General features: G+C 70.7%; 50 protein-coding genes (1 of these 50 running past the window's edge). 23 read left to right on the top strand and 27 right to left on the bottom strand.

The features are described 5' to 3' along the window. Nucleotides 1-136, top strand: the end of a protein-coding gene (locus IMZ11_RS12375; protein WP_374462263.1) for a hypothetical protein. Its footprint begins 419 nt before the window's first position; 136 of the gene's 555 nt are visible here — the last part of the coding sequence; the start codon falls outside the window, past its left edge; it ends in the stop codon at nt 134-136. 147 nt (nt 137-283) lie between these two features. Next, entirely contained in the window at nt 284-1,930 is a 1,647-nt protein-coding gene (locus IMZ11_RS12370; RefSeq protein WP_228640876.1) for a GAF domain-containing protein, read from the top strand. Here IMZ11_RS12370 and IMZ11_RS12365 read toward each other — a convergent pair. Continuing rightward, entirely contained in the window at nt 1,923-2,327 is a 405-nt protein-coding gene (locus tag IMZ11_RS12365) for a pyridoxamine 5'-phosphate oxidase family protein (RefSeq protein ID WP_228640874.1), read from the bottom strand. The genes IMZ11_RS12370 and IMZ11_RS12365 overlap by 8 nt on opposite strands. 124 nt (nt 2,328-2,451) lie before the next feature. On the opposite strand from IMZ11_RS12365, the gene IMZ11_RS12360 reads away from it, so the two are divergent. Both IMZ11_RS12360 and IMZ11_RS12355 read left to right on the top strand, forming a co-directional pair. Beyond that, the gene (locus IMZ11_RS12360) at nt 2,452-4,767 is read left to right on the top strand and encodes a phosphoketolase (protein ID WP_228640872.1); all 2,316 of its coding nucleotides are present in this window, start codon (nt 2,452-2,454) and stop codon (nt 4,765-4,767) included. Nucleotides 4,768-4,837: 70 nt separating this feature from the next. Then, nucleotides 4,838-5,377, top strand: coding sequence for a GNAT family N-acetyltransferase (locus IMZ11_RS12355; RefSeq protein WP_228640870.1), 540 nt, complete (start codon nt 4,838-4,840; stop codon nt 5,375-5,377). Nucleotides 5,378-5,407: 30 nt separating this feature from the next. Here IMZ11_RS12355 and IMZ11_RS12350 read toward each other — a convergent pair whose 3' ends face one another. Then, complete coding sequence (locus tag IMZ11_RS12350) at nt 5,408-6,667, bottom strand: acetate/propionate family kinase (RefSeq protein ID WP_228640868.1); 1,260 nt, start codon at nt 6,665-6,667, stop codon at nt 5,408-5,410. Between the two features lie 206 nt (nt 6,668-6,873). Here IMZ11_RS12350 and IMZ11_RS12345 point away from each other — a divergent pair, with 206 nt between their 5' ends. The 3 genes from IMZ11_RS12345 to cydB all read left to right on the top strand — a co-directional run bounded on the left by IMZ11_RS12345 (nt 6,874) and on the right by cydB (nt 10,309). Beyond that, nucleotides 6,874-7,713: a universal stress protein gene (locus IMZ11_RS12345; RefSeq protein ID WP_228640866.1), complete on the top strand. Its 840-nt coding sequence runs from the start codon at nt 6,874-6,876 to the stop codon at nt 7,711-7,713. Between the two features lie 89 nt (nt 7,714-7,802). Further along, nucleotides 7,803-9,185 (top strand): cytochrome ubiquinol oxidase subunit I, encoded by a 1,383-nt coding sequence (locus tag IMZ11_RS12340; protein WP_228640864.1) that lies wholly within the window; start codon nt 7,803-7,805, stop codon nt 9,183-9,185. A gap of 134 nt (nt 9,186-9,319) precedes the next feature. After that, on the top strand, nt 9,320-10,309 hold the full coding sequence (gene cydB, locus IMZ11_RS12335; protein ID WP_228640862.1) for a cytochrome d ubiquinol oxidase subunit II: 990 nt from the start codon (nt 9,320-9,322) through the stop codon (nt 10,307-10,309). A gap of 138 nt (nt 10,310-10,447) precedes the next feature. Here cydB and IMZ11_RS12330 read toward each other — a convergent pair whose 3' ends face one another. From IMZ11_RS12330 to IMZ11_RS12310, 5 genes are all read right to left on the bottom strand, one after another. Next, on the bottom strand, nt 10,448-10,873 hold the full coding sequence (locus tag IMZ11_RS12330; protein WP_228640860.1) for a nuclear transport factor 2 family protein: 426 nt from the start codon (nt 10,871-10,873) through the stop codon (nt 10,448-10,450). A gap of 268 nt (nt 10,874-11,141) precedes the next feature. Further along, nucleotides 11,142-12,365 carry an alpha/beta hydrolase gene (locus IMZ11_RS12325; protein WP_228640858.1) on the bottom strand — a complete coding sequence of 408 codons (1,224 nt, stop codon included), beginning with the start codon at nt 12,363-12,365 and terminating at the stop codon, nt 11,142-11,144. 386 nt (nt 12,366-12,751) lie between these two features. Beyond that, entirely contained in the window at nt 12,752-14,173 is a 1,422-nt protein-coding gene (locus IMZ11_RS12320; protein ID WP_228640856.1) for an NERD domain-containing protein kinase family protein, read from the bottom strand. Between the two features lie 84 nt (nt 14,174-14,257). Next, the gene (locus tag IMZ11_RS12315; RefSeq protein ID WP_228640854.1) at nt 14,258-14,893 is read right to left on the bottom strand and encodes a uridine kinase; all 636 of its coding nucleotides are present in this window, start codon (nt 14,891-14,893) and stop codon (nt 14,258-14,260) included. A 152-nt stretch (nt 14,894-15,045) separates the two neighbouring features. After that, nucleotides 15,046-15,861 carry a polysaccharide deacetylase family protein gene (locus IMZ11_RS12310; RefSeq protein WP_228640852.1) on the bottom strand — a complete coding sequence of 272 codons (816 nt, stop codon included), beginning with the start codon at nt 15,859-15,861 and terminating at the stop codon, nt 15,046-15,048. Nucleotides 15,862-16,506: 645 nt separating this feature from the next. Between IMZ11_RS12310 and IMZ11_RS12305 the strand changes: the two genes are divergently transcribed. Continuing rightward, nucleotides 16,507-17,454, top strand: coding sequence for a hypothetical protein (locus tag IMZ11_RS12305; RefSeq protein ID WP_228640850.1), 948 nt, complete (start codon nt 16,507-16,509; stop codon nt 17,452-17,454). Nucleotides 17,455-17,538: 84 nt separating this feature from the next. Then, nucleotides 17,539-18,282, top strand: a complete 744-nt coding sequence (locus tag IMZ11_RS12300; RefSeq protein WP_255706345.1) for an SDR family oxidoreductase — start codon at nt 17,539-17,541, stop codon at nt 18,280-18,282. Here the strand turns inward: IMZ11_RS12300 and hpnH are convergent. The 8 genes from hpnH to IMZ11_RS12260 all read right to left on the bottom strand — a co-directional run bounded on the left by hpnH (nt 18,248) and on the right by IMZ11_RS12260 (nt 27,627). Beyond that, nucleotides 18,248-19,252: an adenosyl-hopene transferase HpnH gene (gene hpnH / locus IMZ11_RS12295; RefSeq protein WP_228640846.1), complete on the bottom strand. Its 1,005-nt coding sequence runs from the start codon at nt 19,250-19,252 to the stop codon at nt 18,248-18,250. The genes IMZ11_RS12300 and hpnH overlap by 35 nt on opposite strands. Next, a complete protein-coding gene (gene ispH / locus IMZ11_RS12290) occupies nt 19,249-20,745 on the bottom strand; it encodes a 4-hydroxy-3-methylbut-2-enyl diphosphate reductase (RefSeq protein WP_228640844.1) in 1,497 nt (498 codons plus the stop codon). Before ispH ends, hpnH begins: the two co-directional genes overlap by 4 nt. Continuing rightward, nucleotides 20,742-22,616, bottom strand: a complete 1,875-nt coding sequence (gene shc / locus IMZ11_RS12285; protein ID WP_228640842.1) for a squalene--hopene cyclase — start codon at nt 22,614-22,616, stop codon at nt 20,742-20,744. The genes ispH and shc overlap by 4 nt, the downstream gene beginning before the upstream one ends. A 1-nt stretch (nt 22,617) precedes the next feature. Further along, on the bottom strand, nt 22,618-23,625 hold the full coding sequence (locus IMZ11_RS12280; protein WP_228640840.1) for a polyprenyl synthetase family protein: 1,008 nt from the start codon (nt 23,623-23,625) through the stop codon (nt 22,618-22,620). After that, the gene (hpnE, locus tag IMZ11_RS12275; RefSeq protein ID WP_228640838.1) at nt 23,622-24,980 is read right to left on the bottom strand and encodes a hydroxysqualene dehydroxylase HpnE; all 1,359 of its coding nucleotides are present in this window, start codon (nt 24,978-24,980) and stop codon (nt 23,622-23,624) included. Before hpnE ends, IMZ11_RS12280 begins: the two co-directional genes overlap by 4 nt. Then, nucleotides 24,977-25,846, bottom strand: a complete 870-nt coding sequence (gene hpnD, locus IMZ11_RS12270; protein WP_228640836.1) for a presqualene diphosphate synthase HpnD — start codon at nt 25,844-25,846, stop codon at nt 24,977-24,979. The genes hpnE and hpnD overlap by 4 nt, the downstream gene beginning before the upstream one ends. Beyond that, nucleotides 25,833-26,693 carry a squalene synthase HpnC gene (gene hpnC, locus IMZ11_RS12265; RefSeq protein WP_228640834.1) on the bottom strand — a complete coding sequence of 287 codons (861 nt, stop codon included), beginning with the start codon at nt 26,691-26,693 and terminating at the stop codon, nt 25,833-25,835. Before hpnC ends, hpnD begins: the two co-directional genes overlap by 14 nt. 190 nt (nt 26,694-26,883) lie before the next feature. Further along, the gene (locus IMZ11_RS12260) at nt 26,884-27,627 is read right to left on the bottom strand and encodes a polysaccharide deacetylase family protein (RefSeq protein ID WP_228640832.1); all 744 of its coding nucleotides are present in this window, start codon (nt 27,625-27,627) and stop codon (nt 26,884-26,886) included. Between the two features lie 29 nt (nt 27,628-27,656). Between IMZ11_RS12260 and IMZ11_RS12255 the strand changes: the two genes are divergently transcribed. After that, nucleotides 27,657-28,766, top strand: coding sequence for a glycosyltransferase (locus IMZ11_RS12255; RefSeq protein WP_228640830.1), 1,110 nt, complete (start codon nt 27,657-27,659; stop codon nt 28,764-28,766). Here the strand turns inward: IMZ11_RS12255 and IMZ11_RS12250 are convergent. After that, nucleotides 28,708-29,571: a DMT family transporter gene (locus tag IMZ11_RS12250; RefSeq protein WP_228640828.1), complete on the bottom strand. Its 864-nt coding sequence runs from the start codon at nt 29,569-29,571 to the stop codon at nt 28,708-28,710. The two genes, IMZ11_RS12255 and IMZ11_RS12250, sit on opposite strands and share 59 nt — an antisense overlap. A gap of 215 nt (nt 29,572-29,786) precedes the next feature. Between IMZ11_RS12250 and IMZ11_RS12245 the strand changes: the two genes are divergently transcribed. After that, nucleotides 29,787-30,665, top strand: a complete 879-nt coding sequence (locus tag IMZ11_RS12245; protein WP_228640826.1) for a siderophore-interacting protein — start codon at nt 29,787-29,789, stop codon at nt 30,663-30,665. A gap of 118 nt (nt 30,666-30,783) precedes the next feature. After that, entirely contained in the window at nt 30,784-32,655 is a 1,872-nt protein-coding gene (locus IMZ11_RS12240) for a potassium transporter TrkA (RefSeq protein WP_308066783.1), read from the top strand. A 15-nt stretch (nt 32,656-32,670) separates the two neighbouring features. On the opposite strand, the gene IMZ11_RS12235 is transcribed toward IMZ11_RS12240, so the two are convergent. Continuing rightward, complete coding sequence (locus IMZ11_RS12235) at nt 32,671-33,993, bottom strand: M64 family metallopeptidase (RefSeq protein ID WP_228640824.1); 1,323 nt, start codon at nt 33,991-33,993, stop codon at nt 32,671-32,673. Between the two features lie 272 nt (nt 33,994-34,265). Here IMZ11_RS12235 and IMZ11_RS12230 point away from each other — a divergent pair, with 272 nt between their 5' ends. The 5 genes from IMZ11_RS12230 to IMZ11_RS12210 all read left to right on the top strand — a co-directional run bounded on the left by IMZ11_RS12230 (nt 34,266) and on the right by IMZ11_RS12210 (nt 40,052). Continuing rightward, entirely contained in the window at nt 34,266-35,237 is a 972-nt protein-coding gene (locus IMZ11_RS12230) for an ABC transporter permease (RefSeq protein ID WP_228640822.1), read from the top strand. A 40-nt stretch (nt 35,238-35,277) separates the two neighbouring features. After that, on the top strand, nt 35,278-37,038 hold the full coding sequence (locus IMZ11_RS12225) for an ABC transporter substrate-binding protein (RefSeq protein WP_228640820.1): 1,761 nt from the start codon (nt 35,278-35,280) through the stop codon (nt 37,036-37,038). Nucleotides 37,039-37,099: 61 nt separating this feature from the next. Beyond that, entirely contained in the window at nt 37,100-38,077 is a 978-nt protein-coding gene (locus IMZ11_RS12220) for an ABC transporter permease (RefSeq protein WP_228640818.1), read from the top strand. Beyond that, nucleotides 38,074-39,063, top strand: coding sequence for an ABC transporter ATP-binding protein (locus tag IMZ11_RS12215; RefSeq protein ID WP_228640816.1), 990 nt, complete (start codon nt 38,074-38,076; stop codon nt 39,061-39,063). Before IMZ11_RS12220 ends, IMZ11_RS12215 begins: the two co-directional genes overlap by 4 nt. Continuing rightward, complete coding sequence (locus IMZ11_RS12210; RefSeq protein WP_228640814.1) at nt 39,060-40,052, top strand: ABC transporter ATP-binding protein; 993 nt, start codon at nt 39,060-39,062, stop codon at nt 40,050-40,052. The genes IMZ11_RS12215 and IMZ11_RS12210 overlap by 4 nt, the downstream gene beginning before the upstream one ends. On the opposite strand, the gene IMZ11_RS12205 is transcribed toward IMZ11_RS12210, so the two are convergent. After that, nucleotides 40,033-41,289 (bottom strand): alpha/beta fold hydrolase, encoded by a 1,257-nt coding sequence (locus IMZ11_RS12205; protein ID WP_228640812.1) that lies wholly within the window; start codon nt 41,287-41,289, stop codon nt 40,033-40,035. The genes IMZ11_RS12210 and IMZ11_RS12205 overlap by 20 nt on opposite strands. Before the next feature lie 108 nt (nt 41,290-41,397). Between IMZ11_RS12205 and IMZ11_RS12200 the strand changes: the two genes are divergently transcribed. Then, a complete protein-coding gene (locus IMZ11_RS12200) occupies nt 41,398-42,348 on the top strand; it encodes a LysR family transcriptional regulator (protein WP_228640809.1) in 951 nt (316 codons plus the stop codon). A 7-nt stretch (nt 42,349-42,355) separates the two neighbouring features. Here the strand turns inward: IMZ11_RS12200 and IMZ11_RS12195 are convergent, their stop codons facing one another. Further along, a complete protein-coding gene (locus tag IMZ11_RS12195; protein ID WP_228640807.1) occupies nt 42,356-42,598 on the bottom strand; it encodes a hypothetical protein in 243 nt (80 codons plus the stop codon). Nucleotides 42,599-42,669: 71 nt separating this feature from the next. Then, nucleotides 42,670-43,863: an FAD-dependent monooxygenase gene (locus IMZ11_RS12190; protein WP_228640805.1), complete on the bottom strand. Its 1,194-nt coding sequence runs from the start codon at nt 43,861-43,863 to the stop codon at nt 42,670-42,672. Between the two features lie 117 nt (nt 43,864-43,980). Here IMZ11_RS12190 and IMZ11_RS12185 point away from each other — a divergent pair, with 117 nt between their 5' ends. Further along, nucleotides 43,981-44,550, top strand: a complete 570-nt coding sequence (locus IMZ11_RS12185; protein WP_228640803.1) for a TetR/AcrR family transcriptional regulator — start codon at nt 43,981-43,983, stop codon at nt 44,548-44,550. A 165-nt stretch (nt 44,551-44,715) separates the two neighbouring features. On the opposite strand, the gene IMZ11_RS12180 is transcribed toward IMZ11_RS12185, so the two are convergent. The 3 genes from IMZ11_RS12180 to IMZ11_RS12170 are packed head-to-tail and all read right to left on the bottom strand — an operon-like array spanning nt 44,716 to nt 49,587. Beyond that, nucleotides 44,716-47,214, bottom strand: a complete 2,499-nt coding sequence (locus IMZ11_RS12180) for a PQQ-binding-like beta-propeller repeat protein (RefSeq protein WP_228640801.1) — start codon at nt 47,212-47,214, stop codon at nt 44,716-44,718. Further along, nucleotides 47,208-48,026 carry a hypothetical protein gene (locus IMZ11_RS12175; protein WP_228640799.1) on the bottom strand — a complete coding sequence of 273 codons (819 nt, stop codon included), beginning with the start codon at nt 48,024-48,026 and terminating at the stop codon, nt 47,208-47,210. Before IMZ11_RS12175 ends, IMZ11_RS12180 begins: the two co-directional genes overlap by 7 nt. Further along, nucleotides 48,016-49,587, bottom strand: a complete 1,572-nt coding sequence (locus IMZ11_RS12170) for a hypothetical protein (RefSeq protein ID WP_228640797.1) — start codon at nt 49,585-49,587, stop codon at nt 48,016-48,018. The genes IMZ11_RS12175 and IMZ11_RS12170 overlap by 11 nt, the downstream gene beginning before the upstream one ends. 288 nt (nt 49,588-49,875) lie before the next feature. Here IMZ11_RS12170 and IMZ11_RS12165 point away from each other — a divergent pair, with 288 nt between their 5' ends. Next, nucleotides 49,876-52,095 carry a polysaccharide lyase 8 family protein gene (locus IMZ11_RS12165; protein WP_228640795.1) on the top strand — a complete coding sequence of 740 codons (2,220 nt, stop codon included), beginning with the start codon at nt 49,876-49,878 and terminating at the stop codon, nt 52,093-52,095. A 2-nt stretch (nt 52,096-52,097) separates the two neighbouring features. Here IMZ11_RS12165 and IMZ11_RS12160 read toward each other — a convergent pair whose 3' ends face one another. The 4 genes from IMZ11_RS12160 to IMZ11_RS12145 all read right to left on the bottom strand — a co-directional run bounded on the left by IMZ11_RS12160 (nt 52,098) and on the right by IMZ11_RS12145 (nt 54,485). Continuing rightward, nucleotides 52,098-52,343, bottom strand: a complete 246-nt coding sequence (locus IMZ11_RS12160; RefSeq protein WP_228640793.1) for a hypothetical protein — start codon at nt 52,341-52,343, stop codon at nt 52,098-52,100. 224 nt (nt 52,344-52,567) lie between these two features. Beyond that, nucleotides 52,568-53,140, bottom strand: a complete 573-nt coding sequence (locus tag IMZ11_RS12155; protein WP_228640791.1) for a dihydrofolate reductase family protein — start codon at nt 53,138-53,140, stop codon at nt 52,568-52,570. A gap of 129 nt (nt 53,141-53,269) precedes the next feature. Beyond that, nucleotides 53,270-53,554 carry an alpha/beta fold hydrolase gene (locus IMZ11_RS12150; RefSeq protein WP_228640789.1) on the bottom strand — a complete coding sequence of 95 codons (285 nt, stop codon included), beginning with the start codon at nt 53,552-53,554 and terminating at the stop codon, nt 53,270-53,272. Between the two features lie 67 nt (nt 53,555-53,621). Next, nucleotides 53,622-54,485 carry an alpha/beta hydrolase family protein gene (locus tag IMZ11_RS12145; protein WP_228640786.1) on the bottom strand — a complete coding sequence of 288 codons (864 nt, stop codon included), beginning with the start codon at nt 54,483-54,485 and terminating at the stop codon, nt 53,622-53,624. Nucleotides 54,486-54,585: 100 nt separating this feature from the next. Between IMZ11_RS12145 and IMZ11_RS12140 the strand changes: the two genes are divergently transcribed. From IMZ11_RS12140 to IMZ11_RS12130, 3 genes are all read left to right on the top strand, one after another. Beyond that, nucleotides 54,586-55,194: a TetR/AcrR family transcriptional regulator gene (locus tag IMZ11_RS12140; RefSeq protein WP_228640784.1), complete on the top strand. Its 609-nt coding sequence runs from the start codon at nt 54,586-54,588 to the stop codon at nt 55,192-55,194. A 163-nt stretch (nt 55,195-55,357) separates the two neighbouring features. Next, entirely contained in the window at nt 55,358-55,861 is a 504-nt protein-coding gene (locus tag IMZ11_RS12135; protein ID WP_228640782.1) for a GbsR/MarR family transcriptional regulator, read from the top strand. Continuing rightward, on the top strand, nt 55,851-56,981 hold a 1,131-nt coding region (locus IMZ11_RS12130; protein ID WP_228640781.1), incomplete at its 3' end, for an FAD-dependent oxidoreductase. The genes IMZ11_RS12135 and IMZ11_RS12130, both read left to right, overlap by 11 nt.

Below are 56,981 nucleotides of genomic sequence, written 5' to 3'. Positions count from 1 at the left end.
CCCCTTCATGGACGAGCACCTGATCTACGCCGTCGTCCTCGCCGGGCTCGCCCTCGCGAACGCCGGTGACACCCTCGGCATCGGCCGCTGGTGGGGCGGCACCGCGCTCGTCAGGCGGTACCCGATCCTCAAGTGACCGAAATCACTCGATCGACCCAGGTAGCCGCCACCCATCCACCGCCCGTCCTCGCGAAGAGGGCGGGCGGTGTGCTATGCCCGGAGTGGTATCACTTTGAGAGGGCGCGATATGGCGGACACCGAATCGGGATCATTCCTCCCGCGAATGCGGCTGGACGATCTCCTGGCCGAGCTGCAGAGCCGGCTGGAGGCCGTGCTCGCCACGCGTGACCGGGTGCACTCGCTGCTGGAGGCCGTGGTCTCGGTCGGCAGCGAGCTCGACCTGGAGACCGTACTGCACCGCATCGTCGAGGCCGCCACCGCCCTGGTCAACGCCTCCTACGGGGCGCTGGGAGTGATCGGGGACGAGAGCACCCTGGTCCAGTTCGTCCCGGTCGGCCTGTCCGAGGAGGAGATCGCCAGGATCGAGCACTGGCCGCACGGGCTCGGCCTCCTCGGGCTGCTGATCAAGGAGCCGCAGTCCCTCCGGCTGCGTGACATCGCCGATCACCCCGAGTCGTACGGCTTTCCCGCCGGCCATCCGCCGATGCGCTCGTTCCTCGGCGTCCCCATCCGCGTACGCGATGAGATCTTCGGCAACCTCTACCTCACCGAGAAGCGCAACGGCGAGTTCGACGAGGAGGACGAGGCGATCGTCACCGCCCTGGCCACGGCCGCGGGCGTCGCCATCGAGAACGCCCGGCTGTACGAGGAGACCCGGCGCAGGGAGGCGTGGCTCGAGGTCTCGTCCGAGGTGACCACGAGCCTGCTGTCCGGTGCCGACCCGCACGACGTGCTGGTGACCCTGGCCCGGCGCACCCGGGAGATGACCGACGCGGACGTGGCGACGATCTCCTTCGGCGCCACCCCGGAGGTGCTGCGGGTCGAGATCGCCGAGGGACTCGGGGCGGAGGAACTGCTCGGCATCGAACTGGCCGCCGAGGACACGGTGGCGGGGCTGGTGCTGCGCACCGCCGAGCCGCAGGTGGCCGACATCAGGTCCTGTCCCGGCAAGGCGCCGGTGGGCAAGGCGGGCCCGTCGTTGTCGGTCCCCCTCGGAAAGGGGCGGAACGTCCGGGGCGTGCTGGGCCTGGGCAAGCGCGGCGGACGCCTGCCTTTCAGCTCCGCCGACCTGCGGATGGTCCAGGCCCTCGCCGGTCAGGCCGCTGTCGCGCTCGAACTCGCCGAGGCCAGGAAGGACGCCGAGCGTCTCGGCCTGCTGGAGGACCGCGACCGCATCGCCAAGGACCTGCATGACGTGGTGATCCAGCGGTTGTTCGCGGCGGCGATGACGCTGATGAGCGTCGTCCGGCTGGTGGAGAAACCGGAGGTGACCGGGCGCGTCCAGCACGTCGTGGACGAGCTGGACGCGACGATCAGGCAGATCCGTTCCACGATCTTCGCGCTGCACACGCCGAGGGAGGAGGCGGCCACCACGGTGCGCGGGCAGCTCATGGACCTGGTGGAGTCGGCGCGCGGCCACCTCGGGTTCATGCCGGGCGTCCTTCTGGAGGGGGCGCTGGACACCGTCGTCACACCCAAGCTCGCGGACCATCTCCTCGCCGTCCTGCGCGAGGCCCTGTCCAACGTCGTACGGCACGCGCACGCGACCGAGGTGAACGTGACCGTGGACGCCCGTGACGGCGCCCTCCTTCTCGAAGTGGGCGACAACGGTGTCGGCGTGCCGGAGGAGGGGCGGCGCAGCGGTCTGCGGAACCTGGCCGAGCGGGCGGAGATCCTCGGCGGGACGTTCGAGGTGGTCCGGCGCGAGCCCAGGGGCACCTGCCTGCGCTGGCGGGTGCCCCTCAGCTGAGGCGCCTCCCGGTGACCAGTTCCGCGCGGATGGAGACGAGCTGGTCGTGGTGGCCGGGCCCCCACGGGACGAGCGGCAGCCGGGCCAGCCGCAGGACCTCTCCGGGCTCCTCGACCAGGCGCGCCGGGCCGACGGCGGTGACCGACCATCCCCTGCGGGTGACCGGGTCGAAGTGGTCCGCCTCGAAGGCGACGATCGAGCCTCGCGCCGCCTTCGACAGGCGGGAGCCCATGGTGGTGCGGAACACCACGTCCTCGCCGTCCAGCATGTAGTTGACGACCTGCACGGCGGGAAGGGCGCGCTCGGTGAACACGACGCGGCCGATCGGCGTCGTGGAAAGCAGCGACAGACACTCCGCCCGCGAGAGCTCCTGGAGCCCGGCCATGTCGAGGTTCATGCCTATAGGCTTCCGCACCCGGCATCCTACCCTGCAGGGACGAAGGTCCCCAGAGTGCCCGGCGTTCGGCTCGTTCGTCCCCGCTCCGGCAATCAACCTCCGCCTCCCGGGTACAGGGATGGTCATGAACGAAATGGCGCAGATCGACGCGTTCTGGCGTGCCGCCAACTACCTGTCGGTCGGGCAGATCTACCTGCTCGACAATCCGCTGCTCAAGGAGCCGCTGTCCCCCGAGGACGTGAAACCGCGGCTGCTCGGCCACTGGGGGACCACCCCGGGGTTGAACTTCTGTTTCGCCCACCTCAACCGGATCATCCGCCTGCGCGATCAGGACATGATCTACATCGCCGGGCCCGGTCACGGCGGTCCCGCCGCGGTCGCGCACGCCTGGCTGGAGGGCACCTACAGCGAGGTCTATCCCTCCGTGTCGCAGGACGCCGCGGGCATGAGCCGGCTGTTCCGCCAGTTCTCCTTCCCCGGCGGCATCCCGAGCCACGTCGCCCCGGAGACCCCCGGCTCCATCCACGAGGGCGGTGAGCTGGGCTACGCCCTCGCGCACGCGTACGGCGCGGCGTTCGACAACCCGGACCTGGTCGTGGCCTGCATCGTCGGCGACGGCGAGGCGGAGACCGGGCCGCTGGCCGCGAGCTGGCACTCGAACAAGTTCCTCGACCCGGCGCGGGACGGGATCGTGCTGCCGATCCTCCATCTGAACGGCTACAAGATCGCCAATCCGACGGTGCTCGCGCGCATCCCGGAAAGCGAGCTGATCAAGCTCATGGAAGGGTACGGCTACCGCCCGCACATCGTCTCCGGCGACGACCCCGCGGTCATGCACCAGCTCATGGCCGACACGCTCGACGAGGTCTTCGACGAGATCGCGGCGATCAAGGCGGGCTCGGGCGGCCGGTTGCCGATGATCGTGCTGCGCACGCCCAAGGGCTGGACGGGACCGCACGAGGTGGACGGCGTCCTGGTCGAGGGCACCTGGCGGGCCCACCAGGTGCCGCTGACCGACGTACGGGACCGCCCGGACCGGCTGGCCGCCCTGGAGGAGTGGATGCGCTCCTACCGCCCGGAGGAGCTGTTCGACGCCGCGGGGCGACCGGTGCCCGAGGTCACCTCCGGCGTGCCGCGTGGACCGCGCAGGATGAGCGCCAACCCGCACGCCAACGGCGGCGAGCTGCTGCGCCCGCTGGTGCTGCCCGACTTCCGTGACTACGGGGTCGAGACGAAGGCCCCTGCGACCGCGACCAGCGAGCCCACCCGGGTCTTCGGCACCTTCCTCCGTGACGTGATCGTCGCCAACCCGGACGACTTCCGGCTGATGGGCCCGGACGAGACGGCGTCCAACCGGTTGCAGGCGGTGTTCGAGGTGACCGACCGGGCCTGGGACGCCGAGCTGCTGCCGACCGACGAGCATCTCGCCCCCGAAGGCCGGGTGATGGAGGTGCTCTCCGAGCACCTGTGCCAGGGCTGGCTGGAGGGATACCTCCTGACCGGGCGGCACGGCCTGTTCAACTGTTATGAGGCGTTCATCCACATCGTGGACGCCATGTTCAACCAGCACGCCAAGTGGTTGTCCGCGTCGAGCAGGATCCCCTGGCGGCGTCCGATCGCCTCGCTCAACTATCTGCTGTCCTCGCACGTGTGGCGGCAGGACCACAACGGCTTCAGCCACCAGGACCCCGGCTTCCTCGACGTGGTCATGAACAAGAAGGCCGAGGTCGTCCGGGTGTACCTGCCGCCGGACGCGAACACGCTGCTCTCGGTGGGGGACCACTGCCTCCGGTCGCGCGACTACGTGAACGTCGTGGTCGCCGGCAAGCAGCCGACGCTCGACCTGTTCACGATGCAGGAGGCGGTGGCCCACTGCACCCGGGGGCTCGGCATCATCGACTGGGCGTCGAACGACGACGGCATGGAGCCGGACGCCGTCCTCGCCTGCGCGGGCGACGTCCCGACCCTGGAGACCCTGGCCGCCGCCGCGCTGCTGCGCGAGCACCTGCCCGAGCTGCGGGTCCGGGTGGTCAACGTCGTCGACCTGATGCGCCTGCAGCCGCCGAGCGAGCATCCGCACGGCATGACGGACGCCGAGTACGACACGCTGTTCACCGTCGACCGGCCGGTGATCTTCAACTTCCACGGGTACCCGTGGCTGATCCACCGGCTCACGTACCGCAGGAACGGCCACGCCAACCTGCACGTACGCGGCTACAAGGAGGAGGGCACCACGACCACACCCTTCGACATGGCGATGCTCAACGACATCGACCGTTTCCACCTGGTCATCGACGTGATCGACCGGGTTCCCCACCTCGGCACGCGTACCGCGCATCTGCGCCAGAGGATGATGGACGAACGGCTGCGCTGCCGCGCCTACACGCGCGAGTACGGCGAGGACGCGCCCATGATCCGCAACTGGGTCTGGCCGTACTGAGGTGCTGCGGTGCGTGCGCCCCATGGAAAATGGATTGCCTCGGGCGCATTGATCGCATTGGCTGGACGGCATGGCTGAACTGCGTACCGATCGCCTTGTCCTCCGTCGATGGCGCGACTCCGACCTTGAACCGTGGGCGGCGATGAATGCCGATCCCGAGGTTCGGGAGCACTTGGGCGACCTGCTGACCCGCGAGCAGAGCGATGCTTCCGTGGCTCTGTTCCAGGCCGAGTTCGACCAGCGAGGCTACGGGTGGTGGGCGGTTGAGGTGAAGGCCACGGGTGAGTTCATCGGCTTCGCGGGCTTGGATCAGGTGGATGACGGCATGCCGTTCACAGGAGTGGAGATCGGCTGGCGGCTCGCCCGCTCGGCCTGGGGGCACGGCTACGCTACCGAGGCCGCGCTGACAGTCCTGGCCCACGGCTTCGACACCCTTGAACTTCCCGAGATCCTCGCTGTGACCACGGCCACCAACTTCCGTTCGCAGGCGGTGATGCGCCGGATCGGCATGACTCGGGACCCGGCCGACGACTTCGACGACCCCACCGAGCCCGAAGGGCCACTGCGTCCGAACGTGCTGTACCGCATCGCCCGTAGTACAAGGTCCTGACGGTTTCCGCTGCGGCGTTCGGTCACAGCACTAGGCGAGCACGCGCAGGGCCAGCGACGCGATCTCCCACTCCTCGTCGGTCGGGATCACCATCACGGCGATGTCCGAGCCGGGCGGTGAGATGATCCGCTCGTCCTCCGCCTGGTTGCGGGCCGGATCGACGGCGATGCCGAGCCGTTCCAGTCCGCTCAGGGACCGCGCCCTGGTCCGCGCGTCGTGCTCGCCGACCCCGGCGGTGAACACGATCGCGTCGAGCCGGCCGAGCACGGCGTAGTACGCCCCGACGTACTTGCGTATCCGGTGGCAGTAGACGTCGAGCGCCAGCAGGGCGCCCTCGTCGCCCGCGTCGGCCTTCTCCCAGACCTCGCGCATGTCACTCGCCCCGGCGAGGGCCAGCATGCCACCGGCCCGCATCAGCGCCTCGTGGCTTTCGTTCACGCCCAGCCCGGCCGTACTGTCCAGGTACGAGGGCAGCGAGGGGTCAACGTCGCCGGACCTGGTGCCCATGACCAGGCCCTCCAGGGGCGTCAGGCCCATCGAGGTCTCCACGCTGCGGCCGCCCTTGATCGCCGTCGCGCTCGCGCCGTTGCCGAGATGGAGCACGATCAGGTCGGTCTCCTCCAGCGGCTTGCCGAGCACCTCCGCCGCGAGCCGGGAGACGTAGGCGCACGAGGTGCCGTGGAAGCCGTACCGCCGCACCCCCAGGTCCTCGGCCCAGGCGCGCGGCACCGCGTACGTGTACGCGTGCGGGGGCAGGGTCTGGTGGAAGGCCGTGTCGAACACGGCGACCTGCGGGACGCCGGGGAACGCCTTGCGTGCCACCCGGATCCCGTCCAGGTTGGCCGGATTGTGCAACGGGGCGAACCGGGACAGCTCCTCGATGGCGGCGGTCACCTCGTCGTCGATCAGGACAGGGCCCGTGAACCGGTCGGCGCCGTGGACGACCCGGTGCCCGACGGCGCGCAGCGGGACGTGCCTCAGGTCGGGGCCGGCCTGCGCGAACGCGTCGAGCGCCGCCCGCAACCCCGAGTCGTGATCGGGATAGGGCCGGTGCACCTCGTACGGCTCGGCGCCCGCCCGCGTGTGGGTGAGCGCGCCCCGCTCTCCGCCGATCCGTTCCACCAGGCCGACGGCGAGGCGGGTCCCGGACCCGGTGTCGATCAGCTCGTATTTGATCGACGAGGAGCCGGTGTTCAGCACCAGCACGAACGCGTGCTCGGATGTGTCCTCGGTCGCGTCCTCGCTTGTCGCGTCCTCGGTTGTGGCGTCCTCGGTTGTGGCCTCGCGCACAGAACTCCTCCAGACCCGGCCGAACCTGCCGTGATCAGCCTCCTTCCCCCGAGGGGACGGCACATGCTTTTTGGCAATCTTTCCGACTTTTCGCGTTCTCGTTACGGGGAAGGCGGAAGGTCCCCTCCCATGAGGACCAGCGGCCCTGGAAGGAGTCCCGCCGCTGGCGTGTCATGGATGTGCCGGGGACGAACGAGGAGGACATCATGATCATTGCTGCCACCGACGGCTCCCCCGCCGCGACGGCCGCCGTCGAATGGGCGGCCGACGACGCGGCGCGCAAGGAACTCCCGCTGCGGGTCGTCCACGTGGTGGACCGCCTGCCGTACGAGATCCCGCGCTATCCGATCCCCGGGGTACAGGAGTCCATCGTCCAGTCGGGCGAGCGGATCCTCCGGGACGCGCGCCAGGCCGTACGAACCCGGCAACCGGGCGTCGAGGTGACGACCGAACTGGTCTACGGCGTGCCGGCGCCGGTGTTGCGGCAGGAGGCCGAGCACTCCTCCGAGCTGGTGGTGGGCAGCCGAGGCAGGGGCGGCTTCGCCGGAATGCTGCTCGGCTCGGTCAGCTCGCACGTCGCCGGGCACGTCCACGCGCCCGTCGTCGTGGTACGGCCCGCCCCCGCCACCGCGTACGGCGAGATCGTGGTCGGGGTGAGCGAGTCGGAGGAGTGCGACCCCGCCCTGGCGTACGCCTTCGAGGAGGCCAAGCTGCGCGGGGCCCGGCTGCGTGGGATCTGTGCGTGGGAGCTTCCCGTGCACATCCTCGGACCGGAGGTCGTCTACGACGTGGAGGAGATCCAGCACGCCTTCCGCCAGGCCGCCACGGACAAGCTCGGAGAACTGGAGGAGCGGTTCCCCGAGGTCGAGGTCACGCTGGACGTCGTGCGCGGGCATCCCGTAGCGGCCCTGGTGGACGCCTCGGAGAAGGCGGACCTGGTCGTCGTCGGCTCGCGCGGACGCGGGGCCATCGGCGCCGCGGTGCTCGGCTCGGTGAGCCGTGCCGTACTGCACCACGCGCGCTGCCCGGTCGCGGTCGTCAGGTGAGGATCCGGCCTGCCGGGGTACCCCTGTGACATCCCGGCCTCCCGGGGGGCATCCCTGAGGCCGGTCCCGACGGCACGGGGGGAGCCGTTGTGGACAAGTTGTACCTGGCGCGATGGCAGTTCGGGATCACCACCGTCTATCACTTCATCTTCGTCCCGCTGACGATCGGCCTCGCCATCCTGGTGGCGTCCATGCAGACCACGTGGCACATCACCGGGAACGAGGTCTATCTGCGGATGACCAAGTTCTTCGGGAAGCTCTTCCTGGTCAGCTTCTTCATGGGCGTGGTCACCGGGATCTGGCAGGAGTTCCAGTTCGGGATGAACTGGAGCTCCTATTCCCGGTTCGTCGGCGACGTGTTCGGCGCTCCGCTGGCGATGGAGGGACTCCTCGCGTTCTTCCTCGAATCGACCTTTCTCGGATTGTGGATCTTCGGCTGGAACCGTCTGCCGCCCCTGGTCCACCTCGCCACGATCTGGCTGGCCGCGATCGGCACGGTCGCGTCGGCGTACTTCATCCTCGCGGCGAACTCCTGGATGCAGCACCCCGTTGGATACTGGATCAACCCGGACACCCGTAGGGCCGAGCTGACGAGCATCTGGGCCGTGATCAGCAATCCGACGAACCTGGTGACGGTCCCGCACGTCCTCTTCGCCGCGTTCCTCACGGCGGCGGGCTTCCTCGTCGGGGTCAGCGCCTGGCATCTGGCCAGACGCAGCGAGACCGCCCTGTTCCGGCCGGCGTTGCGGGCCGGGCTCGTGCTGCTGATCGTCGCGGGCATCGGCGCGGCGATCACCGGTGACATCCAAGCCAAGATCATGACCGTGCAGCAGCCGATGAAGATCGCCTCCGCCGAGGCGCTGTACGAGACGTCCACCCCCGCGCCGTTCTCCCTGTTCACCATCGGCAACCTCAGCGGCGAGAAGGCCATCTGGAGCCTGCGCGTGCCGCACGTGCTGTCCTATCTCGCCACCGGGAACTCCGACGGCACGGTCCAGGGCGTCAACGACATCCAGCGGGAGTACGTCGCCCGGTTCGGCCCCGGGGACTACCGCCCGTACATCCCGGTGACGTACTGGTCGTTCCGGCTGATGATCGGATTCGGTGGCCTGGCGAGCCTGCTCGGCCTGGTCGGCCTCTGGGTGAGCCGGCCGGGCAGAACTCCCGGGCGCTGGTTCTACCGGGCCGCGGTCGTCGCCATGGTGCTGCCCTTCCTCGGGAACACCGCGGGCTGGGTCTTCACCGAGATGGGCCGCCAGCCCTGGACGGTCTTCGGCGTGTTCAAAACCATCGAGAGCGACTCGCCCGGGGTCGACGTCGCCACGATCGCGATCTCGCTTGGCGCGTTCACGCTGATCTACGGGATCCTCGCCGCGATCACCGCCGTGATCATGGTGCGGATGGTCAGAGCGGGTCCCACACCGGCAGGAGGGAGTGAGGAACCACCCCACCTTCCCCACCTGACGTACTGACTCGGGGCTGGTCCGCCAAGAAACGGGGTTTGCTTCGCCGAGGAGGTCGGGCTGGTCCGCCGAAGAAGCCGGAGCGCTGGTTCGCTCAGGAAGCCGGAGTGCTGGTTCGCCCCGTTCGCCCAGGAAGGAGGCCGATGGAACTCGCCACCGTCTGGTTCATCCTCATCGCGGTGCTCTGGACCGGGTACTTCGTCCTGGAAGGCTTTGATTTCGGAGTCGGCATGTTGCTGCCGGTCTTGGGGCGGGACGACATCGACCGGCGCATCCTCATCAACACGATCGGACCGGTCTGGGACGGCAACGAGGTGTGGCTGATCGTCGCCGGCGCCGGGACGTTCGCCGCCTTCCCCGAGTGGTACGCCACCATGTTCAGCGGTTTCTACCTGGTGCTGCTGGTCATACTTCTCGCGCTCATCGCCCGAGGGGTGGCCTTCGAGTTCCGTGGCAAGCACGACTCCGACCGCTGGCGCCGCGGCTGGGATCGCGCCATCTTCTGGGGATCGCTCATCCCCGCCGCGCTGTGGGGCGTCGCCTTCGGCAACATCATCGCCGGAGTGCCCCTCGACGCCCGGCACGAATACACGGGGAACCTGCTCACCCTGCTCAACCCGTACGCGCTGCTCGGCGGCCTGGTCACGCTCGGCCTGTTCCTGTTGCACGGCGCGGTGTTCCTGTCCCTGAAGACCACCCACGAGCTGCGCGCCCGCGCGCGTGCGGTGACTCTGCGCCTCGCCCCGGTGGTCGCCCTCGTCGCGGTGCTCTTTCTCGCGGTGACTCAGGTCATGTACGGCAAGACGATCAGCCTGATCACGTCCGTGCTGGCCGTCGCCACCCTGCTCGCTGGGATAGGCGCCACCATCCGGCACAGGGACGGGTGGGCGTTCACCGCCACGGCCGCCACGATCATCCTCGCCACGGGCACGCTGTTCATCAACCTGTGGCCGAACGTGCTGCCGTCGAGTACGGCCGCGGCGAACAGCCTGACGATCACGAACGCCTCGTCCTCGCCGTACACGCTGCTGGTCATGACATGGGTCGCGGCCATTTTCCTGCCGCTTGTCCTGCTGTACGAGGGATGGAGCTACTGGGTCTTCCGCCAGCGCCTCACCCGTCCGCCGAGCTGAGCCGGGTTGATCGCGGCGTCGGTGGATTGTGGCGTTGGTGCCGGCGCTCGCGGCACCGGCACCAACGTGGGCCGTCCGCGTGGGCCGTCCGCGTGGGCCGTCCGCGTGGGCCGTCCGCGTGGGATCAGCCGCGTGGGATCAGCCGCGTCTCGCCGGTGGCCAGCCGTGTCCCCAACCGCCCTGCACCATCGTCTGGAACGCCCACCCATCCTCGGTGCGCACCAGCAGGTCGGCGTAGTGCATGCTCTCCCGCCTGCCCTCGATCGTCATCGTCGCCGTGGTCTCCACGAGCACGAGGTTCCGGCTGAGGAAGCGCGGCGTTCTCGTGGACTCCAGCCCGAGCCCCGCTGTGCCGCCGTTCATGGACTCCTTCATCGCCTCGACGTACTCCGCGCGCGTCCACTGGCGGACCGTCGCGAAGCCGTCCGGCGCGTCGGTGGCCAGGTTCATCGGGAATACCGCCAGATCGGCCAGCTTCTCGATCGCCCCCTGGTCGGCAAGTGTGTCGTACTCGGTGAACCAGTCTTCGATGCTGCGCAGTTCCTCGTCGTTCGGCTGGTACAACGTTCACGCTCCTTCTTGTCGTACGCTGTACCGTACACCATACGGCTGGATTTGCCACGTCGCGTCCAGCCCGGCGCGAAGGAGCGCCCGAACCGTTCACACGCCGGGCGCTCTCTTCCCCGGGCCTGATCTCGGGCAACGATCTTGTCGCCGAGCTTGCGGAGGTCATGGCCGGGCCGCCATGTCAGCTGCGCAGTCCTGCGTCAGCGCCGGGCCGCGCAGCTGGGCGGACGCCTGGTTGGACTGCTGAACAGGCCGAGGGGTGACGCTATGCGCAGGTCTTCTTCTCCGGGGCGCAGAACTTGACCTCTGGGTAGTTCGCCGACGGCTTGTTCAGCAAGGGCTGCGGCTTCTTGCGCAGGTGCTGGTCGAAGAAGGCCGCGACGTACCTGCGGGTGATGGTCATGGCACGGGCGCCGGGGATGTCGGCGCCGTCCTCAATGCCGAGCTGGTCCATCAGCACACCGTGATCGGTGAAGGACGTGTGCGCGGCCCCGGTCACGAGCAGCCAGCGCTTCCAGCCGTGCAGCCCCGCCCAGACACTCTCCCAGTTGGCGCCGGTGCCGGGCTGGCCCGGCGTGTACGTGGCGGGTTTGCCGAGCAGGAGGAACGGCCGGGACAGCCCGGCTACGGGAAGCGGTGCCGTCACGGTGCCGTCAACGTCGATGCCGGCACGCAGCCGGGGGTCGGCGGCCATGGCGGCGAGTGTGCTCGCTCCGCCGACGGACTGGCCGGACATGGCGATCTTGGAGGTGTTGATCAGCCGCGCGTCCTTCCACTTCGGGTGCGCGCCGGTCAGCTCGTCGAGCACGAAGGAGACGTCGGCGGCCCGGCCCTTCTCCAGCTTCTCCCACACAGTCGGGTCTTTCTTCATGTCGCACGTGACGCAGGTCGTGACCCGCCCGTCGGGAAAGGTCTGCGCGACGTTCTCGTAGGTGTGGTCGATGGCGGCCACCACATATCCCCGACTCGCCAGTTCCTCGGCCAGGGCTGTGAGTTCGGACCTGGGCTTGCTGTGCCCAGGAGAGAGCACGATGAGGGGCAGGCTGTGCGCGCCTCCTGCGGGGCGGGCGTCGGTGAAGGCGTTGGTGCGCACCTTGCTGAGCGTGTCGGCCGGGATGTTGGTGACGCCCCCGTTCTTGAGGAGCAGTTCGGACTCCGTGGGCGTCATGTATTGCGCCCGATGGCGGCCCGGCGACCTGGCCGGATACCACAGCGAGACCATGAGCTCGCGGGCCTTGACGCTGGGGACCCAGGGGTCGGGGCGCGAGGTGTCCTTGAGGTACAGGGACGTGGTGCCGACCGGTCGTGAGCCAGTGGGCATGGGCAAGTACGGCTCGGCAGCGCGGGCGGCGGAGGCGGGCCCGGCTTGGCCGAGGCCAGTGGCGGCCATGGCGGCGACGAGCCCGGCGACAGCGGCCAGGCGGCCTCGCCGCCAAGGCTTGCGCAGTTCACGCGTGGCCTGGGTCTGATTGTGGATCATCTGACTCATGCCGGATGACTATACCCCACGTATATACACTCAGCGCATAGTGCGCCGGGCCTCGTTGGGTTCGCCCGGGTGGTCCATGCGGCCGGCGGCGGTCTCCCGCCTCGCCTGCCCAGGCCCTGCGCCAGAACCTCGACGACGTCCTCATGCAGCAGCAGGCCGACTACGACCGCGCCCGAACGCCACGGCTCCTCCGGCTCCGCGGCAGTGGAGGGCAAGACCAGGGCTGAACCGCGTCCGGCGCGCGGTAGGCGACTCGGCCAGCACGAAGCGGACGGCCGCGTTCAGCAGGTGAGCCGGGGCCGCCGGCGAGCACGCGAAGAATCGAACGCTGAGTGATCGTCTCGTCGGCTCAATGTCTCAGCGTCTATGCGTGCCCGCACATAGATCTAGTCGCGGGTGAAACGGCGTAGGGCGCCGCGCAGCCGGTCCAGGAGCAGGGGTTGCGTACGCGCCGGGTAGGTGGTGTTGCCGGTGTCGCGTGCCTGGCGCAGCACCGTGAGGGCCTCCGCGGCTTCCGGGCGCTTTCCGGGCGTCTCGTCGCGCATCCGGCGCAGCAAGTCCATGATCTCGGGGGCGACGCCCGTGGCGGCGGTCTCGATGTCCGTACCCGGGGTGGGCAACTGCCCCGTGAGCAGTTGGAAGGCGATGATTCCGGCGGCGTACACGTCGGACGCGGCGGTCATGCGATCCGGCCTGAGCCGGCATTCAGGGGCCACGTAGTGCGTGTCCAGGACGTTGGGCAGCTCGTTGGCGACGGTGTGCTTGCGCGGTCCGGGTTTGGCGTAGTCGAAACCGGTGAGCACCGCCTGACCGCTGTCGGTGACGAGGACGCAGGCGGGGCTGAGGGCGCGATGGATGACCTGGTTGGCGTGGACGTGGGCGAGTCCGCTCAGGATGTCGTCCACCATGTCGAGCCGGGCGGCGGTGGCGGGCATCCGTCCGGCGAGGCGCAGGTGCAGCGCCTGCCCGTGTACGTCGTCGAGGACCAGGACGAAGCGGCTCTCGTCGTCGATGGCGAAGAAGTCCCGCGAACGCGCCACGCACGGGTGCGCGGGGATCTTGGCGAGGGCCTGGTAGGCGTTGGCGATCCGCCGCTGCTCGGCCACGCGCTGGTCCCGGTCGGCCAGCGGGTCCGCCTGGTACACCCGCAGCAGGACGGTCTCGCTGGCCGGGGCGGTGGCGTTGACGGCGCGGTATTCGGTGACCCGGTTGTCCCCGCCCAGCTGCTCCTCGACCTTCCAGTTGCCGAACCTGGGCGGCGCGGTCGAGCGGCGTACGGTGCCGTTGAGGGCTTCGATGAGCGCCGTGCGGTACGGCGTGGCGTCCGGGCTGCAGCCCTGCCTGACCCGGGAGGCGTCGCCCAGCATCCCGATGAGGCCGGTGAGGTTGGTGACGTGCCGGGCGTCACGGCCGTTGGGGTCGACGAGGACGGCGTCGGGCGCGGTCAGCACCACCACGCTGTCGACGTAGACGCGGTCGAGGCCCCGGTGGATGTCGAGGAGCACGCCCTTGAGGGCGCGGGCCGTACCGCGGAGCTTGGCCACGGGAGAGCCGAACGCCTCTCCGCCCCGCTGCGGGAACCAACGCGTACCGGAGACCTCGAACCGGCCGCGGGCGCCCTTGACGTCGATCACGCAGAGCGAGTGCCCGGTGATCACGATCACGTCGACCTCGAACAGGTCGCCGCCGCGCGGCACCTCGATGTTGTGGAGCAGTAGCCAGTCGTGTGGGGCATTGTCCCGCAGATGGGCGATGACCCTTCGCTCGGCGTCATTGACGGGGCTTCCGCCACCGACGATCTGAGCCATCTCCCCGTGCCGCCTTTCTCACCCACATTCCCGAACGTCATCCTTCTGGATACCGGTGCTCACGCGCCAGGTCGGATCGAGACTTCATGATCCGGACTCGGTGACCACAGCCGGGTGTCGTGGGTCTTCGACGCGGACGACGATGTCGGCGACCTGTGACGGTCTCGCTTCGTGTTCATACCGAGTGTAAGCGGGCAGTCGCCAACGGTGTTCGCCCAGGGTGCGTCGAGCGAGTGCCGCCTCGGAAAGCCAGAGGTGTACGGCAAGATCGAACGGCAGGTCGCGGCCGAGCAGCAGGGTCCCGTCCAGCAGCAATACCGCGCCCGGCGGCAGGGTGACGTAGGGGGCGCGGGTCGCCCGGTCCCGGGCACTGTCCCAGAGCGCGGGCAGTACCCTGCCGGTCCCGCCGGGTTCGAGCGGCCCGAGCACCTCGCGGACCAGCGCTCCGGTGTCCAGCCAGTCGGTGTAGAACGCGTCGGGGTCGCTACGGCCGAACTCCAGGCGGAGCGAGGCCGGGCGGAGGAAGTCGGACGCCGAGACCCGCAGCACCTCCCGTCCGCGCAGGCGGAGCGGGTCCACCAGGTCGTCGGCCAGTCGTCCCGGGTCGGTGGCCGGCGCGCCGTCGAGCGCGACGCGCACCCAGGACGGCCTCGGAGCCGAGGCGATCCGGTCGGCGAGCTCCTCGACCAGCAGTGGAGGAGACACGGGGCGTGCGCGCACACCTCCACCGTACTGATCTCGGGGGACGGCGCGCGCACGCCATTCCCGGTTTGGTTCCACGTGAAACATGCCATCTGGGTGAAACGTGCCATCTGCACCAAGCCGGGCTCGTGATGGGCCGCGTGGCGCGGGTCCGGGGGCGGGCGCGTCCGTCAGAGGGTGATGAAGGTCAGCCCCCGGCTCTGGAGTGCGGGGATGACGTTCGACAGGGCGCGCAGGGTCTCGGCGCGGTCGCCGCCCCCGTCGTGGCACAGCAGGATGCTGCCGGGCTTGGCGCGCAGCAGATCCGTCTCGATGGCTGAGGCGCCGGGGCGGGACCAGTCCCTGGGATCGATGTCCCAGTCGAGCGGTTGCATACCGTTGCTCGCGATGGTGTCGAGCACGGCGGGCGACCAGGACCCCCCGGGCGCGCGGAACAGCCGCGTGGTGACGCCGGTGGTGTTCCAGATCTCGCGGTGGGCGCCGGTGACCTCGGAGCTCATGCGTTCGGACGACAGCCCGGCGAAGGGCTGCGGGTGGCTCATCGTGTGGTTGCAGATGGCGTGCCCCGCGGCCGCGACCCGTTTCGCGAGATCGGGATGCTCGCGAACCGCGTCGCCGATCACGCAGAAGGTGGCCACCACGTGGTGCTGGGCCAAAAGGTCGAGGACGCGCGGCGTCCACTCCGGGTCGGGCCCGTCGTCGATGGTCAGGGCGATGGCGTTCGGCGGCGCCGCCGGGTTGAGTTCGCTGATCTGGTGGATGGGCTTTCGGGTCGGAACCGCGACCGGCTGGAACATCGGGCTGGGCGAAGGACTGGGTGAGGGGCTGGGCGAGCGGGTGGGGGTGCGGTTCGCGCCGCGTGTCCGGGACGCGTCCGCGACGGGACGCGATCCCGGCGCCGATGTGTCCGCGCAGGCCGCCAGCGTCCCTTGGACGGCGACCAGAACCCCGAGGTAGATGGCCCGGCGTCTCCCCATTTCGTCCATGTCGTCCTCTTTTCCGGTAAGGGGTCAGCTCAGAACCAAGGCCGTGCCACTTCTCTGGAGTCCTTCGAACGTGGAGCTCCTTCGGGCGTGAGGTTCCTCCGGGCGCGTCGAGGTCGGTCGAGCCCGCTGGGCGCCGCGAGCCCCTGAAGCGCCTCCGTGACGAAGCTCCGGTGAACTCCTCGGAAGAAAAGGGGGAGATGCGCGTCTTTGTCCGCCCTATCGTTGTCGCCGCGAAATGGGGCGTGACAATGTCGCTCGATGCCGTATGGGAGAGAACATTCAACGCACGCCCCAGCCGGATGCATACCTCGTCGTCGTGTTCGTCGATCGACCTGACGGTCCACGCCCGTTCGGGAATGGCGGTGCCGTGGGCGGTGACGTACGGTTCGATCTCCAGGATCGTCCGGCCGCTCTCGGGGAGTCGTGTGGCCCGTAGCGTTATGTCGGGGAAGAGATGAGAATGCGGAACCGCGATCTCGCCGGTATGCGTGGTTCGGCCCTCCGTTCGGAATCCGTGCGCGCCGTGCATATCCCCGCGACGCCCAATTTCCCCCTGGTTGTACGGGTGGATTTCTCGGCTGGAAAATAAGATCATTTATCGGGCTGGAGCCGTAGGCCGCGGAATCTGAGGAGAGGATCGCCAGGGTGGATGCCGAACGGGTTCCGTTCGAGGAGTTGGCCGACGCCCTCATCGAGGCGCTCGAAGACGCCTCCGCCGCTTTGAGCCGCGTCCTCGAGACCGGAGGATGGCCGCAGAAGGTGCTGGCGAACCGCAAGGTCGCCGACCAGGGAACCGTGTCGAAGTGGCTCAGTGGCGGCGAACAGCTGTCCAAGGGCAACAAGCTGCCCGGCGCCGACGTGATGCACAAGATCATCAAGGCGCTCGACCTGTCCAGCGCCGAGGCCGAGGAGCTCCTCGCCCTGGGGCGCCGCATCGACGCGCTGCGGGAGCGGATGCAGGCCATGGAGCGGGCCTGGCGGATCCGGGCGAGCAACCGCTACGCCGCACGGGCGCGGGAGTCCGCCTTCGCGATGGGACCGGCGGGCACGGCGCGAGGCGCCACCGGCGAGGAGCGGGCGGCCCCTTGGCGGAAGAAGGCCCTGCTCTTCGGCGCGAGCGGCGCGGCGGCGGTCGCGGTGAGCTGGGTGATCTGGCAGTTGTGGCCGCCCACGGGAAAGCCGTCCGTCCCCACGGCGCTGTCCGGTGCGGCGGTGTCCGTGATCGCGAGCCCGACGTCGGCGCCCCCCGACGTGGTCCCGGAGTACGGCATGCACCTGGTGACCAAGAGCATGGCCGTACGCCTTCCGTCGCGCTCCTGGACCCAGAATGCCTCGGGCGACATCGAGATCTGGGAGAACAAGACCTGCCCGCCGGGCGTCGCCGCGTACTGGATCGCCCTGCGGCCGAAGGGTGAGACGGTGCGGTTCGCCTGCAACTCCTGGCAGTACCACAAATGGACCGGAGTCCCGGCCGGGACCCATTTCCTGGAGGCGTGGAAGGCGGACGACGGCCTGGCCATCACCGGGGAGAGCGTGGTGCGCTCCAGCGTGCCGATCATCGAGCATCCCAAGTCGCCCGCGCCGTCACCCTGACAGGAGGTAAACCCGCGAACGCGGGGGAACGACCTCCCCGAGACGACGGGGGGTCGGGCGATGAGACTTGCGGGTGCCCGCGTAATGATCACTGGCGCGTCCTCGGGCATCGGGGCCGCGACCGCGCGGGCGATGGCCGTGGCCGGGGCCGACCTCGTGCTCTCCGGTCGTGACCGGGAGCGGCTCGACGCCGTCGCGGCGGAGAGCGGAGGGCTGGCCGTCAGGGGCGACCTCACGACGGACGTCACGGCCCTGGTCGAGCGCGCGGGCCCCGTGGACGTCCTGGTCGCCAACGCGGGATGCGGGTGGGCCGGGCCGCTCACGGCGATGCCGGACGGCACCGCCGAGCAGCTGATCGCGGCCAACCTGACCGCCCCGATCAGGCTGACCCGGCTGCTGCTGCCCGCCATGGTCGAGCGCGGCCGGGGGCACCTCGTCTTCGTGGCCTCGATCGCGGGAGCGGTCGGCGTACGCGACGAGGCGGTCTACGCCGCGACCAAGGCGGGGCTGATCGCCTTCGCCGAGAGCCTGCGGTACGAACTGCGCCGGGTCGGCGTCTCCGTCGTGCTGCCGGGCGTGGTGGACACGCCGTTCTTCGCGCGGCGCGGCGCGGCCTACACCCGGCGGTGGCCCACGCCGATCCCGGCGGAGCGGGTCGCCAGGGCCATCGTGGCCGCCGTCGAGCACGGCCGTCCCGAGTCGTTCGCTCCGGCCTGGCTGCGGGTGCCCGCCCGGCTGAAGGGCGCCGCTCCCGGCCCGTTCCGGGCGCTGGCCGATGTCTTCGGCGCGCCGGTCAGTCGCCGCGCACGGCCCGGAGCGACTCCTTGAGCGAGGAGAGCGTGGCGAACACGGCGGTGGGTTCGTAGCCGCAGTGGGCCATGCAGTTCGCGCAACGGGGATCGCGTCCCCGGCCGTAGGACTCCCAGTCGGTGTCCTCGACCAGCTCCCGGTAGGTCGCCGCGTACCCGTCGGACATGAGGTAGCAGGGGCGCTGCCAGCCGAACAGCGAGTACGACGGGATGGCCCACGCCGTGCACGGGAAGTCGACCTTGCCCTCCAGGAAGTCGAGGAACAGGGGCGTGTGGTTGAACCGCCACCGCCGCCGGTTCCCGCCGGAGAACGCCTTGCGGAACAGTTCCCTGGTCTCCCGTACGCCGAGGAAGTGGTCCTGGTCGGGCGCCTTCTCGTACGCGTACCCGGGCGAGATCATCATCTCGTCGACCTTGAGGTCGTCGTTGAGGTAGTTGAGCACGTCGATGACGGTCTGCGGGCTGTCGGTGTTGAAGAACGTGGTGTTCGTGGTGATCCGGAACCCGCGGCGCCTGCATTCCCGCACCGCGGCGACGGCCTCGTCGAACACGCCCTCCTTGCACACCGACGCGTCGTGCCGCTCGCGCATCCCGTCGAGGTGGACCGTCCAGGCGAAGTACCGCGACGGCTCGAACTGGTCGATCTTCTTGGGGATCAGCAGCGCGTTCGTGCAGAGGAACACGTACGTCTTCCTGGCGACGAGTTCCCGCACCATCTCCGCGATCTGCGGGTGCATGAGGGGCTCGCCGCCGGCGATCGACACCATGGGGGCCCCGCACTCCTCGACGGCGGCGATGGCCTGCTCGACCGGCATGCGCCGCTTGAGCACGTCGGCGGGATGCTGGATCTTGCCGCAGCCCGCGCATTTCAGGTTGCAGGCGAACAGCGGCTCCAACTCCACCAGGAGCGGGAACTTGGCCCGCCCCCGCAGCCTCTGGCGGAGGATGTAGCCGCCGATGCGCAGGGCTTGGCGAACCGGCATCGTCATCTCGATCGCACCTCCTTGGGCAACGTGAACTGGATGGTCTCCTCGGCCACCCTGCGCTCCTCGACGGTCACCGGCCCGAGCCCGCCGAGGGCGGCCACGACCGCGTCCACCAGGGCGGGCGGGGCGGAGGCGCCGGCGGTCAGCCCGACCGCGCGGGCGTCCGCGAGCCAGTCCAGGGCGATGTCTCCGGGGCCGTCGATCAGGTGGGCGGGGGCGGCGCGGCCCGCGACCTCGGCCAGCCGCCGCGAGTTGGACGAGTTGGCCGAGCCGACGACGAGCACCAGGTCGGACTCCTCGGCCACCTCGCGTACGGCGTGCTGCCGGTTGGTGGTGGCGTAGCAGATGTCGTCCTTCTGGGGGCCCTCGGCGTCGGCGAACCGGTCACGGATCGCGGCGGCGATGTCGGCCGCCTCGTCCACGGCGAGGGTGGTCTGCGTCAGGTAGGACACCCGCCGGCCGTCGGGGAGCGCCGCCACGTCGTCCACGTCCTCGACGAGGACGACGGAGTCCGGGATCTCGCCGAGGGTGCCCTCGATCTCCTCGTGCCCGGCGTGCCCGATCAGGGCCACCAGGTCGCCGCGGGCGGCGAACCTGCGCGCCTCGGCGTGCACCTTCGTGACCAGCGGGCAGGTCGCGTCGATCACCCGCAGGCCGCGCCGCGTGGCCTCGTCGCGTACGCCGGGGGACACGCCGTGCGCGGAGAAGACCGTGACGACCCCCTCGGGCACCTCGTCGAGCTCGTCGACGAAGACGGCCCCGCGCTCCTCCAGCTCGCGTACGACGTGCAGGTTGTGCACGATCTGCTTGCGCACGTAGACCGGAGGGCCGTACCGGTCCAGGGCGCGCTCGACGATCTCGATGGCCCGCTCGACCCCGGCGCAGAACGACCGGGGCGCGGCCAGCAGTACCAGGCGCGGTCCGCCGGCCGCCGCCCAGCGGGTCAGCGGCGGGCCGACCTGGCGCAGGGTGCGGCAGGCCAGGACGCCACCGCGGATGGTCGCCGGGCGCAGCAGCGGGACTTCGGGGGTGTCGACGATGACCCGAACCGCGGCGAAGGGCCGGCCCGCCGCGGTGGCCGCCACCGGCCCCGACTCCATGTCGACGGCCAGCGCCCCCTCGTCCGCCAGCCGCCGGCGCTCCGCCCCCGTCACGATGTGATCGGAGGTGACCAGCGGCCCGACGCGTACGGGCAGGCCCGCGCGGGCCAGTTCCCCGGCGAGGAGCGGCGCGGACGGGCAGGGCAGGGTCCGGCCGTCGAACCGGACCTCGCTCGCCACCACCACGTCGCCGGGCCGCAGCCCGCCGCCGAGGGCACCGCCGAAACCGGTCACGGCCAGCGCTCCGGCCTTCCCCAGGCGCTCCTCGGCGTAGGCGGCGTGGCCGGGCCCCATCCCGGTCCTGATCACCTCCACGCCGCCGGCCGAGGACGGGATGCCGTCACGTACGGCTCTCGCCTCGATGCCCAGGGCGGTGCAGATCAGCAGATCGGTCACGGCGAAGCCCCCTCGTCACCGGCCCGCACGTAACGCCCCAGCGCGCTGATGGGGAAGACGAGCCGGTAAAGGTGGTAGTTGATGTAGAAATCGCCGGGGAACCCGGTGCCCGTGAAGTAGGGCTCGTCCCATGTGCCGTCCGGACGCTGCTCGCCGACCAGCCACGCCACGCCGCGCTCCACCGCCGGTGAACGGATCTCCCCGGCGGCGAGCAGGGCCAGGAGCGCCCACGCGGTCTGCGAGGCCGTGGATCGCCCCCGGCCGATCCAGGCGGGGTCGCGGTACGAGCGCAGGTCCTCTCCCCAGCCGCCGTCGTCGTTCTGGTGCGCCTCCAGCCACGAGACCGCCCGCCGTACGCAGGAGGCGGTGGGGCGCACCCCGGCCGCGACGAGCGCGGGCACCACGGCGCCGGTGCCGTACACGTGGTTGGCCCCCCAGCGGCCGAACCACGACCCGTCCGCCTCCTGCGCCTTCAGCAGCCAGACGACGGCCCGCCGTACGACGTCGGAGGCGGGCTGCTCGACCGCGAGAGCCTCGACGACGTGCGCGGTGACGTCGGCGGACGGCGGGTCGATGATCGCGCCGAAGTCGCAGAACGGCAGGCGTGTGCACAGTTCGCGGGTGTTGTCCGCGTCGAAGGCGCCGAAGCCGCCGTCCCGCGACACCATGCCGTCGACCCAGCGGAGGGCGCGGTCGATGGCGGGGCGGGCGTCCGGGTGCTTCACCCGGCGCAGGGCCAGGATCGCCTCGGCCGTGTCGTCGATGTCGGGGTAGCCGTCGTTGTCGAACTCGAACGCCCACCCGCCCGGCGCGAGCGACGGCCGCCGTACGCTCCAGTCGCCCGGCCCCTTGACCTCCTCGCCGAGCACCCAGTCGGCCGCGTTGACCAGCGCCGGATGGTCGCCGGACAGGCCCGCGTCGAGCAGGGCGTTGACCGCGAGAACGGTGTCCCACACCGGGGACTGGCACGCCTCCAGTCTGCGGCCCCGCTCGTCCCTGATGGTGAACCTGTCCAGGCCGTCGAGGCCCTTGCGCATGACGGGGTGGTCCAGGCGGTAGCCGCACAGGTCGAGGGCGATCAGCGAGTACACCCACGGGGGCTGGATGCCGCCCCACGATCCGTCCAGCTCCTGCCGCGTCACGATCCATTCGGCCGCGCGCCGGATCGCCGCCCGCCGCAGCCCCGGGATCGGATGCCTCTGGTACCGGTGCAGCATCCGGTCCAACGTGAGGAAGAAGCCGTCCCAGCCGCCGCGTACGGCACGCGGGGAGGGCCGTCCGGTCCGCAGCTCGGCCAGGCCGAACGGCAGCGGCCGCACCGGGCGCCGCGCGCTCACGATGGTGAGCGGCACGATCGTCTGCCGGGCCCAGCACGCGAAGTCGTAGACGTTGAGAGGGAACCACGGCGGCAGGAAGATCATCTCAGGCGGGAGGACGGGCAGGTCCTTCCACCGCCACTGGCCGAACAGCGCCAGCCAGATGCGGGTGAACACCCGGGACGCCTCGATCCCGCCGGAGTCCCGGACGAACCCGGCCGCGGCCCGCATGTGCGCCGCGTCGACCGGGTCCCCGGCCAGCCGCAGCGCCGCGTACGCCTCGATGGTGGTGGACAGGTCGCCCGGTCCCGCGTGGAAATTGGCCCAGGTGCCGTCGTCGCGCTGCTGGGAGCGGATCCAGCGGGCCGCCTCCGCCGTCTCCTCCTCCGTGCGTACGCCGAGGAACTGCCGCAGCAGCAGGTCCTCGGCGTCCATGGTGACGTTCGTCTGCAACTCGGCCTTCCACCACCCCTCGGGCGTCTGGAGGCCGAGCAGGTGATCGCAGGCCGCGTCGAGGGCGAGCGCGGCGGAGCTGGGAGCGGCGACTGTCGTCATGTCAGTGTCCCCGGGACGTCAGGAAGTGGGCGATGTCGAGGAACTCGGCGCGGACCGCCGAGGGCATGTCGGCGTCGGCGAGGTGGCGTTCCGCCGCGTCGAGCCGGTGCTTGGCCTCGGTCTCGGCCCAGGACCGGCCGCCCGCCTCCTCGACCAGCGCGGCGGCGGCGCGCAGGTCGGACTCCGACAGGGGTTCCGTGCCGGCCATCAGGGCGGCGAGCCGTTCGCCCGCCCGGGTGCCGCTGGTGAGCGCGGCGACGATCGGCAGGGACTTCTTGCGGGCCCGCAGGTCCGACAACACCGGCTTGCCGGTCGCGGCCGGGCTGCCCCAGATGCCCAGCAGGTCGTCGGCGAGCTGGAACGCGAGTCCCGCCTCGGCTCCGAAGGCGGCCAGCGCCGCGATGAGCGCGTCGGGGCCGTCCACCGCCATGGCTCCGATCGAGCAGGCGCAGGCCAGCAGCGCGCCGGTCTTCTGGGTGGACATCTGCCGGCACTCGTCCAGGCTCACGTCGGAGCGCCGCTCGAACTCCAGGTCCAGCGCCTGCCCGGCGATCAGCCGCCGGGTCGCCGCGGCCAGGCAGCGGGCCGCGGGGACCCGTCCGGGGCAGCCGTCATCGAGCAGCAGCTCCCCCGCGAGCGACAGCAGGGCGTCCCCGGCGAGGATGGCCGCCGACTGGCCGAAGACGGCCCACGCCGCGGGCCGGTGCCGCCGCATCCGGTCCCCGTCCATGATGTCGTCGTGGAGCAGCGAGAACGCGTGCACGAGCTCGACCGCCGCGGCCGCCGTCAGCGACTGCTCCGCGCCCGCCGCCCTGGCCGACAGGACGGCGAGCGCCGGCCGCAGGGCCTTGCCTCCCGGCGTGACGGGTCTCCCCTCCGGGTCGGCCCAGCCGAGGTGGTAGGCGGCGACGCGCTCCGTGATCGGGTCGAGCCGGGCCACGGCGTCGCGCAGCACCGGCTCCACCAGCCCGCGGGCGGCCACGACGGTCGGCGGGATGACCGCCCTCACCGGGCCGCCTCCGCGTCGGGACTCCACGTGGTGGGATCCCCCGTGTCCAGATGACGCCTGGCCAATCTGGCCGCGTTGAGTCCGCTGCGCACGGCCGCCTCCATGGTGTCGGGCCAGCCCGTGTCGGTCCACGCGCCGGCGAGAAACAGTCCGGGCCACCGGGTGGCGGCCTCGGGGCGGAGCGCGCCGCTGCCAGGACCCTGGCGGAAGGTGGCGCGACGTTCCCTGGTGACGAAGAAGTCCGTGACCCGGGCACGTCGCGCGCCGGGGAAGAGCCGTTCCAGCGCCGGGACGAACACGGCCCGTGCCCGCGCGGTGGGCGTGTCGATCCAGCGGTCGGCGGCCGAGACGGAGACCGCGAGGTACTGGCCGTCGCGCAGCCCGGCGACCCGCGTCTTGTCGAACACCCACTGCACCGGCGACCCCACGACCGCGGCGAACGGCAGGTCGGTGACCTTCCGGTCGTAGACGACGTGCACGTTCACGATCGGGCTGGCGGACAGGCCGTTCCAGCGGTCCCGGTCCGGCGCCGCGTCCATCGGGACGAGCCCCGCGGCCTGCTCGTGCGGCGTGGCGACGATGACCGCCGACGCCTTCACCCGCGTGCCGTCCACGACGATCACCGGTCCCGGCTCGATCGCCGTGACCTTGGCGGACAGTCGTACGGCACCGCCGTGGCGGACGATGGCGGCCTGCGCGGCCGTGCCGTGCAGCTCGCCGAGCGGCACGGTGGGCACGCCGATGTCGGCGGCGTCCGCCCGGCCGAACAGGGCGGTCTGGAACACCATCGCGGCCGGGCCGAGCGCCGCGTCCCCGGCGCACACGTTCAGCGCCGCGACCGCGAACAGCTCCCACAGGACGCGCCGCGCGGCGTCGCCTTGACCGTGCGCGGCCAGCCAGGTCGCGAGGTCCACCCGGTCGAGCGCGGGGTCGGACGGGTCGAGCCGGCGCAGGGCGAGCGAGCCCCGCATCGCGCGCAACCGGTCGGCCGGCGCGAGCAGCGGGTACCGCGCCAGCGCCGGCATGAGATGGAACGGCCCGGGGAGCGCGGACCGCCGCAGCCGCGCCGACCGCCCGTCCGGGGTGAGCACCCGCACGTCGAACCGGTCCTGCACGTCCACCTGGGACGCGCCGCCGAGCCGGTCGAGCAGCCCGCGGTAGGCCGTGCAGCAGCGCAGGAACACGTGTTGCCCGTTGTCGACCACGAGGCCGTTGCGTACGAACGAGTGGGTGGCGCCGCCCAGCCTCGGGCGCGCCTCGTACAGCGTCGCCGGGTGGCCCGCCTCTCCGAGCGCCACGGCGGCGGCGATGCCCGCGAGTCCGCCTCCGATGATCGCTACCGGAGCCCCCGTCATCGGCCCGCCCCCGCGAGCGCGCGCGCCGCCACCATGGCCTTCGCCCAGGGCGGCAGCGATAAGCGGACGGACAACGCCACGGCCGGATCCGCCGCGATGCGGTCGAGCAGGCACCGGTAGATGCCGGCCATCGCCGCAGTGCACGCCGCGCTGCGGGTGTCGAGCGCGGGCAGCAGGCGCATGCCGTCCGCGAACCACTCGCGGGCGCGTACGGCCTCGTATCGGATGAGCGTGGCGAGCCGGTGCGGTGGGTCGGTGAACCTGCCGGCGCCATCGAGGGAGAGAGTGCAGCCGAACCGTTCGAGGTCCTCGATCGGCAGGTAGATCCGCCCGGCCAGCCGGTCCTCCCGTACGTCCCTGAGGATGTTCGTGATCTGCAGCGCCACCCCGAGGGCGTCGGCCAGCGGCGTGGCCCCCTCGGGGTCGTCGGTGCCGAAGACGCCGAGCGAGAGCCGCCCGATCGACCCGGCGACGCACCGGCAGTACGACAGCAGCTCGTCGAACCTGGCGTAGGTCGTGCCGCGTACGTCGGCGGCGCAGCCGTCGATCAGCTCGCCGAACGCGGCGATCGGCAGCGGGTAGCGCCGGGCGGCGTCGTGCAGCGCGATCAGGACGAGATCGTCGCTGTTCCCGTCCCGGATCCCCGGCGGGCCGTCCAGCGCCTCCCTGGCCACGGTCAGGCGGGCCAGCCGCTGCCCGGCCGTCCCCTCGCCGTCGGCGATGTCGTCGATCCGGCGGGCGAACGCGTACACCGCGCTCAGCGCGCGGCGTTTGGGCGTCGGCAGCAGCCGGAGGCCGTAGGAGAAGTTCCGTGCCTGTTTCCGCATGATCTGCTCGCAGTGCTGGTACGCCTCAGGGACGCCCACGGCCCAACCCCCTTCTGGCCAGGATGCGCAGCCACGCCCGGACCAGGCGCGTGCCGCGCGGCCGTACGGTCCGCCCGAGAACGTCGTGTTCGGCCTGTCTCAGCGCGGCGACCGTGGCGTGGCCCCCGGCGATGTAGCCCGCGATCGCGAGGCGGGCCAGGCCGTTCACCGAGGCGACGAGGGGGTCCCCCTCGTGGAGCAGTCGTTCGGCCCGCTCGGTCTGGAGCGCGACCACATCGCGCAACCGCCCCGGAGTGCTCGCCTCCGCGAGGTCGGCGTCGACGCAGCCGAACCGCTGGAGGTCCTCGTTGGGCAGGTAGATCCGGCCGCGCGCGTAGTCCTCGCCGACGTCCTGGCAGTGTTCGATGATCTGCAGCGCGGTGCAGATCCGGTCGGAGAGGTCGAGACGGTCGGGGGCGGCCACGCCGAACACGTGCAGCACGATGTGCCCGACCGGGTTGGCGGACAGCTCGCAGTAGTCGAGCAGTTCGTCGAACGTCTTGTACCTGGTGACGGTCTGGTCGCGCCGGTTCGCCTCGACCAGTCGGTGGAAGGGCGCGGGCGGGAGGGAGCAGGCCGTGACCGTCGCTTCGAGATCGCGTACGGCGGGCAGGTACGGGGTCCGCCCGGCGTAGAGGCGGCGCAGGTCGGTCTCCACGGCGTCGAGCAGCCGCAGCGGGTCGCCGTGCCCGGGTTCGTCGCCGATGTCGTCGACGAACCGCGCGAAGCCGTACACCGCGAGGAGGTGATGGCGATGCCCCCGTGGCAGCAGCCGGGAGGCGACCGGGAAGTTCTCCCGGCGCGCTTTGAGTGCGACGTCTCGTGCGTCGTCTCCCCCCGATGACATAAATTGAGGCTGTCCGTCGTGGGCGGCCATAAACGCGGACGCACAGCTCATTGGGGTTTGCCGGGCATGAGCTGGGCGAATATTTGTTATCCGGACGTGCCGCCGCATTTCTGTGAATTAACCGGCGGCTATTTGCCGAAATCGTCGTTTAAACAGGAAATCGCGATTCGGAGGTGTGTCTCCCGTGTGCTCAGCAGACGCCGTGGTCCCGCAGGGGCCCGACCCGCAGGCCCGCGGAACGGCAGGCGCCCACCAGCCGCGGCAGCGCGCCGAGGGCCGCGTGCCAGGAGCCGGGGGCCGAGGTGTGGTCGGTGTCGTGCAGCAGGAGGGTCGCCCCGCCGCGCAGGCCGGGCGTCATGGCCGCCACCACGGAGTCCGGGCTCGCCGAGCGGGTCCAGTCCCGGCCCCACACGGTCCACAGCACCGGTCGCAGTCCATGGAGCCGGGCGGCGATCAGCGTCTCGGCGCTGAGCACGCCGTAGGGCGGCCGGTACCACCCGGGAGCCGTCCCGGTCACGGCGGCGACCAGGTCGGCGGCCCGGCCCAGCTCGGCCGCCATCCGTCCCGGCCGGGCGACCAGCGCGTTGTCGTGGTGCCAGCCGTGCACCCCGATCTCGTGGCCGCCCGCGGCGATGCGGCGGCCGAGTTCGGGATGGCGGTCGAGCATCTCGCCGAGCACGAAGAACGTCGCCCGGCAGCCGAGTCGCTCCAGCTCGGCGAGGAAGCGCGGCGTGGTCCGCGGGTCGGGCCCGTCGTCGAAGGTCAGGGCGACATGGGTGTCCGCGCCCACTCCCGCGAGGCCGGGCAGCAGGCGGCGTACGGCCGGCAGCCACGTCGCGGCGGGACCGGCGTGCAGCAGGGCCAGCCCGGCCAGACCGGCCAGGCCGCCGAGCGCCGGTCCGATGCGGCGCGTCCCGCCGTTTCCCCAGGTCACCCCGTCAAGTGTGCGGGAGAGGTGCGGCGATGCCAACGCGGCGCACGGTCCTGATCCTCAGCGCGAGCATGGGCGCGGGGCACGACGCCGCCGCGACCGAGCTGGCCAGGCGGCTCGCCGCCCGGGGCGTCGACGCCGAGGTGACCGACGTCCTGGAGCTGCTCCCGCTGCGGCTGGGCGCTGCGCTGCGCGGCTGGTACGGCTGGATGATGCGCTCCGCCCCCTGGTCGTACGCGCTGATCTACCGGATCTTCTTCGTGTCGCGCGGCTCGCCGTCGGCGTCCCCCCTGACGGTCCTGGTCGCGGCGCGGCTGCGGCGGCTGCTGCTCCGCCGGGCGCCGGACGAGGTCGTGTCGGCCTTCCATCTGGCCGCGCAGGCCGCCGGGCACCTCCGCGCGCGTGGCCTGCTGCCGGTGCCGAGCACGGTGCTGCTCACGGACTTCGCGGCGCACCGGCTCTGGCTGCATCCGGGGAACGACCGCTACCTGTGCCCCGATCCGGAGACCGCGCGTGCGGTGCGGGCGGCGACCGGACGGCCCGCCTCGTGGCACGCGCCGCTCGTCCGCCCGGAGTTCCTGGCACGCGGGGTGGCCACCGCCGGGCCGCGGGCGGACGAGCGGCCGGTGCTGGTCTCGGCGGGTTCCTGGGGCGTGGGCGGCGTCGAGAGGACGGCTCGCGTGCTGGCCGGGTCCGGGCGGTACCTGCCCGTCGTCCTGTGCGGGCGCAACGGCGAGCTGCGCCGCCGCCTGCGCCGCCGCCTGGGGCGCCCCGTGACGGTGCTCGGCTGGTGCGACGACCTGCCCGCCCTGATGGCCACCGCGTACGCCGTGATCGACAACGCGGCCGGGCTGACGTGCAGGGAGGCGATGGCGGCTCGGGTTCCGGTGATCTCCTATCTGCCGATCCCGGGGCACGGGAGGGACGGCGCGCTGGCGATGGCCCGCGCGGGGCTGAGCGTCTACGCCCGCGACGCGGCCGAACTGCTGGCCGCGCTCGACCGGATCGCGGCCGAGAGCGAGCGTGCGCGGCACACGGCCCCCGGAGCCGGGTTGTTCGCCGCCGCGCCGGCCGAGTCCTTCTTCATTCCTTCGGCTCCATCAGGTCGTCCTGGCGGATCTGCGGCGACTGGGCCAGCCTGACGCTGCCGAAGAAGATCAGCGCCACGCCGAGCAGTTCGAGCAGGACCCAGGCGCCCAGGCGGATGCTCTCGCCGAAGAGCGCGACGCCGAGCCCGATGCTCGCCACGGGGTCGGTGACGTTGAGGGTCGGCTGGACGACGACGAGGTTGCCGCTCTGCAGGGCGTTCTGCAGCACGTACACGCTGAAGATGCCCGCGGCCACCATGGCGTAGACCGGCCAGGCGGTCAGCACCTGGGCCTGCTCCGTGTCGAAGAGGCGGGTGCTCTCCTTCATCAGCGCGGCGGTGAAGGCGAACCCCAGGCCGGAGGCGGTTCCGAGCAGTGCCGCGCGGTGTGAGCCGCGGGTGACCCGCGCCATCCCGATCAGGTACGCGGCGATGCCTCCGCAGATCACGGTGATGATCGCCCAGTCCCCGGGAGTCGGCGCCTTGTGCCCGCCCCCGGGGCGGGCGGAGGCGAGCAGGACCGCCAGTCCGACGGTCACGGAGCTGATGGCCAGCCACACGTTCCGGTTCAGCTTGACCCGGTACATCAGCCAGATGATGACCATGGTGAACGGCAGTTCGGTGATCAGCAGCGGCTGCACGAGGGCGAGTGTCCCGAAGTTCAGCGCGCTCGCCTGGAGGAGGAAACCACCGATCAGGGCGCCGATCCCGCCCAGCCAGACCGGTTTGCGCATCATGTCCCACATCAGCGACAGCTTGAAAGCGTCGCTCTCCGGGGCGGTCCGCGCCGCGCGACGCTGCATCACCGAGGAGAGGGCGTTGCAGGCCGCCGCGAGGATGGCCAGGAGCACCGCGATCACCGGCGCCCGGCCTTCCGGACGCGATGCCGTCCGTCAGTGGTGGTCATAGGGCCGAGCATCGGCGAACCGGCATCCGGCGCGAGCGCCCCACGCCGGTGACGGCAGGGCCGCGACCCGCACTTGCCTACCGCTTGGCGGATCTTCCCTGGCGGGTCAAGATAAGGCTAGGTTAACCTAATCAAAATTAGGCTTGCCTAAGCTAAGGGGAGTGCTCCATGACCGCCGCCTACCGGCCCTTCCGCCTGCACGTCGCGCGCACCGAGCGCCTCAGTCCGACCTTCATGCGGGTCACGTTCGCCGGTGACGATCTGTCCGGGTTCGGCCATGACGGCTATGACCAGCGGGTCAAGGTCGTGGTGCCGCTGCCGGAGGTCGGGTTGGACACCTTCCCCGCGGAGCCGGACTGGTTCCCGATCTGGCGTGAGCTCCCCGAGGGCAGGAAGAACCCGGTCCGCACCTACACCGTGCGCGCCGTGCGCAGGGAGAACCGCGAACTGGACATCGACTTCGCGCTGCACGGCCCCTCGGGCGTCGCCTCGCGGTGGGCCGCCGATGCGTGCCCCGGCAGCCCCGCGCTGATCGTCGGCCCGGACGCGCTGTACTCCGGCCCGCCGGTCGGGCTGGAGTGGGCTCCCCCGGCCGACGCGGCCCGGTTGCTGCTGGCCGGAGACGAGACCGCGGTGCCGGCGATCTCCGCCATCGCCGAGTCCCTGGCGGACGGCGTCCCCGCCCAGGTGCTCCTGGAGGTGCCGGAGCCCGAGGACGTCCTCGACCTGCGGGTCCCGTCGAGCGTGGAGGTCACCTGGTTGCCCCGCGGCACGGCACGGCACGGCGAGTTCCTGATCCCCGCCGTGCGCGACGCCGTACGCGATCTCGGCACCGTGCCGGGCGAGCACGCGGAGGAGGAAACGGACGACGCCGAGCTGCTCTGGGACGTGCCCGCGGAGGCGGGCGGCGGCTTCTACGCGTGGCTGGCCGGCGAGATGGGCGTGGTCCGGGAGCTGCGCCGCCATCTCGTACGCGAGCTGGGTGTGGACCGCTCCTGCGTCGCGTTCATGGGGTACTGGCGGCAGGGCGCACCCGAGCCGAACTGACCTTCTGATCGACTTGCTATCTTCCTGTTAGTCCGGGTGATCTGCGCGATTTTGGGCGGGTTTGGCCCGAGGTGACGGCGGGTTGACGGCGGGTTGACGGCGGGAGCGTGACTGACCGGTGCGGGTGAGACTGCGGACCCGCCTGCGGTACTGGTTCGACGGCACGATGGACCGGGGGACCCCCGCGCTGATCGGCTGGCTGGGACTGGCGTCCGTCGCGCTCATCGCGGTGGTCACGATCCTGGTCGTGCTCCTCACCAACGAGGACGCCGAGCTCAACGACGGCTGGATCGGCGTGGCATGGATGAGCCTGCTGCGGACCCTCGACCCGGGCACCATGGGCGGCGACACCGGCAATCCGGTGTTCCTCGGCCTGATGCTCACGGTCACGGTCGGCGGCATCTTCATCGTCAGCGCCCTCATCGGTGTGCTCACGACCGGCCTGGAGACACGGATCGAACAGCTCCGCAAGGGCCGCTCACAACTCGTCGAACGCGGGCACACCATCATCCTGGGCTGGTCGGAACAGGTCTTCACGGTGATCGGCGAGCTGGTGAAGGCCAACCAGAGCGCCCGGCGCTCGTGCGTGGTGATCCTCGCCGACCGCGACAAGGTCGGCATGGAGGACCAGATCCGCATGCGGGTGCCCGACACCGGCCACACGCGGGTGATCTGCCGGTCGGGCAACCCGCTCAAGCGGGCGGACCTCGAACTCGTCAGCCCGCAGACAGCGAAATCGATCATGGTGTTGCCACCCCAGGGTGAGGACGCCGACATCGACGTCATCAAGGTCCTGCTGCTGCTGAACAACCGGCCGTGGACCGGCGCCCGCCCGCACATCGTGGCCGCGGTCCAGGACTCGGAGAACCTCGCGGCGGCCCGGCTCGCCGCCGGAGAGTCGGCGCTCGTGATCGACGCCGACGACATCACCGTCCGCATGGTGGTGCAGTCCCATCGGCAGGCGGGCCTGTCCACGGTCTGCACCGACCTGCTCGACTTCGCGGGCAACGAGATCTACTTCCGGCCCGAGCCCGCCCTCGCCGGCACGACGTACGGCGAGGCGCTGGGCGCGTACGAGCTCGGCGTGCCGATCGGAGTGCACAAGGCCGACGGACCGGTGCTGGTCAACCCGCCGCAGGACACGTCGATCGCCGCGGGCGACAGCATGATCGTGGTCGCCGAGGACGACCTGCTCATCCGGCTGGCCGACGACCGACCTCCCATCATCGAGGAGGTCATCACCACGGCTCCCGAACGGAAGCCCGTGCCCGACCGGACGCTGCTGATCGGCTGGAACGCCCGCGCCGCGAAGATCATCGCCCTGCTGGACCGGCTCGCCCCGCCCGGTTCCGCCGTGGACGTCGCCGCGCCACGCAGGCCCGTGTACGCCGTGGAGATGCCCCGGCAGAACCTGGTGGTCGGCTTCAAGCCCTGCGAGCCGACCAGCAGGCGGTCGCTGGAGTCCCTCGATCTCGGGTCGTACCAGCACATCGTGGTGCTCTCCAACGACGGCGTCGACCCGGACCGCGCCGACAATCGCACGCTGGTGACGCTGCTCCACCTGCGCGACATCGAGGTACGGCTGGGCGACCCGTACTCGATCGTCACGGAGATGAACGACGACAACAACCGCGAGGTCGCCCAGGTCACCAAGGCCGACGACTTCATCGTCAGCAGCAAGCTGATCTGCCTGATGCTGACCCAGCTCGCCGAGAACCGGAACCTGTACGCGGTCTTCGCCGACCTTTTCGACCCGGCGGGGTCGGAGATCTATCTCAAGCCCGCGTCGGACTACGTGCTGCCGGGCGTGGAGGCGAACTTCGCGACCGTCATCGAGTCGGCGCGGCGCAGGGGAGAGGTCGCCATCGGCTACCGGCGGGCCGGCCACAGCGACGAGCCCCCCGCGTACGGTGTGACGCTCAATCCGCCGAAGGGCGCGCCGCTGGTCCTGGACGACGGCGACCACGTCATCGTGGTCGCCGAGGACTGAGTCGTACCAGGTGGGCTACTGCTCGCAGCCGTTGATCGTCCAGGTGATCGACGTGGTCAGGATGTCCGCCTTGTAGGCGGTGTTCCGGACGAAGTCGGTGGAGTCGGCCACCTGCACGCTGTAGGTGCAGGTGTCCTTGCCCTTGACCCGGAGGTCCTTGCGGCCGCACCACGGTGCCTCGGCCTGCCCGGGTCGCGTCTTGGGCTTCCTGTCGAGGACGTCGACCGAGGTCCTGCCGGCCCATTCGGCGATCTCGTGGCCGTTGACGAACCAGCGGGTGGACACGGTCGGGATCGCCACCGGGGTCACCGACAGCGAGGTGCCCGCCCGCACCGGAGCGGTGCTCGGGGTGGAGGCGTCGACCAGACCCGTCGTCTCGTAGAACTTGCGGGTCATCTCCTCCCGGCCGACCAGGTTGAACGGCTTGAGCAACGAGCGCATCAGTGAGTTGTCGCTGGGCCGGTAGATGCCGAGGTTGTAGTAGGCCGCGCCCTCATAGGTGTCGATGGTGCCGCCGTCGGGGGATTCGGCGCCCAGCCAGTACCACCACTTGGCCTGCTGCGCGGTCTGCTGGGCGGCGTTGAGGATCGACGTGTTGCGTTCCACGGGCTCGTCACCGGTGTAGGTGCTGCCGTCGTCGGGATAGGCCCAGTAGGGGTACTCGTCGGCCAGGTCGCCGAGGGAGTGGCCGAGCTCGTGCGGCAGGATCTCCGGACCGGCGTAGTGGCCGCCGGAGAAGGTGACCAGTTCCTCGTCGGTGTAGCCCGCGCCGCCGTAGGTCGAGCTGTTGACCACCACGGCGATCTGGTCGAAGGCGGGGGCCAGGCCGGCGTACGCGTAGGCGGCGTCCACGTCCACGCAGACCAGGCGGGCCAGGCCCTCGCAGTAGTACTCGCTGTTCAGCGCGGTGTCCTTCTGGACGCCGGGCTCCGGGTCGTTGTCGGAGCCGGACTCGTTCGAGATGACGTTGACCTGCCAGACGTTGAACAGCTTGCGGTAGCTCTTGAACGGCTCGCGCTGGGCCAGGATGTTCCAACTGTTGGCCACCTGCGCGGTGTAGGTCGCCATCTCGCTCTCGGTGAAGCCGTCACCGAGATAGACGAGGTCGATGCGCTTGTCGCTGGGACCGTTGATCTCGATCGGCGTCACCGTGGCGGAGGGCGGGGCCAGGCTCCTCGCCTTGGCGCCGTCCGCCATCGGAACGTCGACGTAGCCCTTGGGGGCGTTCTGGTCGAAGACCTCGACCTTCCGGGTCTGGCCCGGGTCGGCGTGAGCCGCCCCGGCCGGAAGGATCGCCGCGACCAGGAGAGCGCCGGCGAGCAAAGACAATCTGCGCACGGGGGGTCCTCCTCGATTGGGGAAACGCGCAGATTGTGAGTCGAGCCCGATCACGAGCCGGTCACGCGCCGGTGTCGGAGCCGGCGAGGCCGCCGGTGAGTGCCGGAACGCCGCAGGTCGGATGGGGACATAACTGGCGAGTTATCCGGCATTGAGATGTCACCGGAACCGTTTTTCACCCCATAACTCCAGAGTTATGAGCAAGCGGGAATTATCCGGAACCTGACTCTGTGTGACGATCGCTGCGCTCCCTATCCAGCGAAAGGCGATCGATGCGCGCACCCCACCCTGCGAACGCCGGCGAGCGTGCGGGACGTTCGCCCTGGCGTGTCGCCTGGACCCGGTTCCGCCGCGACCGGACCGGCGTGGTCTCCGGCGTCGTCGTCCTGGTGTTCGTCGTCGTCGGCCTCGGCGCGCCCGTGATCGCCTGGTTGTACGGGAAGAACCCGTACGAGACGTACGGCCAGAACACCCCCGGCCTCCTCAACGAGTACGGCTTTCCGATCAAGCCCAACGGCGGGATCGACGGCGAGTTCTGGCTGGGCCTGGAGCCCAGCCTGGGCCGCGACGTCTTCACTCAGCTGCTGTACGGCATCCGCACCTCGCTGCTCATCGCCATGGCCGTGGTCGTCATCGTCACGGTCGTCGGGGTCGTGGTGGGCATCGTCGCCGGATATTTCGGGGGATTCACGGATTTCGCGATCGGCCGGATCATCGACGTGCTGCTCGCCTTCCCCGGCCTGCTGTTCTTCATCACGATCATGCCGGTGGTGACCGCACTGTTCGTGTCGGCGGACGAGGAGACGCCGGTGGCGCTGCGGGTCGCCGCGCTGATCGTCGTCCTGTGCTTCTTCGGGTGGACGAGGACCGCCCGGCTGCTGCGCGGCCAGGTGCTCTCGCTGCGCGAGCGGGAGTTCGTCGAGGCCGCCCGGGTCAGCGGTGCGAAGCCGTGGCGGATCATCCACCACGAGCTGCTGCCCAACCTGTGGACGCCGATCCTGGTCACAGTCACCCTCGACCTGCCCGCGTACGTCACGGTCGAGGCGGCGCTGTCCTTTCTCGGCGTGGGCATCGTGGAGCCCACACCCGACTGGGGTCGCATGATCCACCGGGGCGCCGAGGTGTACGTGGCCGACTTCACCTACATGGCCATCCCCGGCCTGGCGATGCTGATCTTCGTCCTGGCCTTCAACCTGCTCGGGGACTCCGCCAGGGACGCCCTGGACCCCAGAACGTCCCGCTGAACCACGAATCCCGAAGGGAACCCCCCGGATGAGAACCGATATGAGAACACCGACGAGGAAGCACGGCGTCGCCGCCCTGCTGGCCGCGACCGCCCTGGTCGGCACCGCGTGCAGCGCGGGCGGCGGCGGGACGCCCGCCACCGCCACGGGCTCCGGCGGCTCGGCCGCGCCGGCCAAGGTGGAGACGTCCAGCGTGACGATCGGCGACGCCGCCGCCTCCACCGGCCCGGCCGCCGCGGAGCCCGGATCGCGCACCGGCGGCACGGTCACCGTCTACGAGGCGGCCGACATGGCCCACCTCGACCCGGCCGAGGTGTACCCCAACAACGCCCAGGCCATCTCCATGCTGTTCACCCGGCAGCTCACGACGTACAAGAAGGTGGACGGGAAGTACGTCCTGGTCGGCGACCTCGCGACCGACACCGGTGCCACCGGCGACGGCGGCAAGACCTGGACGTTCACCCTCAAGGACGGCGTCAAATTCGACGACGGCACTCCGGTGACGTCCAAGGACGTCAAGTACGGCATCGAGCGTCTCTACGACCCGGGCAAGGTGCTCGGCCCCAAGTACGTGCCGCAGTGGTTGTCGGGCGCCGACTACACCAAGGCGTACAAGGGCCCGAACAAGGGCGGCTCGCTGCCGGACAGCGTGGTCGAGACGCCCGACGACAAGACGATCGTCTTCCACCTGCAGGGCGTTCACGCGGAGTTCCCGTTCGCGGTGGCCATGCCGTACACGTCGCCGGTGCAGAAGTCCAAGGACGGCAAGTCCTACGACAACGCGCCCGTCTCGACCGGCCCTTACAAGATCGAGAAGCATGACGACACCCAGCTGACGCTGGTGCGCAACGAGAACTGGGACCCGGCCACCGACCCGGTCCGGCACAACTACCCGGACCGATGGGAGGTCAAGTTCGGGCTGCAGAGCCAGCAGGCCACCCAGCAGTTCGTCTCGGACGTCGGCCAGGACAAGAACGCCGTCTCCCTCAGCTTCGGCGTGGACGGCCAGTTCGCCCAGCAGGTGCAGACCCAGGAAGACCTCAAGGCGCGACTGCTGACCGGCATCAACCCGTACGTCTACTACTACGCGATCAACACCTCCCGGGTGACCGACCTGAACGTCCGCAAGGCGATCCTCACCGCGTTCCCGAAGGAGCAGGTGCGCCAGATCATGGGCGGTCCGACGTACGGCGACCTCGCCACCACGATCCTCAGCCCGACCGTTCAGGGCTTCGAGAAGTACGACCTGTACAACGTGCCGCCGAGCGGGGACCCCGAGGCCGCGAAGAAGCTGCTCGCCGGGGCCACCCCGACGATCGTCTACGCGTACCAGCAGTCCGAGACCAGCGAGCGGGCCGCCGTCGCGATCCAGCAGGGGCTGGAGAAGGCCGGCTTCAAGGTCGTCAAGAAGCCGATCAGCAGCGCGACCTGGTACGACCAGACCACCAAGAAGGACAACGGCTTCGACCTGTACTTCAGCGGCTGGGCGTCGGACTGGCCCGGCGGCTCCGGCTTCCTGCCCGCGCTGTTCGACGGGCGCACCATCACTGACGGCACCTACAACTACGCGCGGTTCAACGACGACGCGGTCAACGCCGAGATCGACCGCATCTCCGCGATCGGCGACGTGACCGAGCAGAACAAGCAGTGGATGGCGCTGGACAAGAAGCTCATGGAGCAGGTCCCGGTCGTGCCCTTCGCGTATCTCCGCAGCACCCGGCTGTACGGCTCCAACGTGGGCGCCGCCGACCTCGACATCTACGGTGCGACCTCGCTGGTGAACCTCTTCCTCAAGAGCTGACCACGCCGAGTCCCGGCCGGGCGTCCCGCCCGCCCGGCCGGGCCCATCCCGAAAGCGGACCATGATCAATTTTCTCATCCGCAGGATCGCCGGGGCGGTCGTCATCCTCCTGGTGATCGTCGCGGTGACGTTCGGCCTCTTCTACGCGGTGCCGCGCGACCCCGCCCGCCTGTTCTGCGGCAAGATCTGCACTCCGGAGATGCTGGAGTTCGCCCGGCAGAGCCTTGGCCTGGACGAGCCGATCCTGACCCAGTTCCGTGACTACCTGGTCGGGCTGGTGGCCGGTCGCGACATCGGCGACGTGCACTGCGCGGCGCCCTGCCTGGGCTACTCGTTCACGAACAAGCGGCTGGTCCTGGCCGTCCTGGCCGACCGCTTCCCCGCCACACTCTCGCTCGCGCTCGGTGCGGCCGTCCTGTTCCTGGTCGCCGGGGTGGGCGGCGGCATGCTGGCCGCGCGCTTCCGCGGCACCTGGGTGGACAAGACCACCACGGGTGTCGCCCTGGTCGGCTCGTCGCTCCAGATCTACTTCGTCGGCATCGTGGCGATGTACATCCTGGTGGACCAGTGGCAGCTCCTGGCCAGGCCCAGCTATGTCAGTCCGCTGGACGACGCCGGCCAGTGGTTCTCCGGGATGCTGCTGCCCTGGGCCGTGCTGGCGTTCATCTTCACCTCGACGTACACGAGGTTCACCCGTTCGACGATGATCGAGACGCTCGGCGAGGACTTCGTCCGCACGGCACGAGCCAAGGGTATGCCCGGCCGTACCGTCTTCTTCAAGTACGCCGCGCGCGGGTCCGCCGCGCCGCTGGCCACCATCTTCGGGCTGGACATGGCTTCCCTCCTCGGCGGCGCCGTCATCACCGAGACCACCTTCAACATTCCCGGCATCGGCCAGCTCGCGGTCAACTCCGTGACCAGCGCCGACCTGCCCATCCTGATGGGCGTCACGCTCGTGGCCGCCACCGCGATGCTGGTGGCCAACATCGCGGTCGACGCCTGCTACGCCGCAATCGACCCACGCGTGAGGACCCGATGAGCCCCCTGCTGTCCGTACGCGACCTGCGCGTCCGGTTCTCGGTCGAGGACGGGGTCGTCAAGGCCGTGGACGGCCTGTCGTTCGATCTCGACCGGGGACGGACGCTGGCGATCGTCGGCGAGTCCGGCTCCGGCAAGTCGGTCGCCAATCTGGCCGTCCTCGGCCTGCACAACCGGCGGCGGACCGAGGTCGAGGGGGAGATCCTCTTCGACGGCACCGACCTGATCACGGCCTCGGAGCGGGACATGGCCCGGATCCGCGGCGACCGGATCGCGATGATCTTCCAGGACCCGCTGACCGCGCTCTCGCCCTACCACGCCGTCGGGGAGCAGATCGCGGAGAGCTACCGCAGGCACCGCGGCGCGAGCCGGGCCAAGGCGCGGGACCGCGCCGTCGAGGTACTCGGCCGGGTCGGCATCCCGCACCCGAAGCTGCGTGCCGCCGACTATCCCCACCAGTTCTCCGGCGGGATGCGGCAGCGGGTGATGATCGCGATGGCCCTGGTCTGCGACCCCGCCCTGCTCATCGCCGACGAGCCGACCACCGCGCTCGACGTGACCGTGCAGGCGCAGATCCTCGACCTGCTCGGGGAGATCCGGCGCGAGTACGGCACGGCTGTCATCCTCGTCACCCACGACCTGGGCCTCGTGGCCGACGCGGCCGACGACGTGCTGGTCATGTACGCGGGCAGGTGCGTGGAGCGCGGGCCCGTGCGCCAGGTGCTGAAGACCCCCGGCCACCCCTACAGCCAGGGCCTGCTGGCCTCGACGCCCCGCCTGGACGGCGATGTGACCGAGGAGCTGCACCCCATCGAAGGGCAGCCGCCCAGCCTTCTCGACCCGCCGCCCGGCTGCCCCTTCCACCCGCGCTGCGCCCACACGGCCCTGGTCGACGGCGATCGCTGCCGCACCGAACGCCCGGCGGGACCGGACGTGGCCTGCCATCTCCCGCCGGACGTACGGCTCGAACTCAAGGACCGCCGATGAGCCCCCTGCTTCAGGTGACCGGCCTGACCAAGCACTTCCCCGTACGGCACGGGCTGTTCGGCCGCCGCGTCGGTGCCGTACGTGCCGTGGACGGCGTCTCCTTCGACGTCGCCGAGGGCGAGAGCCTCGGCCTGGTGGGGGAGTCGGGCTGCGGCAAGTCCACCACCGGGCGGCTCGTCGCCCGGCTGATGGCGCCCACCTCGGGCGGCATCCGGTACGGCGGGCGGGACCTGGCCGCGATCGGTGCCCGGGAGATGGCGAAGATCAGGCCCGAGATCCAGATGATCTTCCAGGATCCGTACTCGTCGCTGAATCCGCGCCACACGGTCGGCACGATCATCGAGGGCCCCATGGAGGTCAACGGCATCGAGCCTCCGGGAGGGCGCGCGAGCCGGGTCCGCGAGCTGCTGGAGACGGTCGGCCTCAATCCCGAGCACTACAACCGTTTCCCACACGAGTTCTCCGGGGGCCAGCGGCAGCGCATCGGCATCGCCCGCGCCCTGGTCACCGAGCCCCGATTGATCGTCGCGGACGAGCCCGTCTCGGCGCTCGACGTCTCGATCCAGGCCCAGGTGATCAACCTGCTGCGGCGGGTCCAGGACGACCTCGGGGTGGCCTTCGTCTTCATCGCGCACGACCTGGCCGTGGTCCGCCACTTCTGCCACCGGGTCGCGGTGATGTACCTCGGCAGGATCGTGGAGGTGGCCGACAGGGAGTCGATCTACACCCGTCCGGCCCACCCGTACACGCACGCGCTGCTGTCCGCCGTGCCGAACCCCGACCCGGACGGTCGCAACGGGCGGGAGGTGATCCGGCTGACCGGCGACGTGCCCAGCCCGGTGGACCCGCCCTCGGGCTGCCGCTTCCGTACACGCTGCTGGAAGGCTCAGGAGGTGTGCGCGGAGCGGGAACCCGAGCTGATCGATGTCGGGGGCTCGGGCCACCGCGCCGCCTGCCACTTCCCCGAGGTCACCGCCGGACCATCGTGATCAGCCGGTCGAGCACGTCCCCGCCGGCGACGCCCAGCGCGTCGTGGGTGTGCTCGTTGGTGATCCAGTGCGCCAGCTCCCTGACCATGCCGGCCGTACGGAGGGAGTGGTCGCGATCCATGTACATGTCGTCGTGGTAGATCGCCGCCGCCACCGGGACGGTGTTGCCGTCCAGCCGGTCCAGGTCGTAGAGACGCGGCCAGGACCGGTGGGCGGCCAGCGCCTCGGCGCAGTCGCGCAGCGGGACCAGCGCCGGGTCCTCGGCGAAGAACCACGGGAAGATCATCTCGCCGAAGAAACGGACCGGGCCGCCGAGCTCCAGGTCGAACTCGGGGAACTCACCGAGCGCGTTGTGCGCGGCCCAGCCGGACGCCTCGCCCTGGCAGTAGGCCGCCTCGTGCAGCAGCGCGTACAGCGGCCGCTCGGCGTAGGAGACCATGGCGTCCACGCGGCGCAGGAAGGTGTCGGACAGCTCCTTCTCGTTCACGAACGCCTCCTCCAGCACGTCGTGCAGCGTGTCGAAGCTGGACGCCAGGCCGAACGCGAGGCCGAGGGTCTGGAAACGTCGCGCGGAGAGCCGCTCCCCGCCGGGCAGGAACTCCTCCCGCCACCGCAGGTGGTCGGCGACCCTGCGGGCGGCGGCCACGTCGCCGGGATAGCGGGCGAAGTAGCGCTCGTTTTGGGCCAGGACGCGCGGGTAGGTCGCCCGGTACACGTCGGCCGGGCTCGCCGTCAGCGACGGCAGGCCGCCCGCGATCATGACCTCGCGCAGTCCCTCGGGAGCGAGCGACAGGTAGGTCAGCGCGCAGAATCCGCCGTAGCTCTGGCCGAGCACGCTCCACGGGCGGTCGCCCGCCAGATGCGCGCGCAGCGCCTCGGCGTCCCTGACGATGGAGTCGGCCCGGAAGTGGCGCAGGTACACGGCCGGGTCGTCGATCGCCGCCAGGGTCTTCCGGTTCGCGGGTGTGCTGCGTCCAGTGCCGCGCTGGTCGAGCAGCAGCACCCGGTACTCGCGGGCGGCCCGCGAAAGCCACGCCTTCGGCGCGCGCGGTGCGCTGTAACCCGGGCCGCCCTCCAGGTACAGCAGCCACGGCAGGTCCTCGTTCTGCCGGCCCGCCGCGACGGCCTCGCGCGCGAACACCTCGATCGAGGCGCCGTCCGGCCGGGAGTGGTCGAGCGGGACGGTGATCGTGTGCTCGGTGAAGACGAGGCCGGAACGGTGGTAGCTCACTGACATGGGTTCCTCTTCGAGTCGGGATCACCGTGAACTTTGCAGCACGTGCGGGGCTCACGTCTTATCCCAGAGATATATAAACCCGGTGTTATGGCGTAATAGATTTAGCGTATGCAACTGGAGTTACGGCATCTGCGGGCATTATGTGTCATCGCCGACGCGGGCAGTCTCAGCAAGGCGGCGGCGTCCCTGGGGATCTCACAGCCCGCCCTCACCGCCCAACTCCACCGGATCGAGTCGGCGCTCGGCGGCCAGGTCTTCCGGCGCAGCAGGCTGGGCGTGACGCCGACCCCGTTCGGGCAGTTCGTGCTCACCCGCGCCAGGTCCGCGGTGCACACCGTGGACGAGCTGACGGCGGGCGCCCTGCCGTACGGCGGGCAGGCACGCGTGGCCCGGATCGGCGGCTATGCCAATCCGCTGCTCAGCGGCCTGCTCCGGCGCCTGTTCGACGTCCCCGGTGTGGCGATCACCGTGCACACCGAGCACTCGCCGCGGCTGCTTCTGGACCTCCTGGCCTCGCGGCGGCTGGACGCGGCGACCCTCCTCGATTATCCGGGCCATGAGCTGCCGGTGTTGCCCTCGGTCGGCATGCGGCCCGTCGGGATGGAGCCCGTCTTCGTCGCGATGGCGGACAACCATCCCCTCGCGGTGAAGGAGGAGGTGTCCCTCGCCGAGCTGGCGGGCGACGACTGGGTGCTCTCGCCGCCGGACGGGGTCGGCTGGCCGGAGTGCTTCGTGACCACCTGTAGGGACGCGGGTTTCAACCCCAGAGTGCCCCACATCATGGTCGAGCTGCAGATGATCCGTGACCTCATCGCGCGGGGGCACGCGATCTCACCCTGCCAGGCCACCTTCCAGGCGAGTGCGGGAATCGTGGTGCGCTCGCTCGCGGGAACGCCGCTGTGGGTCAGGCATCTGGTGGCCTGGCGCCACGACGGCGCGCTCGCGCACCGGGCCGAGGAACTCGCGCTCCTCGCCGCCGACGCCCACAGGGAGTTTCTCGCGGGCCAGCCGCATTACACCGCCTGGCAGGCGCGCAAGGGAGAACCGGCCGGGTCGTGACCCCGTGTCACAGCAACCCCAAGGCGTCCTGCTCGCCGCGGCTCTCGATGACCTTGTTGATCGCGTCCACCATCTCCTGCCGGCTGTAGCTGCGGTCGGGCATCTCGTTCAGATGCGTCAGCATGTCGGCTGGTAGGCGTACGTTCGCGGACGCCGAGGCGTACACCTCGCGGCGGGTGGCCCGGTCGCGGTCCCGGAAGACCTCGTCCAGGACCTTCTGCATCTCCTCAAGCGCGGCACGGTCAGGCATGCCCACCCCTCCTTCGGTATGCAGCGGCTCCTACCCGCACACGCACTGAGCACGCGTGGGCGGGCGCCCGGTCAGTACGACTTGAGGGAGACGGAGGTGGCCGCCTTGTGGATCTTCTCCGTGATGCGCCTGGCCATGGCGGAGGAACCGGGCAGGTGCGGCAGCAGGCGGAGCATGAACATCTGGAACCTGATCTGGAACCCCGACTTCATGACCATGCCCTTGAGGTTGCCCTCGGCGAGGTCCTGGTTGGCCGTGACGAAGGGCCGCAGTTCGCGCTCGTACGCGGCGAACGCGACGGTGTGGTCACCGGCCGCCGCGGCCAGTTCCCCGGCCAGGACGTACGCGCCGACGAGGGAGAGGCTGGTGCCCTGCCCCGAGGCCGGGGACGCGCAGTAGGCGGCGTCGCCGACCAGGGCGACCCGGCCCTTGGACCAGGTGTCCATGTGGATCTGGCTGAGGGAGTCGTAGTAGAAGTCCGGGGCGTCGGCCATGGCGTCGAGCAGCCGGGGAACCTCCCAGCCGAGGTCGGCGAACCGCTCGGCGACGGTCGTCTTCTGCCCCTCGACGTCGTCGCGGTCGCGGGCCGGCCCCTCCGACGCGAAGAGGAACATCGCCCGGGCGTCGGCGGCGCGCGCCGTGGCGTACATGAGCGCCGTGCCGCCCGGCACGGCCCGGCCCATCTCGGTGCGGTCCAGGTTCAGGTGGTTGGGCACCGTGAAGATCGAGATGTGGTGGCCGAGGTCGCGGACGAACCGCCCCTCGTCGCCGAAGGCCAGCCCGCGGACGTTGGAGTGCAGGCCGTCGGCGCCGACGACCAGGTCGAAGACGCGTGAGGGACCACGCTCGAACGTGACGAGCACGCCGTCGTCGGTCTCGGTCAGCGAGGTGATCGAGTCGCCGAAGACGTACTCCACCCGGCCGGCGGTCGCCTCGTGGAGGAGGCGGCCGAGGTCGCCGCGCATGATCTCCACGTCGGCGTCCTCGCGGCCGCCGAAGAGCTCGGCGTCCATGGTGGCGAGCACCTTGCCGTGGGCGTCCACGAAGTGGGCCGCCTTCATGTCGGTGCTCAGCGCCCGCACCTTGGGCAGCAGGCCCATGCGCTCGACGACGTCGAGGGCGACGCCGCGAATGTCGATCTTGTAGCCGCCGTCGCGCGGAGCGGGGGCGCGCTCCACGACCGTCGGGGCGAAGCCGTACTCGCTCAGCCAGTACGCGAGCGTGGGGCCGGCGATGCTCGCACCGGAGATCAGGACCGTCTTCATGGGGGCTCCCTCGGGCTTGTCGGGTTCATCCGCTCTGTCCGTACGTCACCGACTGTACAACTGTCTCAGAAGTCTGTCTAATACAAATGTCTCAGACGGTGGGGTAGGGTGCGGGGCATGGGAAATCGCGAAGACCTGCTGGCCGGAGCCAAGCGCTGCCTGTACGAGAAGGGCTACACACGCACGACCGCGCGTGACATCGCGGCGGCCTCCGGCACCAGCCTGGCCTCGATCGGCTATCACTTCCGGTCCACGAAGGCGCTGCTCAACGAGGCGCTCTTCGACACCATGCGGGAGTGGGGCGAAGAGCTGGAGCGTGCGCTCGGGACCGACACGGGCATGCGCCCGGGCTCGCGGGAGCGGTTCGAGGAGATCTGGGACCGGGTGGCCGGGTCGTTCGCGGCCCAGCGTCCGCTCTGGACCACCCAGTTCGAGGCGATCACCCAGCTCGACCACCTGCCCGAGATGCGCGAGGCGTTCGGCACGGGGCTGGAGGAGGCGAGACGCGGGCTCGCCGAGATCTTCGACCCGGACGCCGACGCCGAGACCCTGCGGGTGACCGGGCGGCTCTACCAGACGCTGCTCAGCGGTCTGCTCTCCCAGTGGTTGATCGACCCCGAGCGCGCGCCCTCCGGCCGCGACCTCGCCGAGGCCGTCAGAGCGGTCGCCGCCGGCTTCGACCGCTGACCACCGGCGCCCGAACGCCATCGGCTACCTCGACATGGCCGTACGCGGCCGACCGGCCTGCGAGACCCCGAGACCGCGCGCAACCGGGAACAGGGCATCGCGCCCACGCTCGGCATCCCGTCGGCGTCGGCCTCTTCTGCCCACCTCGGATAATCGTGGTCGCGGTCAGGGGACCGGCTCCCGGGGCTTCCCGCGCGAGGGCGTGTAGAGGATTTCCACGTCCTTGTCGCCGGGGGCGGGCGTGCGGGCGAGGACCGCCGTCGTCTCGCCGGAGAGGCCGACCACTGCGGCCCGATATCCCGTGCCCTCACGCTGCCACAGGATCAGGTGCTCGTCGTCGTACCAGCCGAGCACGCGGACGAAGCCGGCCTCGATCCACGCGAGGAGCCGCCCGCCGTCCGACTCACGGACGCACAGGCCGGTGGGCCTGCCGTAGCAGCGGGTGAGGAAGCGGGACCGGCTCGGAGAGAGCGGGTCCCGGATCTCGGAGACCTCGTCCCCCACCTCGGCCAGCTCGCTCACGGTGCGTCCGGACAGGTCCAGGAAGCGCAGGCCCGGGGGACGCTCGTGGGCGTAGTACTCGTACGGGACCGCGACGGTCCGGCCGTCGCCGTGCCACCGGTAGGCGTCCAGGTCGCCCTTCTTGTCCGTCACCTTCACCCGATGGGTCGTGCCGGAGACGGGATCCACGACGACGAAGCCGTTCGGCTGCCATTCGTCCTCCCAGGTCGTGAGCAGCAGCCCGGCGGGCGACCAGGACGGAGTGCTCGCCCCCGGCGGCACGGCGACGCGGCGGGCATGTCCCGTCGTCCGGTCGACGATCTCCACCCTCGAAGGGGAAGGGAAGCTGACGAGCCAGCGGTCGTCGGGCGAGACGGACACCCGCCTGCCGGGCGCCGGGAGGAACCGGCCCAAGCTGTCGCGCAGACGCAGCACACCGTCCTCGCGATATCCGGCGACGGAGACTGATCCCGCCGGGTCATCCCATACGGTGACAGAGGTGCCGGGCAGGACCGTCATGCGGCGCTCGGAGGAGGCCGGGACGGGGCCCGGGCGCGGACCGGCGATCTCGTGGACGACGGGCGGCGCCGCGCCCAGGCGGCCGACGGCCTCGGCGGCGAGCGCGGGCAGCCGGTCCCGCAACGGCAGGTACGGCGAGGAGACCCACATGATGTGGGAGCCCTCGCGCGCGACGACCATCGAGGAGCGCGGGCCGGCCGCGTAGGCCTCCTCGCCGATGTCGTCCACGGGGATCGTCCCCAGCGCGGCGCCCAGTTCCCGGAACAGCTCCGAGGCGTTCTCGTCGTTCGCGGCGGTCCAGACCCCCACGGTGAACCGCAGCCCCGCCCGGTCGGTGTACGCGCAGAGCGTGGCCGGTGGCCGGCCGAGCGGGCGGAGGGTCACCCCGGGCCCCGGCCGTACGAGTCGGCAGGGGTCGGGCTCGGGCCGCGCCGAGGGCAGTGCGAAGGGCAGTGCGAAGGGCAGTGCGAAGGGCAGGGCCGGGCTCGGGCTCGGGAGATCGACGGCGGTGAGGGCGAGCCAGGCCGGTCGCCCCGGAGCGGCCGTGACGCGGGATTCGACGAACACCGTCCTGCCTTTGAACGCGAACGGCTGTCCGCTCACGGGCAGCACGGCCCGGCCGAGTGCCGCGCCGTCGACGTCGATCAGATCGACCGGCCGGCCGGGGACGTCGACCTCGTTCACGAAGGCCAGAGCCCACCGGCCGTCCGCGACGATCGTGCCGTGCCGCGCCGCGTCGCCGTTACGGGTGGGCCCTTCGACGAGATGCCATGGCGCGCTCCCGCCGTCGGCGGACACGCCACTGATCACCTCGGCCCCCCCGGCGTCGCGCGCGACCAGCAGCCGGTCGTCCGCCGATGCCGGCCACGCGCACAACTCCACACAGGGCACGGGAGCCGTGATCTCACGGCCGTCGGCGGCGGCCAGAAGCGCGACGCGGTCGTCCCCGGCCGCCACCACGACCCCGTCCAGGAGGCGGACGTCCCAAAGCGAGGCGAGGTCCCGGCGCCAGCGCGGCCGCCCGGAGGCGGGGTCGAGCGCGAAGATTGTGTCCCGGCCGCAGGTGACGGTTACGACCATGACCGCGGCGTCCGCCGCCGAGAAACGCGGCACGGCGCACCCGCGGGGCGGCCGCCACGTCCACCGCGTTTCACCGGTCGCCGGGTCGAGCCCGGCCAGCGATCCCTCGGCCGTCCACGCCGGAAGGGCCGGAACGTTCCCTCCCTTGTACGGGCCGCGCCACACGCCCGCCCGGCCGAGGCCGTCACGTCGCCAGATCGGCCGCCCGTCCACCCGGGAGAGGGCCTCGACGGCGGGGAGGTCGCCGGTGGGCGAGGGCCGCGAGCGGGCCAGCACCACCGCGCCGCCCGGCGCCAGCCAGTCCACGACCTGCGCGTCCTGGAGGGAGCGCCGCCAGCGCTCGGTCCCGTCGGCCGCGTCCAGTACCGCAGCGACCGCGCTGGTGACCACGACCACGTCGCCGCCCGCGAAGGCCGCCTCGCCCATCAGCGGGGCCGGATAGGCCGCCCGCCACAGGGTGCGCGTCCCGTCGTCGCCGGGCGGCGAGGAGGCGGGCGGCGCGGCCATGAGCAGGACGAGCGCGCCGGCCCCGGCGAGCGCCCGACGCAGGCGTGCCGTCAGCATGACCGGTTTCTCTTCGCCACCCTGAACACGCTGGTCAGGCCCCGCTGGTCGTAGGCCACGCGGTATGTCCGGGCCTCTCCGGTGATCCGGAACGGCTGCCCATCCCGGTCCGTGACGTACGCGTGCTGGACCGTGAGGTCGTCGCCGTAGACGTAGTCGATCTGGACGTCCCACTCGTAGGCCCGCCTGGCGGCCTCGGCGGTGATCTCCACTGTGGCCCGCTCGCCGTACGCGAGGTCGATGTTCTTTTTCAGGAAGCGCGCCCCTCGCTTGGCCGTGCCTCCGGGGGCGAGCGCGTCGAGGTCGGCGACGATCGCGAATACATCGGCGCTGCCCGCGTTCGGCATGACGAAGCAGGTGCCGGACGCGTTGGGCATCGACTTCCGGACGCGGGGGCGTACGTCGACGATCCTGATCGTGTCGCGCCGCTCCCCGCGCAGCACCAGTGTCACGTTCATCGACCCGATCCGGGCGCCCCGCTCCCTGCGGATGAAGTCCACCAGCTTCGTCTCGTCGGGGTCGCCCTGAAGGATGCGCCGGGGGCCGCCGGTGATGGCGTCGCGGAAGGCGAAGGCGTCGCCCTCCTCCACCGGCGAGTACGCGATGGCGGTGATGCGCGGCCGGTCCTGGTGATCGGCCCACATGTCCTGCAGCCAGGGCCAGACCCCGAGGACGATGCCTCCGATGATCGAGGCCAGCGCGGCGCCCATCGTGCCGACCAGCCACACCGCGGGCTTCTTCAGCGCTCTCAACGCCCGGCCACGCGGAACATCGCCGGCGGCGCCGTCCGGAGCATCGGCGTCACGCGTCATCGACTCCTCCTTCGAGCCGGGCCGCGACCAGTTCGGCGGCGCGGAGCGCGGTGTCCTTCTCCCCGAGCGCCTCGACCAGGACGACCGTTTTCCGGGCGCGCAGCGCGACGGCGTCCTCCAGGTCGTCCACCCAGTAGGCCCGGTCGGCCAGATCGGGGCCGCCCGGCGTGGACCGCTGGCTCAGCCCCGACATGGTCTCGTCGGCGGCCGCCTCCGAGGCGTACACCCAGTTGACGGTGACCGTGACCTCCAGCCGCCCGGCCCGTAGCGGGAGGAGCCGGCAGGAGACCGGCGTCGTCAGACCGAGCTCCACGGGCCCGGGAACGGGGATCGTGCGGTAGGCGGTCCCCGTACGGGCCGTGAGCGCCTCGGGGGAGAGCAGGGCACACGGATCGGGCCACGCGGTCGCGGGCACCCCGCCCCGCGCACCCCACCCGCCGCCCTCGGCGATCGCGCGGACGGCGTCGTCCTCGGTCAGGGGCTGGCTGACGACAGTGACCAGGCGTCCGGTGGAGGCATCCAGGACGTCGAGCGTGGTGAAGCCTCCAACCTCCTGATGGAGCGGATACGGCCAGGAGCGGAAGACGAAGACCAGGCCGCGCCGTTCGTCGAAACCCGAGATCCACGCGTTGCGGTAGGTCCGTGTGGCGACTGCCCGGCCCGAGTCCCGCCGGATGACGGTGACGGAGGCGCGGTCGTCGTCCGTCCAAAGTGCGAACACGGCGGCCGGAGTGACGAGGGCGTCGCAGTAACATTCTCCCGAGACCCGGTCGAAGATCACCCGCCCGGCGGGATCGACCAGCGTGATCGAGTTCTGCGCGCGGATGACCGCCACTCCCCGCTCGATCCGCAACTCGGTGCGGCCCGCAGGGGCGACGGCGATGTCGGCGCGCGGCGCCCCGGTGTGGGAGTCGAAGCGGAGCAGCCGGGTACGCCCGCCCTCGCAGTGGACGAGCAAGGTGATCTCGTCCTCGGTCACCAACTCGCGGGGGATGTCCCAATCCTCGCTCCTGTCGGAGTCGTCCCCCGCTTCGGAGTTCCCGTTCATGTGCGTGTCCCGGCCGAGGCTGCGGCATCCGGCGGGAAGCCGTGTCTCCCAGCCGAGCGTGCCGTCGGCCAGGTCGAGGGCGTGGATCACGCCTAGCGCGGGCACATCCACGATCGTCCGGCCGCCCGCCGCACCGAGGACGTAGAAGTAGGGGCGGCCGCCGTCGTCCTCCCCCCGCCCGGACGTGATCGCCCATCGGACGACTCCCGTGGTCGCGTCGAGGACCGTGATCCTGCGCGGCCGTTCCTCCGCCTGGTAGTGCTCCTCGTCGGGATCGGCCGCAGCCGCCACGGAGTCCAGAATGAGGGACCTCCCGTACAGAAGCCGGTCCGCGGCCCGGTCGCCCACCATGAGACGGGTCGACTTCGACCGCCACAGCAGCCGGTCCGCACGGTCGTGGCCTTCGTACGCCGTGGCGTTCCTGGTGACCGTGATGCCGGACGGGGGCGGCGGGTGTCGAACCGGCGCGGGCGCGGGCCGGGGGCCGGGCGCGAGTACGAGGAGGAGGAACATCAGGAGCGCCGACCTCGCCGCGGCTTTTCCCCATCCGAGAGCCGCGGTTTTTCCCCGCGGGAGAAACGACCGGGAGGCGGGTCGGATCCGGAAAGCAGCCAAAGGTCCTCGCCGCGTACGACGCCGTTGTGAGGGGAGCGCCCTCATGATGAGGACCCCGTCAGGCCGGCACAAGACCCATTTCGCGCGGCATGGTGTGATATTCGGAACCGCTATCGATTCGCTCGATAAGGTATTCCGTAAATGGGATGTTCGAGGCGGTTGTTTCTCCGGCTCGGCGGTGCCGCCATGGCCGGAGCGCTGGCTTCGGGATGCACCGAGGAGCGCGCCGGGAACGCGTGGGACGACGCCTTCGCCCTCGTACGCCGCCGATGGCGGGACGTGACGGCGGGATCGGGGTTCGACGCGGAGGCCGAGCCGTACCGGACCAGGCTGGCGAGGCTGGGAGCCGCGGCGGCCGGACACCGGGACGCCATGGCGCCGGCCGACGCGTCGCTCTGGCCCGATCTGCCGTTTCCCTCCCTCACCGAGACCCCGGTGCGGCTGCGGACCATGGCCCGCGCGTACGCCCTGGAGGGGACCGGTCTGACCGGCGACGCGAGCCTGGCCGCGGCCGTCGCCACCGGCATCGACCACTACCGGCGGCGGGTGTACACCGAGGGCGCGGACCCGGTCGGCAACTGGTGGGACTGGCAGATCGGTACCCCCAGGAAGCTCCTCGACGCGGCTGTGCTGATCGGTCCCCATCTGACGAACCGGCAGAGTGGCGCGCTGCGGGACGCGGTGGACCACTTCGTCCCCGAATGCCGCCTGAACGACTACAGCGGGACCAGCACCGGGGCCAACCGGGTGGACCTGTGCACGGTGATGCTGCTGCGCGCCATCCTCAGATCCGACCCGGACAAGGCCGCGCTGGCCGTCTCGGCGCTCTCCCCGGTCTTCCCGTACGTTCACGAGGGCGACGGCTTCTACCGCGACGGATCCTTCATCCAGCACACCTTCGTCCCTTACCAGGGCGGGTACGGGGCGGTGACGCTGTCCGGCCTCGCGACGCTGTTCGCGGTGGTGCGCGGCTCGCCGTGGGAGATCACCGACCCGAACCGGCAGATCGTCTTCGACATGGTCGAGAGGTCCTTCGCGCCGGTCGTCCACGACGGCTTCTGCATGGACCTCGTCAGCGGGCGTGGGATCGGAAGGGAACCGTACGGCGACCACAGGAAGGGGCGCGGCATCGCCTCCTCGATCCTGCTGCTGGCGGAGGCGGCCACCGCCGCCGAGCGGGACCGCTGGCAGCGGATGGTCAAAGGGTGGGCGTCGCGAAACACCTCCGTACCCATGCTCAAGGCGGCCGAGAGCAGCGACCTGGGGTTTCACGCCCGCCTCGCCGCGGTGCTGGACGACGACGCGATCCCCGCGGCCGAGGAACCCGTCGGGCACCGGCTGATGGCGATGAGCGCCCGCGCCGTCCATCGCCGCCCGGGATGGTGCGCGGGGCTCAGCATGGCGTCCTACCGGATCGGCCACTACGAACACGGCAACGGCGAGAACCCGCGTGGCTGGCACACGGGTTCAGGAACGCTCTACTGGTGGGGCGAGGGCCACGGCGACCAGTACTCCGACGCCTTCTGGTCCACCGTCGATCCCTACCGCCTGCCGGGCACGACGGTCTCCACCCGGCGACTGGCCGACGGCGCCGGTGAGGGGTGGGGCGACACCTGCCCGCCGGGCCGCTGGGTGGGCGGCGCCACCGACGGCATGTACGCGACGGTCGGCCAGCACCTGAACGGCTTCGAGAGCACGATGGAGGCCTTCAAGTCGTGGTTCTTCCTCGATGACGCCGTGATCTGCCTGGGCGCCGCGATCAGCGGCCGGGACGGCGTACCGGTCGAGACGATCGTGGACAACCGCAGAACCGACGCGCTCCTCACCGTCGACGACGCGGCGGGCTGGGCCCACCTGGAGGGGCATGGCGGCTACGTGCTGCCCGGTGGCGCCCGCCTCAAGACGCTGTGCGAGCAACGTGCGAGCGGGTCGGTGACCAGGATCTATGCGACTCTCTGGCTCGACCACGGTGTGGACCCCAGCTCGGCCGGCTATGTCTACCTCCTTCTGCCGGGGGCGAGCCTCGCGGAGACCCGGACCCGCGCCGCCGACACCGGCTGGGCGCGCGTGCTCGCCAACACCGCACGCACGCAGGGTGTGGAGGTGCCGTCCCTCGGGATCACCGCGGTCAACTTCTGGAACGAGGGAGCCGTCGGCGGCCTGTCCGCCTCCGCCCCGTGCGCGGTCCTCGTCAGAGAGAGGGGCGACGGTACGGCCACGCTGGCCGTGTCGGACCCTCGGCGCGACCTGAGCGAGTTGACCGTGACCTGGGATCGGCCGGTCGCCGCGGTGCTCCACGGGGATCCGCTCCTGGCGAGTGCCGCGACCGGCGCGACACTCGCCCTCACCTTCGAGCGCCTCGCCGCCCACGGCGGCGGCTCCTCGACCGTCACCGTACGGCTCTAGCGTCACCTGCCCGTCGACGCGAGTCTCGCGTGCAGGCGGGCGGCCTCCGCCGGAGGGACGAGCTCGCGCAGCGCGAGCCACGCCGCGGCCCCAGCACCGTCCCCTGCCACCGCGACCGGCACCTCCGGGGCCAGGGCCACGGGCGCATGGGCGATTGTTTTCGTCGCGATCACTCCTGTCCCGGAGATCAGCACGGTGCCCGAGGGCGAGGGAGAGCCGGCGGCGAAGGCGACCACGACGTCACCCATGACCCGCGGCGCACGGGCGAGACCGGTGTCAGCGAAATTCCCGCTCGAACGCCGCCAGGGCGGACGACTCGCGCAGCAGGCCGGATCCCGCCATCCCGACGACCGGGCGGTGAAGGGGTGATCCCGCTCCCGCTCGCTTGCCCGCCCACCTTGGACGATTGAAGGCACGCGGCGTGGAGATCGGCCCGGTGATCTCCACACCGGAGCTGTGAACCTGTGGACGATCAGGCCTCGGGCGACTGCGAGGCAGGGATCGGCGCCGGCGCGTACACCAGCTCCAGCACGCCGTTGGCGATGGCCCGCGAACTCACCAGGGCGAGCCCGATCGATTCGGCCGTTTCGTCGAACAACCGCTGACCACGGCCGACCACGATCGGGTGCACCAGCAGCCGCAGTTCGTCGAGCAGGCCGTCGCGCAGCAGCGTGCGCACCAGGGTCGGGCTGCCCGTGATCGAGATGTCCTTGCCCGGCTGCGCCTTGAGCGCCGTGAGCTGAGCGTTCACGTCCCCACCGATGATCGTGGTCGGCTCCCACGTCGCCTTGTCGAGCGTGGTGGAGACGACGACCTTCTGTACCCCGTTCATGAAGTCGGCAGGGGGCACGTCACTGCTCTGGTGCGGCCAGTACTCGGCGAAGGCCTCGTACGTGTGACGGCCCAGCAGCATGGTGTCCGTCTCCGCCATCTGGCCGCCGACCACCTCGCCCATGTCATCGCTGAAGTACGGGAAGTGCCACTGGTCCGGTGCCTCGACCACGCCGTCGAGCGAGATGAACAGCCCCGCAACAATCTTCCTCATCACTGATCCCTGCCTCTCTTGTCCCGTGTGCCTCCCCACCCTCCCACCGACAACTTTTTTCGTCAAGACAAATTTTCTATTCGGAGCGGACGTCGTCCGATGGATCACTGAGATCCGTCGGCCAGGCGGTCAGGCACTACTCGGGCGGTCGGTCTGGAAGGCATTGAGGGTGGCCTGCAGGCGGGCCTCGGGCAAGCCCTCCGGGTTGTCGTCGGTCAGCTTCAGGAAGGGCAAGGTGGAGGAGATGAACGCGGCGCGCGCGATGCGGTTCTCCCCGTGGCGGGCCAGATAACGGGCGATCTCGGCGCCGCCGACGGAGTGGCCGATCAGGATCACGTCACTCAGGTCGAGGTGCTCAAGCAGAGCCCTATGTCTGGCTCGCGGTGCCGTACGAACCTGGAGGACCGCGACCACCGCGGCACAGCGGGCTCTGCCAGGGGCTGTTCGTAGTTCGGATCAGGGGAGGGGCCGGCAGGCGCTATCAGCCGCGGTGGTCGCCGGCAGCGTGAACACCGTGATTCGAACGACGAAAAGGCCCGAGCGCAGCTCCGACAAACCGAATCGCGTCCCGCGTCCGAGCGTCAGCCGCCGGCCCAACGTGCCCTGCGCCTTCAACGAGCCGGAACTCATGGGCGATGTCGAGCTCCGTGAGTACTCCATGCAGATAGTCCGCTCCCTCGTGCAGGAGAAACTCGTCGGCGGCACCGCAATCCACCAGGATCGGAAGAGCGGCGCCGCGGATCCTGTCGGCGTTGAAACGTGCTCTCCCGTAGACGGAATTACCGACGTACGTATCGGCGTCGCCGGATCCGTTCGCCATGGCCTGGTGAAGATCGCCCAATACAGAGGGCCGATTCGGCTGGGGAACGTCCTCCGGCGTCTCGCCGGGGAACACGGCAGGCGAGATTGCCGCGACTGCCGCGAAGCGATCCGGATCACCGAAGGCCACCTTGAGGGCCCCATAGCCTCCCATCGACGCGCCGATGAGGGCCGTTTCGGTGAAGGGCCCATACTTCACCGCAAGATGCTCAGGGAACTCATCGGTGATCAACGCCTCCCACGAGGCTCCGTCCGGCCAGTCCATATAGAAACCTCCAGCTGTGGGAGTGCTCGGGCACGCGACAACAGCGCGAGGAAATTCGCCTCGCTGGAAGAGGTCCTCGTAGAACGGCCTCGCGAGTTCCAGTGACGCTGATGACGACATCGCGCCGTGGAGGTGGAGTACGAGCGGGAGCCGTTCGCCCTCCTCCCAGTCGGACGGGAGGAGGACCTGATAGTCGACATCGCTACTGGCTGATGTCGATGCGAAGTGGTCCCTGGCGATGCACATGGATGGGTCGTTCATGAGTCCTTCTCGTGGAGGGCGTCGGGGGTGCCGCATGCGGGCCACCTCGGCGCATGCGGCGCGATAGCCAGATTATTACCAACATGGTAAACTTACCATCATGGTAAATGTAGGCCTTCGGGAGCGCAAGCGCGTAGAGACCCGGCAACGCATCTCAGACCGTGCGACGCGGCTGTTCGAGCGCGATGGCTTCGAGAACGTCACATTGGCGCAGGTCGCGGAGGCGGCGGACGTCTCCGTGAAGACTGTGACCAACTACTTCGGGGCGAAGGAAGACCTGTTCTTCGACGCTGAGCCCGCGATCCTCGATGCCTTCGTTGACGCGCTTCGGCATCGCGCGTCGGTGTCGGCGACAACCACTCTCCGGCCGATGATTCTCGACGGCCCGCTGCTCACCGCTCCGTGTCCGTGGGCTGGGGTCGACGCCGACATGTGGAACGCGATGCGTGTCTGGGCCCAATGTGAATTCGACTCTCCGACGCTGAGAACTCGTCGCGCTGCGATTCTTCAGTCGTGGTTGGATCCGCTGGCGGCCGCCGGCGGATCGGCGCCGTGGGCGGCTCTGATGGTCGGCGCTCTGGTACTCCGCCATGATCTCCTTCAGCGAGGATTCCTCGGTGGGGCGGAGCCGACCGAGGTCGAACGGCGGGTCAAAGATGTCGTTGGGCAAGCACTTGACGCCATTGAGCGAGGCTTTGGGCACGTCTGAGCCGTCGATCGCCAGGGTGCCAGGACGTTGAGTGCAGTCAGCGCCCGGCCGACCGGGAAGCCGCTGCCCAGGCCCAGGACCTCGTCGGCATCGCCCTGATCGCGGCGGACGTCGCGTCCCACTGGGGCGTATGACTTTCTTGTTTTTCCGCAATATTCAGTACATGCTGAACATTGTGGAAAAGGGGAGCGAGACGCCAGAGGACCGGAAGCGGATCCTGCAGTGGGTGGAGCGGGCGGCGGCGTTCTGCATGGACGAGTACGCCGTGCCGCCCATCGCCGGCCGGGTGCTGGCGTGGCTGATGATCTGTGACCCGCCGGAGCAGTCGGCCGGGCAGATCGCCGACGCGATCGGCGCGAGCCGGGCGTCGCTGGCCACCAGCATGCGCCTGCTCATCGACGCCGGGTTCGTGCGCCGCCGCACCCGCCCCGGGCAGAAGACCCACTACTTCCAGGTCGACGACGACGCCTGGGAACGGGTCGTCCGGCGCAGGGTCGCGGGCCTGGCCGCCTTCCGTGAGATCACTGCACAGGGCATGGACGTGGCCGGCGGCGACCCGGCGCGCACCCGGCGGCTGCGGGTGGCGCACGACGTCTTCGACTGGATGGACAAGGCATTCACGAGCATGCCGGGGCCGGCGCATGAGAGGGACGCCGATGAGTCGTGAGCGGAGCCGGTCGGCGATCGTGGTGGGGGCCGGGATCGGCGGGCTGGCCACGGCCATCGCCCTGCGGCGTACCGGGTGGAGCGTGACCGTGCTGGAGCGGGCGCCGCACCTGCGGGAGGCCGGCGCGGGCTGGTCGTTCGCGCCGAACGCGATGCGCGCGGCCGACGCCCTGGGCGTCGGCGAGGAGTTCCGTGCCTGCTCGGTGCCCACCGAGGCGGGCTCCACGATGCGCCTGCCCGGCGGCGGGCACCTGATGCGCTTTCAGCCGGGCGGAGACCCGCCGCTGCTCGCCAACCACCGCGCCGACCTGCAGCGCGCGCTGGCCCGGCACGTGCCGGCCGACCGGCTGCGCACCGGCGCGGAGGTCACCGGCGTCCGCCAGGACGCCGACGGCGTCACGGCAACTCACGCCGACGGCTCCGAGCTGCGGGCCGACCTGCTGATCGGTGCCGACGGCATCCACAGCACGGTACGCCGCCGCATGTGGCCGGACGCCCCCGAACCGGTCTTCCAGCGCATCCTGTGCTGGCGCGGAGTGACCCGTCCGGGCTCGGTCCGGCCAGTAGGCGGGTTCCAGACCTGGGGACGCGGCGCCCGGTTCGGCGCGCACCCGTTGACCGGCGAGCGCGTGTTCTGGTTCCTCGCCGTCCGGCAGGAGGAGCCGGGCCTGCGCTTCGACGACGATCTCGGTGAGGTACGGCGTCGCACCCGCGGCTGGCACGAGCCGATCCCGGCCCTGCTGGCCGCCACACCGCCCGAGGCGGTGCTCTGCCACGACATCTACGACCTGGACCCGCTGCCCTCCTACGCGGCCGGCCGCATCGCGTTGCTGGGCGACGCCGCCCACGCGATGACCCCGTTCCTGGCCCAGGGCGCCTGCCAGGCGCTGGAGGACTCCGTCGTCCTGGCGGCCGAGACCGCCCGCCCCGGCCCCGTGTCGCGGCTGCTGGACCGCTACGACCTGGCCCGCCGCACCCGAACCCAGCAGGTGCAGAAGATGGCCAGGACCGACCCCAGGCTCAGCCTGTCCACCAGCCCGGCGACCTACCGGCTCATGACCGCGATGACCCGCCTGGCCTCCCCCGGCGTGGCCCGCCGCAAGAGCGCCCGGCTCTGGGAC

It is taken from the genome of Microtetraspora sp. AC03309 (assembly GCF_020826795.1).
GTDB classification, from domain to species: domain Bacteria; phylum Actinomycetota; class Actinomycetes; order Streptosporangiales; family Streptosporangiaceae; genus Microtetraspora; species Microtetraspora glauca.
This window is presented reverse-complemented; position numbering and strand designations above follow the sequence as displayed.

Excerpts from the sequence above, each read along its gene's own strand:
- IMZ11_RS12370 (WP_228640876.1), top strand. The coding sequence starts at position 284 with ATGCGGCTGGACGATCTCCTGGCCGAGCTGCAGAGCCGGCTGGAGGCC.
- IMZ11_RS12365 (WP_228640874.1), bottom strand. The coding sequence starts at position 2,327 with ATGAACCTCGACATGGCCGGGCTCCAGGAGCTCTCGCGGGCGGAGTGT.
- IMZ11_RS12360 (WP_228640872.1), top strand. The coding sequence starts at position 2,452 with ATGAACGAAATGGCGCAGATCGACGCGTTCTGGCGTGCCGCCAACTAC.
- IMZ11_RS12355 (WP_228640870.1), top strand. The coding sequence starts at position 4,838 with ATGGCTGAACTGCGTACCGATCGCCTTGTCCTCCGTCGATGGCGCGAC.
- IMZ11_RS12345 (WP_228640866.1), top strand. The coding sequence starts at position 6,874 with ATGATCATTGCTGCCACCGACGGCTCCCCCGCCGCGACGGCCGCCGTC.
- cydB (WP_228640862.1), top strand. The coding sequence starts at position 9,320 with ATGGAACTCGCCACCGTCTGGTTCATCCTCATCGCGGTGCTCTGGACC.
- IMZ11_RS12325 (WP_228640858.1), bottom strand. The coding sequence starts at position 12,365 with ATGAGTCAGATGATCCACAATCAGACCCAGGCCACGCGTGAACTGCGC.
- IMZ11_RS12320 (WP_228640856.1), bottom strand. The coding sequence starts at position 14,173 with ATGGCTCAGATCGTCGGTGGCGGAAGCCCCGTCAATGACGCCGAGCGA.
- IMZ11_RS12310 (WP_228640852.1), bottom strand. The coding sequence starts at position 15,861 with ATGGACGAAATGGGGAGACGCCGGGCCATCTACCTCGGGGTTCTGGTC.
- IMZ11_RS12300 (WP_255706345.1), top strand. The coding sequence starts at position 17,539 with ATGATCACTGGCGCGTCCTCGGGCATCGGGGCCGCGACCGCGCGGGCG.
- hpnH (WP_228640846.1), bottom strand. The coding sequence starts at position 19,252 with ATGACGATGCCGGTTCGCCAAGCCCTGCGCATCGGCGGCTACATCCTC.
- shc (WP_228640842.1), bottom strand. The coding sequence starts at position 22,616 with ATGACGACAGTCGCCGCTCCCAGCTCCGCCGCGCTCGCCCTCGACGCG.
- hpnE (WP_228640838.1), bottom strand. The coding sequence starts at position 24,980 with ATGACGGGGGCTCCGGTAGCGATCATCGGAGGCGGACTCGCGGGCATC.
- hpnC (WP_228640834.1), bottom strand. The coding sequence starts at position 26,693 with ATGTCATCGGGGGGAGACGACGCACGAGACGTCGCACTCAAAGCGCGC.
- IMZ11_RS12255 (WP_228640830.1), top strand. The coding sequence starts at position 27,657 with ATGCCAACGCGGCGCACGGTCCTGATCCTCAGCGCGAGCATGGGCGCG.
- IMZ11_RS12245 (WP_228640826.1), top strand. The coding sequence starts at position 29,787 with ATGACCGCCGCCTACCGGCCCTTCCGCCTGCACGTCGCGCGCACCGAG.
- IMZ11_RS12230 (WP_228640822.1), top strand. The coding sequence starts at position 34,266 with ATGCGCGCACCCCACCCTGCGAACGCCGGCGAGCGTGCGGGACGTTCG.
- IMZ11_RS12225 (WP_228640820.1), top strand. The coding sequence starts at position 35,278 with ATGAGAACACCGACGAGGAAGCACGGCGTCGCCGCCCTGCTGGCCGCG.
- IMZ11_RS12220 (WP_228640818.1), top strand. The coding sequence starts at position 37,100 with ATGATCAATTTTCTCATCCGCAGGATCGCCGGGGCGGTCGTCATCCTC.
- IMZ11_RS12215 (WP_228640816.1), top strand. The coding sequence starts at position 38,074 with ATGAGCCCCCTGCTGTCCGTACGCGACCTGCGCGTCCGGTTCTCGGTC.
- IMZ11_RS12210 (WP_228640814.1), top strand. The coding sequence starts at position 39,060 with ATGAGCCCCCTGCTTCAGGTGACCGGCCTGACCAAGCACTTCCCCGTA.
- IMZ11_RS12205 (WP_228640812.1), bottom strand. The coding sequence starts at position 41,289 with ATGTCAGTGAGCTACCACCGTTCCGGCCTCGTCTTCACCGAGCACACG.
- IMZ11_RS12200 (WP_228640809.1), top strand. The coding sequence starts at position 41,398 with ATGCAACTGGAGTTACGGCATCTGCGGGCATTATGTGTCATCGCCGAC.
- IMZ11_RS12195 (WP_228640807.1), bottom strand. The coding sequence starts at position 42,598 with ATGCCTGACCGTGCCGCGCTTGAGGAGATGCAGAAGGTCCTGGACGAG.
- IMZ11_RS12190 (WP_228640805.1), bottom strand. The coding sequence starts at position 43,863 with ATGAAGACGGTCCTGATCTCCGGTGCGAGCATCGCCGGCCCCACGCTC.
- IMZ11_RS12185 (WP_228640803.1), top strand. The coding sequence starts at position 43,981 with ATGGGAAATCGCGAAGACCTGCTGGCCGGAGCCAAGCGCTGCCTGTAC.
- IMZ11_RS12180 (WP_228640801.1), bottom strand. The coding sequence starts at position 47,214 with ATGCTGACGGCACGCCTGCGTCGGGCGCTCGCCGGGGCCGGCGCGCTC.
- IMZ11_RS12175 (WP_228640799.1), bottom strand. The coding sequence starts at position 48,026 with ATGACGCGTGACGCCGATGCTCCGGACGGCGCCGCCGGCGATGTTCCG.
- IMZ11_RS12170 (WP_228640797.1), bottom strand. The coding sequence starts at position 49,587 with ATGTTCCTCCTCCTCGTACTCGCGCCCGGCCCCCGGCCCGCGCCCGCG.
- IMZ11_RS12165 (WP_228640795.1), top strand. The coding sequence starts at position 49,876 with ATGGCCGGAGCGCTGGCTTCGGGATGCACCGAGGAGCGCGCCGGGAAC.
- IMZ11_RS12160 (WP_228640793.1), bottom strand. The coding sequence starts at position 52,343 with ATGGGTGACGTCGTGGTCGCCTTCGCCGCCGGCTCTCCCTCGCCCTCG.
- IMZ11_RS12155 (WP_228640791.1), bottom strand. The coding sequence starts at position 53,140 with ATGAGGAAGATTGTTGCGGGGCTGTTCATCTCGCTCGACGGCGTGGTC.
- IMZ11_RS12145 (WP_228640786.1), bottom strand. The coding sequence starts at position 54,485 with ATGAACGACCCATCCATGTGCATCGCCAGGGACCACTTCGCATCGACA.
- IMZ11_RS12140 (WP_228640784.1), top strand. The coding sequence starts at position 54,586 with ATGGTAAATGTAGGCCTTCGGGAGCGCAAGCGCGTAGAGACCCGGCAA.
- IMZ11_RS12135 (WP_228640782.1), top strand. The coding sequence starts at position 55,358 with ATGCTGAACATTGTGGAAAAGGGGAGCGAGACGCCAGAGGACCGGAAG.